The sequence below is a fragment of the Bacillus sp. ISL-77 genome (assembly GCF_018613105.1).
Genome location: NZ_JAGGQY010000021.1, coordinates 1 through 47,240 on the forward strand (window position 1 = coordinate 1; position 47,240 = coordinate 47,240).

Sequence of the window (47,240 nt, forward strand, 5' to 3'; positions counted from 1 at the left end):
GTTTAGTTTTCAAAGAACAATTATTAAAGGTAATTTGGAGCGGGTGAAGAGAATCGAACTCTCATCATCAGCTTGGAAGGCTGAGGTTTTACCACTAAACTACACCCGCATAAAATATATTCAACTGGTCGGGAAGACAGGATTCGAACCTGCGACCCCTTGGTCCCAAACCAAGTGCTCTACCAAGCTGAGCTACTTCCCGTAAAAATGCGCCCTGAGAGATTCGAACTCCCGACCTTTTGATTCGTAGTCAAACACTCTATCCAGCTGAGCTAAGGGCGCATGTATTGAAGTCAACTTTTAAAGTATACCAGACTCGGTATTGTTTGTCAACAATTTATTTGGTGCGGCCGAGAGGACTTGAACCTCCACGGGGTTGCCCCCACTAGGCCCTCAACCTAGCGCGTCTGCCATTCCGCCACGACCGCACGATAATTAGCGACAAAAAACAATCATAACATACTAACCAAATTAATTCAAGTAAAACATTTGGTGCGGGTGAAGGGAGTCGAACCCCCACGCCTTGCGGCGCCAGATCCTAAGTCTGGTGCGTCTGCCAATTCCGCCACACCCGCATTTAATATTGATTTATAAAAAAATGGCTGGGCTAGCTGGATTTGAACCAACGCATGTCGCAGTCAAAGTGCGATGCCTTACCGCTTGGCTATAGCCCAATATTGATGTTTATAAAGATTAAGAAACAGGAAATGAATCAATGTCACTCCCCGTCCCAGATGACCCCTACGGGACTCGAACCCGTGTTACCTCCGTGAAAGGGAGGTGTCTTAACCGCTTGACCAAGGGGCCGAAAAATTATATGGCGGAGAAGGAGGGATTTGAACCCTCGCGCCGGTCACCCGACCTACACCCTTAGCAGGGGCGCCTCTTCAGCCTCTTGAGTACTTCCCCATATGGCTCCGCAGGTAGGACTCGAACCTACGACCGATCGGTTAACAGCCGATAGCTCTACCACTGAGCTACTGCGGAATAATACTATTAAAAACCTTAAATCAATTAGGCAATCACCTTATCGACTCTTTACATTATAATGACGTTATAATAGAAAGTCAATATAGTTTTTAGATAAAGATTTTTTCCAAATTCTTACGTCATTCTAAAATTATTTCTTTTATTTTCGTCAACTTTCCCCTACATTTTCCACAAACATATCTACTTGTATCAATGCTTCTTTTTCGCCTGTAAGATAGCTGACATTTCGTGCATTGATATAGAAGAATTTTTTTGGATGTTCGCTTTACTGGTCTATCGGGTAATTGTGCACAAAATCGCGGTGCTCCTACTTTTTTTAATAATTGCTTAAACTCTTGGTCTCTATGCTGATACCCCTTCCCTTCAAGGTGAAGATGATAATGGCATAGCTCATGTTTAATAATCCCCACTAATTCTTTTACACCTAGCTGCTCGTAATATTTTTTATTTATTTCAATATTATGTGTGCCAAGAAGGTATCTGCCGCCTGTTGACCTTAGTCTTGGATTGAAAGACGCTATGTGTCGAAACTGCTTCCCAAATGATTCAACAGATATCTTTTCAACTAATGATTGAAGTTCTTGTTGTTCCATTTCGGGACCCTCACTTTCTTCGCGAACATGACAACCTATTATAGCATATATTGTATATACCTTTAATAATGATGTACTTTTCGGGAGGTTTTATTATGCCAACTTGGTTGCAAAACCAAATGAAAAGAGCTTTCTATGAGAAGGATCGCTATCAGATCAAGATGCTAAACCAGTGCTGGTTCTTTTACAGAAAAAAACACTTCTCTTAAGTTCATGAGGACAATTTATGCACTTCTCTTCCTATTTTTGTCCTCATGAACGCCTCATGAGGACAATTTACACCATTCTCTTCCTATTTTTGTCCTCATGAACGCCTCATGAGGACAATTTACACCTTTTCATTCCTATTTCTGTCCTCATGAACATCTCATGGGGACAATTTACACCTTTTCCTTCCTATTTCTCTCCTCATGAACATTTATGAGACCCTTTCCCTTCACATCTAATAATTATTTCTAAGAGTTAGTTGATTGGGACAAAAATAAAAAAGAAGACCCACTCGCTTTGCGAAATGGTCTTCTATAATGCTGATAATGTTATTACAGGAACCCGTTACTTCCAACTAGTTCGAAGGCGCCAGCATTGTTAACGCAACCCGGCCTTTTTTCATATCAACGGAATCCACCCATACAGTGACTACATCCCCTACTGACACAATGTCCAATGGATGTTTTACAAATCTATTGCTTAGTTTGGAAATATGCACAAGCCCGTCCTGCTTAACGCCGATATCAACAAATGCACCGAAGTCCACAACATTCCGAACCGTACCTTGCAGCTCCATACCTGCTTGTAGATCTTCTAACTTAAGGACATCTTTTTTCAAAAGAGGGCGTGGTAAATCATCGCGCGGATCTCGTTCCGGCCTTACCAAAGCATCAATAATATCCTTTAGGGTTAATTCCCCGATAGCAAGTTCTTCTGAAACAGCTTTTAAATCAATCCCATTAAGAGCAGTTATTAACTCATCCGAACCAAGGTCATCAGTTGTAAATCCTAGACTCGCTAATAATTTCTTCACTTCGTCGTAATTTTCCGGATGAATCCCTGTTCGGTCAAGCGGCTGCTTGCCATCTAATACGCGCAAGAACCCAATCGCCTGCTCATAGGTTTTTGCACCAAGACGAGGTACTTTCTTTAATTGAACCCTGCTCGTAAATTTCCCTTCCTCTTCACGCTTTTTGACAATATTATTTGCAGCAGTCTTGTTAAGCCCCGCTACATACTGTAAAAGTGATGGAGAAGCAGTATTCACATTTACACCGACCCTGTTAACGGCTGTTTCGACCACAAAATGCAACGATTCTGACAGACGTTTCTGGGAAACATCATGCTGGTATTGACCGACACCAACCGATTTTGGGTCAATTTTCACCAATTCCGCTAATGGATCCTGCAAGCGGCGGGCAATGGAGGCTGCACTTCTTTCTTCTACCTGCAGATTTGGAAACTCTTCTCTAGCAAGTTCAGATGCAGAATATACACTGGCACCGGCTTCATTAACAATTAAATAGAAAATCTCCTCATCCATTTCTTTTAAGATATCAGCCACAAACTGTTCTGTTTCTCTTGAGGCTGTGCCATTTCCGATGGCTGCCATTTCAACTTTGTACTCGCGGAGGATGTGAATAAACTTTTCGCGCGCTTCTTTGGCTTTGTTAACCGGTGGGTGGGGATAGATCACATCTATCTTCAGCACCTTACCTGTTTCATCTACTACTGCTAATTTACAGCCTGTCCTGTAGGCAGGGTCGACACCGATGACGACTTTGCCTTTCAACGGTGGCTGTAAAAGTAAGTTACGAAGGTTTTCAGAGAATATATGTATGGCTTGCTCTTCACCCTTATCCGTTAATTCACTGCGGATTTCCCGCTCAATGGAGGGCTGAATTAATCTTTTGTAGCTATCCTCCATCGCTTCTAGCACAATGGGTGCTGATGGTGAGTGCTGGACACGGATCCATTTTCTCGACAAATATGACAGGATTAAATCGGCATTCATTTTAATCGAAACTCTTAAAATGTCCTCTTTTTCACCGCGATTTAAAGCGAGAATTCGATGCGGAACAATTTTATTTACAGGTTCTTCATATTCATAGTACATTTCGTAGACGTTTTTCTCGTCTTTTTCCGCTTCTTTAACCACCGATACAACTGCACCGGATTTAAACGTTTCTTTACGAATCCATTTACGGCTTTCAGCATCATCAGAAACCCATTCCGCAATAATGTCTTTCGCGCCTGCAATCGCATCCTCAACCGTAAGGACTTCTTTTTCTTCTGATAAAAATTGTTTTGCTTTTTCCTCCACACTTTCTTTTGTAAAAGTCAGAAGCCACTCTGCTAAAGGTTCCAAGCCCTTTTCTTTTGCAATCGTCGCTTTTGTCCGTCTTTTTTGTTTATATGGCCTGTATAAGTCTTCAACCTCTTGAAGCTTTTCGGCTTTGGTAATCGCCTGGTTAAGTTCATCTGTTAATTTCCCTTGTTCAGCAATGATTCGAATAACCTCTTCTTTTCTATGCTCAAGGTTTTGGATATACTGCCAGCGTTCTAAAATATTGCGAATCTGTACTTCATCAAGCGCTCCTGTCATTTCTTTACGATATCGAGCAATAAAAGGAACTGTATTGCCTTCATCTAATAAAGAAATCACACTCTTTACTTGTTTATAAGAAATTGTCAGTTCAGCAGCAATTTTCTTTAACAATTGATCATCTTTTACGATTGTATCATTCACAAAACAATCCTCCATTCCTTTTCATTCTATTGTATCAGAATCATTAGACCGTTTCATTAAAGTGCCTTCTGCAATTTATTCAAAAAAAATAGGCGAGCATATGAGCTCGCCTAAGCAGAAGTAGAAAATGAGGTCAGGATATGTATGAAAAAACGCTCTTCCTAAAAAGAGCGTGCTTTAAATTAAAATTCGATGAGACCCAGGCTAACCTGCAAGGCTTCATCCACTTTTTCCATCATTTCGTCATCGAGATGGGTGATTTTATCGGTTAACCGCTGCTTATCAATTGTACGAATTTGCTCTAACAGAATGACCGAGTCTCGTTCAAATCCGTAGCGCTTCGCATCAATTTCTACATGAGTAGGAAGCTTGGCTTTTTGAATTTGAGCTGTAATCGCTGCAACAATCACTGTGGGACTAAACCGATTCCCGATGTCGTTTTGGATGACAAGTACAGGTCGGACGCCGCCTTGTTCAGAACCAACAACTGGGGATAGGTCCGCGAAATAAACGTCACCACGTTTGACTATCAAAGGATTATCCTCCGCTTACAAGACGTTCAACTGTGTGTTCTGCCTCATATTCTGCTAAAAATGCTTCTGATGCAATTCTAAGATTTATCTTTGCCATTTCCATGTATCCACGTCTCATCGACTCGCGAATTTGTCTCTTTTTTCGTTCGCGTAAATACATTTTTGTTGCTTGGTAGATAAACTCGCTGCGGTTTACATTTTCTTGTTTAACAAAACCATCTAATTCCGTTAAAAGATGTTGCGGTAACTTCACTAAGATTTCCGTAGTTGCGCCTGACTCAGCCACAAACATACACCTCCACCATCACTACACACCATTTTTATCTAACCTGAATTCCTTCTGACGCATAAATTTAACACACTACATGAATCGACCCAGAGTTTGTTTCATACAGTGAGTTTCACTTATCTATCTGTACCATATACAATAATAACACTTATCAAACTTATTGCATAGACTATTTATAATACTACTGTATTATAAGCCAATAAAACACTCTTTTATGCACAAATTACCGCAATATCATAAATATGACTGGAAATCTTCATTTAGCCCATTAATCTTCAAGAAGGTAATTTTTTAAATCGACAATTTTCCCACCCTTTTTATAAAGGCGCGGAACTCGATTTGCAATGATACATGGAACTTCATAATTAATTGTGTCAAGCTTTTGGGCGATTTCATTAACGGAAATAAACTGATCCTCGTCCCCGCCGATTAATGTTACGGTGGTCCCAATTGGAACATGATATGGGAGACGAATCATACATTGATCCATACAGATTCGACCGACAATCGGCGACCTCGTCCCCTTAACAAGCACCTCTTGACCTTGCAGTTTGCGAATCCAGCCGTCTGCATAACCAATCGGAATGGTCCCAATCCACTCTTCTTCACCGGTTTCATACGTTGCCCCATAGCTCACTTTTTCGCCCTTTTGCAACTTCTTTACATGGACAAGTCGTGACCTGAGTGAAAATGCTTCCCGGAGCGGAAAAGGAATTTCACTTTCCATTTCAAGTGAAGGTGTCAGGCCATACATTGCAATGCCAATCCGAACGGCATTAAAATAAGCGCTAGGATATCTTAGTGCAGCAGCACTATTGCTTGAGTGGATATACTTCGGTTGTTCTTTTAGCCCATTTGCCATACTGTCAAATAACGCTAATTGCTGACGAAAATAGGTTTCATCCAGTTCATCAGCCGTAGCAAAGTGTGTATAAATCCCTTCCAATATAAATTGGTCATTTTCGGAGATGATTTGTTCGATTGCAGTTAACTCTGGTAAGCTGCGAACACCAATTCTCCCCATCCCTGTATCTACTTTGATATGAAAAGAAATGCGATCCTCTGTCTTTAGATGTTTTATGGCCTCTTGCAGCCATTCCTTCTGGAAAGCAGTAAGGGTAATATTAAATTTCGCTGCCACTTGAACATCTTCAGGCCGTGCAGCACCCAAGACAAGAATAGGAGCAGTAATTCCTTTCTTTCTTAAGGCTATCGCTTCATCCATAAAAGCAACAGCTAAATAGGCTGCACCTGCTTCAAGGGCTGTTTCTGCCACTTGAATATCCCCGTGGCCATATGCATTTGCTTTGACAACTGCGATCATATTCACGTCTTGAGGCAAATGCTTTTTGACGGAGGCAACATTGGCAAGAATACAATCTAAATCTATTTCCGCCCATGTATCTCTATAAAAAAAACCTTGCTCTTCCATGTTTCCACTTCCTAATAGCTTTAATTAAATATCATTCCATTTTATCACAAAAATTATCATACTGCTGTTTACTTTCATTTACAAATAAAAACAGGCCCTGTAAAGAGCCTGCTAGTATCAATATTTATTTTACTGCTTCACCTTGGACAGATGCTGCAACTTCAATCATTTCTTCCTTCGTTAGGTTTTTCGATGCAATCAAGTAATCCACACCATTATGCGACCAAGAGAGGGAGTGTTCCGAAACTGCTCCGATCGTCATACCTAAGTCGACAATATCACCTTCAATATAAGTTGGATTCGCAGACGCTGTTTTTGCTGTTACCTTTTCCTGGACAAGCGTGAACGATTTTTTGCCATCATAGGTGAGGACAACCCTCTTGCCATCTTCTAGCGCCACTTCTTTTTCCTCAATCAATTTTGTCCCTTTAAGTTCTGTAGTTGGATACATAACGGTAAAGGCATCATCGCCGCCATCTGCCATAGCAGGCAAATTAAGCTGCGCACGTGTCATGTTTTTCTTCATATCGAAATCATCCTTGTCAAAGCTAGCATTAAATTTCACTTTGGAAAACTCAACAGTTACAAGGGCATTTCGATCCGGATCCATTACTTTTACCATAGCAGGTGATAAATCACTCTTATTCAATTTGATTTCTTGGAATGGCAGCATTGTATTGTTTTGATAGCGGGTCTTCGTTTCGAATACATAATATTCTTTAGTGGTGGAGAATTTTGCACTTTTATCGGCAACAATATCCTTAATCAGCGATTCATACAAGTAGGCCTGGCTGCTGTTTTGCGGCCAATCGCTTTGGAAGCGGAAGCTCTTATTTAGAGCAGGTGTAAGAACAAATACCCCTTCGTTATTCCTTAATATCATCTGACTTTGGTCTTTTTGAGCATTTTTCAAATTCACACGGTAAAAGGTAGGATCCTTATGCCAAATTTCAACCTTATAAATTTGTGAATCAGATCCCATTTTCAACGTCATTTTTGCATTCACCTTATAGCCACTTAAGTCATCTAGTTTCCCCGTTAGCTCTTTTACCACATCACCTTGTGATTTAGAACCGCAGGCCGCTAGTACAAAAATGACCATGAGCCCCGTGATTAGCAGCAATAACTTTTTCCTCATTCCTTCAACCCCTTCTTGTCTCATTTCATATGATTATAGAGAAGAGAAAGGCAGGGGTCAGGCAATGGAGTTTGCTTTCCAAAATGACCATGGCTGACCTTGTCTCTCCTGTTTCCCTATGAATATATGAGACAACCTAAAGGAATATGATAAGGAGTTGCCAAGCTATTTAATTTTACAGCTATGTTAAATCCCATTGTTAAATCAACATACAAGTTTAACAAAACTAATATTATAAAAATTTATATGCACTAAATTTCTTCAATAATTACATGCGCTACGGCGTAATCTCTACTATGTGAAATAGATAAATGGGCATGCCTCTCTGGCTTTGCAAAAAAGGGTTTTCCAGATCTATCATTTTCAATTTCAATATCTAAAAATGATAACTCTTCTCCAATACCTGTGCCATTCGCTTTTGAATACGCTTCTTTCGCCGCAAAGCGCCCTGCTAAAAATTCTACTTTTCTGACATCCGATAAATCTTCAAATTTTAGCCGCTCATTTGGAGTTAACACGCGGTCCACAAACTTCTTTTGTCGATTGAGGATGTCCTCAATCCTTGAAAGTTCAATAATATCGATCCCAATCCCTTTAATCATCGTTCATCTTCCTTCTATTTGATATACAATGAGCATAAGTAATAGTGTACGAGGACGGAAATTAGTTTATTAATAGTTAATGTGAAACTCAGGAGGTTTTTATCATGTTTACGAGAACGGAAAGTTTTCGCGATTTTATCCGCCTTTATCCGATTGTTTCTATTATTATTACCATTCATGTAGGATTATATCTTTTAACGAGTATAACCATCTTCCCTAACTCTTGGTTCTTTGAAAATCTTTCTGGAGTTAATCTTTATATTAAGGAAGGGGAATATTGGCGGCTGATTACACCAACCCTTATTCATAGTGGTTTTTCACACATGCTGTTTAATAGCTTTTCACTTGTGTTATTTGGACCGGCACTGGAGCGCATGCTTGGAAGCGGCAGATTTTTATTTGTCTATCTGCTGTCAGGTTTTATTGCAAATGTCGCCACACTGCTGCTCCAGCCGCTCACCTATACCCACGTTGGCTCAAGTGGAGCGATATTTGGTTTGTTTGGTTATTACCTGGCGGTTATTATGTTTCGGAAACATATGCTTTCTAAGCAAAACTCGCAAATAATCCTTACTCTTTGTGTTGTCAGTCTCATTATGACATTCTTACAGCCGAATATTAATATTACCGCCCATCTTTTTGGATTACTTGGTGGTTTTTTAATGGGGGCGATTCCTTATTTTAATAAAAAAGATTTATCCGATTCGATTCGAGGCACCGCGAACTGGGCCAGCAGTAAGAAAAGCAGCATCTCCTATCAATCTCCATTGAAAGTGATCATTTGGGCGTCGATTATTATCATTGCTATTCTTGGATTACTAGCACAAAAATAACAGGGATTTGCAGTCGAAACTACCTTTCACTGCAAATCCTTTTTTCTTTGCCGCTAGAATACCAATCATAAATTTTCGCTAGATCGCCCTTTTCTATATCAACGACAGTGCCGCCTGCATCACCGACGCCCGATTTCACAAAGGCTTCGAATGTTCCTAGTTCTTGTTTCTGCTGAAAATAACTTTCTCTTATTTCCAAGCTTTGAATCTTATTTTTCTTCATTATAACCGTCGTTCGAATCAACATTAACGTCCGGTATCTTAGCGTTAGCTGCTGTTCAGCAAGAGTCCAACCAGCTGCCTTATATTTTAAAACAGCCCCAAGCGTCATCGCACCAAGCAGAATGATGGAAAGAAGGCCCCAAGTCTTCAAAAATATTAGGGACACAATCACGATCGGAATAGCAATGTACCAGTGCCTGAATATATAGCGCCACATCGACCGTTTCGGTAGTGGGGTAAAGGTGGTCGGGACAAGGTAATCTGTAATGGCCGGTTCAAGGATGGAAGCGATCTGATCTAGCTTGACGATCGGCAAAAGGGTCACTTTAGAACCCTCTTGATTGGCCGATGACCCGCCAGCACTTTCCGCATATACGGTCGCATAACCGAGGAGTTGTCTGACAATATTTTCACTGATGCGAATCGCTTGGATCCGCTTCAATGGAATTGTTATTTGTCTTCTCTCCAACAGACCCTGAGTAATAACTAAATCATTGTCTTTTTTGATCACAGTAAAATTAGCATACTTTAGCATAGTACCAATGAGCGCGATTACCCATGCGAGAAAAAATCCAATAACCACAAGGATCATAAGCAGGATCAGACTAGGGGCCGTCCATTTTTCAATTCCGCTGGCTAATCTTCGAAAGGGAATCAGGTCATCCACTTGACTTAATAACGCAAGGACAGCTGAGATGACCACCCCAACACCGCCTGAGGTTAGGGAAAGAATCAATAATTGTCCGGTGGAAATTTTATAAACGGATTGACCCTCAGGTAGATCTTTTCCTTCGATTGCCCCGTTCCCTTTAGCTGCTGCCGTAAATTCCTGGATTACCAGAGCCTCCTCTTTCGATATCCCAGAAAGGACGGCTTCCGCTTCTTCTGCTCCCATTCCGCCAGCCGTTTCAATTTGGAGTTTTACCAACCCGAACAATCGTTGTAAAATACCTTCGGAAAGATCGATACTTTGAATTCGTTCATATGGAATGTATCTTTTCTTTCGAATGAAAATCCCATCTTTAATCCGGAGTTCATCCTGTTCCAAATTATATGTATACCGTAACCACGAGAGGAGACTGGTGATAAAAATAATAATAATCGATATAAAGGATACACCCAAGGCGAATAATAACGGGCGCCCACTATCGCGAGTAACCGAAAATGTAAAAGCAGCAATTGGAAAAATAAAGTTTTTTATTCTTTTACCCATATATCCCAAAATGGCTATGGGATGAAGTCGTTTTGGTTTAGACATCATCTTCAGCAACCCTTGCTAGTTTCGATATATTGAACCTTAATTGTTCTGCTTCTGTTTCTTCCAAAGCAGGAATTTGATGGGCTGTGGCCGCCGTATGAACAATCACTGAGGCTAATTTGTACTTCCTTAGGATAGGTCCTTGGACGGTATCTACATGCTGGACGCGAACCATTGGAATTAAGGTACGACTCCGGATAAAGAAACCCTCCTGCAGCTCTATTTCTTCCTCACGAACTTCATATCTCCACCATTTCCATCTGAGAGTAGGAAACAGAAAAATATGTAAATATGTAAAAATAACTCCTAATATGATAAGGGTAAGCGAAATCCAGAAGGGGCCATTGAAAATGTCTAATAGTAAAACAACAACTGCTGTGATCACCCATTCTATGACAACCTTGATTACCGCAGAGATTCTCCATACCTTTAAGGCCTTTTCCGAAAGTCGATTTTGCGGTTCAACCATGCATCTCTCTCCCTACTTCACAATCTCCAAATCAATTTAAGTATACATGGTTGGGGAGTACGGCACTACTACTTATTCGATAATAAAACTGGACTGGTCGATCCACGTAACTCCTTCACGCTCTTGCAAATCCTTTACCAGTTGAAAAAGCGCCGCATCTTTTTGCTTCGCTTCAATCATACAGTGGATCTCTGGAACCGTTCCCTTAACTTGATTTAAAAACCGAAGAAACATTTGTGGATCAATTGTGTCCGCATGGGCTCTAAAATCCTTTTCGGAGCGCGGACTGGATATATGTATCTTTATTGGCAGAGGAGACTGTGTCCAGGTCGCAACAATCCGCTCCCAATCAGCCGTCCAGTCTTCCTCTTCATGATTAGCAAGATGATGATGATAATCAAACACCATCGGCAAACCCAACTTTTCACAAAGGTATAGTGTCTCCTTTATTGTAAATGTCGTATCATCATTTTCGAGCATAATCATTTTTTGGATCGCAGGGGAAACATAGGCCCAATTATGAATAAAGTACTCCAGGGCTTTCTCCTTATCGTTATACCCTCCACCGACATGAAGTACGCAACGGTGTTCCGTATCAATTTCCATTCCTTTTAGGAGTCTTTCATGCATGGCAAGCGTCTTTAAGGAATTAATCAAAATATCCTTATTCGGTGAATTAAGCACCACAAAATGATCTGGATGAAAGTCAATCCTAGAAGGGTGCTCTTTTATATAATTGGCTAGTTTTTTGAGTGGTTCTTTCAATGGTTTGATGTAGTCCCAGTCCAGTAATTCCTCATGATTAGCCAGGGGAATGACCCGCGAGCTTAGCCTGAAAAAATGAATTTGGTTACCCTCATTGTGCTTTAATAACCGCAAGCAATTTTCTAAGTTCGATATAGCGATTCTCTCTAATTTCCGAATCGCTGCGTCCCGGTCTTTTATTTTTTCAAATTGAGCAAATGTCATCGTTTGTGAGGGGGAAGCATTCTGAAGCTCTACACTCATTGCAACATATCCAAGTTTTACAATCGTCATAAAATCACCCCAACTAGAATGCGTTTATGTTTACTGTTCCCCTTTTGGTCAAATAAAAAAAGCATGAACGATATCGTCCATGCTTTTGTATTTTAGTGGTTAAAAGTTCTTGGCTTTGATGCTGACTTACCGCCGCCGCCAGTTCTTTTTTCACCACTGCGTGGCTTTGCTGGTGCTTTTTTTCTATTACGGTCCCCACCGTATGAACCTGAACCTCTAGAATCATCTCTTCTTCTACGGTCACGATCTTGGGGTTTTCTTTCTCGCCTTTGTGGAAGCTGTTCTTCTGTCAGCTTAACCGGTGTTGTATCCGGTTCTTTTGTTAACATTTTCAACACAGCTGCGATAACAGTTGCTGCATCATTTTCTTCCAACAATTCTTGAGCTGCTGCTTTATAATAATGTAAGTTGTTCGATTCAATCGTTGCAACGATCTTTTCTACAACTGCTTTTTGTTGACCTTCTAAAGCTTCATCAAGCGTAGGAGCTTTCATTTTTTCCATCTTGCTTCTAGTAGTTCTTTCCACGACAGCAAGATATGATTTTTCACGTGGTGTAATAAATGTTAAAGCTACACCCTTTTTACCAGCACGACCTGTACGTCCAATACGGTGAACGTAGCTCTCAGGATCTTGAGGGATATCAAAATTGTATACGTGAGTTACTCCGGAGATATCAAGTCCCCTTGCTGCTACGTCCGTTGCAACAAGCACGTCAATTGTTCCTTCTTTAAATTTACGAAGAACTGACATACGCTTTGCCTGAGTTAAATCGCCATGAATTCCTTCTGCAGTATAACCCCTTAAAGTTAATGCTTCTGATAATTCATCGACCCGGCGCTTCGTACGACCAAAAACAATCGCTAGTTCAGGGGATTGAATATCAAGAAGTCTTGTTAATACATCAAACTTATTTCTTTCCACTACTTCAAGGTAATACTGTTCAATTGAAGGAACGGTCATTTCTTTCGTTTTGACACGAATAATTTGCGGATCCTTCATGAACTTTTCTGCCATTCTTTGAATCGGCCCTGGCATGGTTGCAGAGAAAAGTAATGTTTGACGTTCTGCTGGTGTTGAAGCAAGAATCGATTCAATATCTTCAATGAATCCCATGTTTAACATTTCATCTGCTTCATCAAGAATCACTGTGTTTACCGTTTCGAGGCGCATCGTTTTTCTGTTGATATGATCTAATACACGACCTGGAGTACCAACAATGATATGTGGTGCTTTCTTTAATGAGCGAATCTGGCGGCTAATATCCTGCCCGCCATATATTGGCAGTACGCGAACTCTTTTGCCTGAACCTAGTTTATATAGTTCTTCTGATACTTGAATCGCAAGTTCACGAGTTGGCGCAATAATGATACCTTGGATTGCATCCGCACTAATATCGATTTTTTCAATCAATGGAATCCCAAATGCAGCTGTTTTACCTGTTCCTGTTTGAGCTTGCCCGATCAAATCAATACCTTTTAGCCCCAATGGAATAGTTTCTGTCTGAATTGGTGTTGCCTCCTCAAAACCCATTTTGAGGACAGATTGTAACGTGGCCTGACTTAGACCTAATTCTTCAAACTTTGTCAATGTTTTCATTCTCCTTCATCTATGTGAAAATATTTTTTAAGTGCTGAATATTTTCGCCTAATACTCAGAAAAGCGGAAGCGCCTGCTCTTAGAGGCGAAAAGCGCTGGAGGGCCCAAGTTGAAGTCCTATTTTGACTTAATTAAAAATGGTATAGGTTATATTTCATCTTTGATCAAGTAGGTTTAAAGTTCATCAAGGATAAAATAAGTTTAAAATTTTATCACATGGATGGCAGTGGATTTTTATACTTCATCTTAGGCAGGACCGAAACGGCTCAGTCCCTTTGGCGCTTGAGCGGACACGCATCAAAATGCCGTAACTAGGTAACATCTTTATTTTACCAAAAAAAAACATGCTCCCTCAAGGAGTATGCCCTTTAATAATCGTTCTTTAGACACGTTGATGAATATCATACCACTGTTGCTAGTATTTTGCAATAAAGACAAGTTTGTTACAATTTCAAACCGATCCTATTACTTCATCAAATTGTCCAATACTCGATAAGAAGGGCAACTTCTCCACACAAGGGGGGTCTCAGTTATTTTTCTTTTATCAAGCTTAAATCATTCATAAATTCGTCAGTTTTATTTTCCTTTATTTTTTTTGCAAAGCCGTAACGATTTCCTCTAATTTCATACCTCTTGATGCTTTGACAAGGATTAATGTGTTTTTATTTACATGCCGCTTTAATTCTTGAATAAGTGGTGCTTTTTCTGTAAAAGCAAATACTCTTTCTTCTCCCAAAACAGTTCGGGCTGAGTTTGCAATGTGCCCCCCTAAATTTCCAAAGGTGAACAGAAGATCGACTTTATCACGGTTTAAAGCAGTTCCAATTTGCTGATGATACTGTTCTTGCTGTGGACCAAGCTCTAACATGTCCCCTAAGACAAGGATTTTTCGATCATACCCTTTAAGATTGGAAACTAATTCGATAGCCGCCATCATGGAAGTGGGACTTGCATTATAAGCATCGTTAATTATTTTTTCGCCCTGTTCCCCTTCTACTAACTCCATACGCATATTCGTTAACTTAATACCAGCTAACCCCTCATTCATTTTTTCGAAAGGGATTGAAAAATAGTTAGCGATCAACATCGAGGCAAGTGCATTTAAAATATTATGCGTTCCTAATACAGGAAGTTCGAAAGTAGTCTTTGAAGCGTTGATTTTGAAACGATTCCCATTCTCTAACTGAGTAATATCAGTTGGATATAGATCATTCGTTTCATTTCTGCCGAATGTTTTAACCTGTACATTGCCTTTATGTTGTTGAATTCGTTCCATCAGCAGTGGTTCATCACCATGGAGGACAGCAAGTCCACCTTCTTTTAGCCCTTGGAGGATTTCAAGTTTTGCTTCCGCAATACCTTCTCTTGAACCAAGGTCGAGAAGATGTGATTCACCAATATTGGTAATCACCACAGCATCTGGGCAGGCAAGCTTCGTTAGGAATTCAATCTCACCCCTGCCGCTCATTCCCATTTCAAGGACGGCAATTTCAGTGTCTTCGTGTAAGCCTAAAACCGTTAATGGAAGACCAATATGATTATTATAATTTCCTTCTGTCTTTTGAACCTTATAATGCGTGGCAAGTATGCCGGCAGTCATATCCTTTGTCGTCGTTTTCCCATTGCTTCCTGTGATACCAACCACTTTTACGTTTAATTGTTTTCGGTAGTTTCTTGCTAATTCCTGTAAGGCCACAAGACAATTATCGACAATCAAAATGGGTAAATGGGTCGGCGGGTTCGGCACATCCTTTTGCCAAAGGGCAGCAGCCGCTCCTTTACTGATGGACTCTTCGACATATTTATGTCCGTCAGAAACCTCTCCTTTAAAAGGAATAAACAAGTTTCCATTTTCAATCTTACGAGAATCAATAGAAACACCCGTGATCATCGTTTCAGCAAACGGACTCATATCATTTTGGGCAGCAACCATTTCAGCAATTTGTTTTAACGATCGTTTTATCATTGATATCCTCCTTTTTATTTATTTCTTTGAACTTTGTTTACCGTCTAGCTACAGCGCCCAGCGGCTAGTGGACTTTGCTAAACGGGCGCTTTCGCTTTTCTAATAGAAATGGACACGGCACTTCAGCCGTGTCTCCGTTTTTTAAAAAGTAAACTTTATCTGTTGTTTCTCTGCATGTCTTTCTTTCGCAAGACTTACAAGCCGCTCAATCAATTGTGGATACTCTAAGCCTGTGTGCTTCCACAAGAGCGGGAACATACTAAATGGGGTGAAGCCAGGCATCGTATTTACCTCATTAATTAGCGCTCTTCCATCTTTTGTTAAGAAGAAATCGGCACGGACTAAACCAGAACAATCTAAAGATTTAAAAGCTTGGATTGCCATTTGTTTAATTTGTTGTGATTCTTCGTCTGTTATGTCTGCAGGGATGATCAGCGCTGTATCCCCACTTTCATATTTCGCTTTATAATCATAAAAATCCTTTTTCGGAACAATTTCACCGGCAACCGAACATTCAGGCTCATCATTCCCAAGAACCGCCACCTCGATTTCACGAGCAACGACGCCTTCTTCAATGATGACTTTGCGGTCAAATTGAAATGCCTCGGCAAAGGCGGTTTCTAATTCCGCACGATTTGTACATTTGCTGATTCCGACACTGGAACCAAGATTAGCAGGCTTTACAAAGCAAGGATAGCCAAGTTCTGTTTCGACCTTGCTATACGCCTCTGCTTTTGCTTTCTCCCATTCACTTTTAATAAAAGCAACATAGTTTACTTGAGCAAGCCCTGCCTGTGCAAATACATTTTTCATCATAACCTTATCCATTCCTGCCGCTGAAGCTAGTACTCCATTGCCTACGTATGGCAGGTTTAATAGTTCTAATAAACCTTGTACCGTTCCATCTTCCCCGTTTGGTCCGTGTAATAACGGGAAGATGACATCAAGTGTTTCCTGCTTTTCAGCTTGGAAAAGTGCTGGGGCTAACGATAAAGGAGATAATTGATTCCCCTTTGAAAATTCAAGCGCCTTCACGTTTTCAACCGGTTCACTTAACTGCGGTCCTTTAATCCATTTTCCTTCTGTATTTATGTAAATAGGATGAATTTCAAATTTTTCAAGGTCTAACGCTCGAATGACAGCCAGTGCTGTCTGCAGAGACACCTGGTGTTCGGCTGATTTTCCTCCATATAATAAACCTAATTTTGTTTTCATACGAAAACCTCCATTTTCTCATTGACGGTTATATTTTAACACTTATTTTAAAAAGAAAGGAAATGTAGTCCACCAATTTTTTATATGTTTTTTCCTACTGAATATTTTATGATGGCCATAGCTTGCTTAAAAACTAGCGCTGGTTAAATTGTCAATTTTCTCATTCTCATTTATCCTAATATTTCATGTATAATTATTTTAAAACGCTAATCTGGAGGCACATAATGACGGGATCACTTTTATCCATATTATTATTAGGCTTTTTGCTGGGAATTAAGCATGCAATCGAGCCTGATCATGTTATTGCAGTTTCAACCATCGCAAGCGAATCAAAAAATTTAAAGCGCTCGATCTTTGCCGGTGTTTACTGGGGTATCGGGCACACGGCTACACTTTTCATTGTCGGAATGTTTTTGATTGTCTCCAAAAACACAATCACAGACATGGTCGCTCTGAGTCTCGAATTTATCGTGGGGATCATGCTTGTTAGTCTCGGCCTAAATAGTATTTTGGCATTTATGAAACATCGCCATCATCACCCACACACCCACGATAACCAGAACCATGGAAAAAAAAGTCGGACTCATTTTAAATCCTTTTTCATTGGGCTCATTCACGGGCTTGCCGGCAGTGCAGCAATGGTTCTACTTACAATGAGTACCGTTACGACCGCGTGGCAAGGTGCTTTATACATACTTATTTTCGGTTGCGGCACCGTTGTTGGTATGCTCAGCTTTTCAACTGTTATTGGTATCCCCTTTGTTTTGACATCCGGTAAACAGTTGAATAGGTATTTGAATCATCTCGCAGGCATTATCAGCATATTATTCGGAATTTATTATATGTATAACTTAGGCGTGAACGAAGGATTGTTTAATCTTTGGTTTTCATAAGAAGAAGTCCCACCCAAATGGAGTGGGACTTTTTTATCAAGCCAAATGATTTAGATTACATTTAATTTCCATTCTTTTGTCTTCTTGTCAAAAATAATTTTCGCGTGATATGGTTTAGATGATATTTGATCATATTCCTCCACCATGTCATCCATATTGGCGAAATCACCAATTACCCAGATGGGAATTTCAATTTTCCCCCGCTGGTGATCCGCAGCTCGTAATGATATGCAAATTCCTTCTTTAATGAAAGGTGTTAATGAAAGCAGGATTTCTTTATTCACCTGAGGATACGTTCTTTTCTTACGAAATCCTAGGATCGATTTTTCAATCTTAAGATCTCCTAATTTTACGGCCACTACTTCGCTAAGCACATGAAAAAAATCTTTGAAGCTGCGGTAATAAGTTTTGTTATACCAGCCATCATCTTGTGCTAAATAAACAAAACGGTTCCCTAATTTATTATAAAAAGGCAATTTCAAATGATGCTTTTGATGACCTAAGTACAATAATTCAGCGATTTCCTGTCCCGTCAGTTCATTCAACACATCTTCCTCAATAAAATCAATCCAGCAAAAGTTTTCGTAGCTATAAACATTGTCCGCCGCTAACTTTTTAATTCTTTCTTCAGGGCAATATTCGAGTTGTGTATGCATATTAAAATCAGCATCATCAAAGCGGTGCTTTAGTAAAAGCAAGTGATTTAATGAACCTGAAAAAGCAGCAGCGAATTCAGCAAATTCGATACCGGAAGACATTACATACTGGTCTGTTTGGTTCAAATGGACATAGATGAGATCCTGTATGTCTTGATGATGCTTCTTCAAAGCAAAACTCCTCCGATCAACACATGAAATGATTTAGTCAATACTTCCTTATTTTATCAAATAATAGTCCAAATAGCTTATTTCAATTCTTTTACAAATAATAAGTTTGATTAACACATACTAGATTTATGCCTATTGATTATTATTTGTTAACTTTCCTTTTTCATCTATATTTCTTTATCAAATTAGAATCTATGCATTAGCAAGATAAGGAGCTGGTCTATCACATATGATTAAAGATATGACTCAAGATGAATTAAGTCTTTATATTATTAAAACCTTAAAAGAAAATAAAAAAACTGAATTCGAAAAAATACTCGAAGAACTCCAGCCCTATGATATAGCGAAGATATATGAAGATCTACCTGAAAAACACAAAGGACGATTTCTCCTGTTTTTAAAATTTGATATTCTAGCTGACCTAATGGAAGAGCTTGATAAAGAAGACCAGCTCGGCTTATTAAATATTTTAGGAATTGAAAAATCAAGTAAGGTCCTTGATTTAATGGATAATGATGATTTGGCGTTATTGCTGCATGAATTATCACCGGAGAAGAAGGATTCCCTCCTATCTGGGATGAAAGCAGAGGAGTCTAATGCCGTCCAAGATATCATGAAATATCCTCCGGAAACAGCCGGAAGAATCATGACCAACCGATTTGTTTGGATCCGAAGCTATTTTACGGTTCGAGAAGCAGTTGATAAGTTTAAAGTATTCGCAGAATTTGCCGAGTCTATTAACTATTTATATGTGATTGATGAAGAGCGAAAACTTGTCGGCGTAGTTTCTTATCGTGATTTACTATTAGCAGAGCCAGACGAAAAGATACGAACGATTATGTATGAAAGGATTATTTCCGTTACGGTGGCAACAGACCAAGAGGTTGTGGCGCAAATCGTGGAGCGGTATGATTTCCTAGCCATCCCGGTTGTGGATGAGAATAATGTCCTCGTTGGGATTGTCACGGTCGATGACATTATCGACATCGTGATTCAGGAAGCAAATGAAGATATCGAAAAATTGTCTGCTACTGGGAAATCAATCGACTTTGAAACCAAAACATTAGTTGCGGCTGCAAGAAGACTCCCTTGGCTCATCCTGCTATTGTTCATCGGTGTCATCTCTGGGAGAATTATCAGCAGTTTTGAAGATACCCTCAAGCAGGTTGTGGCACTTGCCTTTTTTATGCCGATGATTGCAGGGATGACGGGAAACACTGGAACCCAATCCCTTGCGGTCGTAGTAAGAGGGCTGATTTCCTACGATATTGATAAGGGCGTAATTACCCGCTTAATCGCAAGGGAGCTTGGTGTTGGGATTACGATCGGGATCACCTGCTCTGTTCTGATCGCGGTCATCGCATATATATGGCAGGGAAGTCTCATTTTAGGTGCCGTTGTCGGCTGCTCGCTATTTTTCACGTTAATCATCGGGACACTTGCCGGGACGATTATTCCGCTTATTCTTTTTCGTTTAAAAATTGACCCTGCCGTTGCCTCAGGACCACTGATCACCACCTTGAATGACATTTTTTCATTGCTTACCTACTTTGGCATTGCAACCATGTTTTTAAAGTATTTAATGTAGGAAAAAATGAAACCTTTTTTGAAGTTAATCGTTATGTAATGTAGACGTTTCAAAATTTTCATAAATTAAGAATGTCTCAATGATAAACACCATATTTATATCATTATGAGACAAACTGTTATAGAATTATTAAGTTAGACTGATTATTTTTTAATAAGTGAAGGTGGATTATGGCAGACTTTATTAATAATATTTTGGAGTTTTTATCACAATTAGGATATTTCGGCATTGCCTTAGGATTAATGATAGAGATTATTCCAAGTGAAATCGTCTTGGGTTATGGTGGGTATATGATTTCACAGGGGCATCTTAATTTTATCGGGGCAGTGATTGCCGGGACGATCGGCGGAACGCTCGCCCAGTTATTTTTATATTGGGCGGGTTATTACGGGGGCAGACCTTTCTTGGAAAAATACGGAAAATACGTCCTTATTAAAAAGAATCATATTGACATTGCTGAACAATGGTTTGAAAAATATGGCGCAGGAGTGATTTTTTCAGCAAGGTTCATTCCAGTTGTCAGACACGCGATTTCCATTCCGGCGGGTATTGCCAAAATGTCAGCAACTAAATTTACTCTCTACACCGTGGCAGCCATTATCCCCTGGACCATTCTGTTTCTATACCTAGGTAAAGTCCTAGGCAGTAACTGGGCACATATTAAAGAATACGCACAACCCTATGTGATGCCAGCCATCATCGGAGCCATTGTTCTAGGGGCGATTTACTTTTTAATCAAAAAAACAAAGAAAACCACCGATTAATCCCGGTGGTTTTGCCTTGCTGAGAATTTCCTTTGTGCCCATGTATCAAGCCTTTTCACATGGTTTCTCCCAAGTGTAAATCCATATAAAATGAGTAAAACAATGATTAACGTGAAGAGGTCGACTTTCTTGGTTGCTATAAAGTTTACGATCCCCATTAACACCTGTGGAATAACCCCTGTTAGCGCAAATAAAACCGTTGCTATCTTAAACCAGAAGCTTGATTTCAAACCATACCTGGCATATAACATAAAGAATGTCGATGACCACGCTAATACTTCAAGACTGACTAGTATGGTCCATTTATTTTCGACCAAAAAATCCATATCCCACCCCACCTATTACTTTTTAAAATGAAATGGCAGTGTGGACACAATAACCCTCTTTTTAAGAATAAGATAGGTACGAATTAATAAACTTGATTGATTGTGCAGGATATTATGCCAACTCTTTTTGGTAATAAACTGCGGAATCAAAACCGTTACACGATAATTGTTTTCCTCTGCCTTATGTTCTACAGTATCAATAAATTTCGATAAGGGAATTAGTATACTTCGATAATGTGACTGTAAGGTAACGAGTCTAACATCCGGCTGCCATTGCTGCCATTTTTCTTCAAAACGCTTTTCATCCTCACGGTCAAACGACACATAAACAGCAAAGATTTGATCAGTTAATGATTTCGCATAATTAATTGAGTTTTCAACCACTTTCGTAATCCCTGCAACAGGTACAATAATGACATTTCCCTCAATCGGTAGCGCTGGATGGTCGGGATGAATCCTCAATTGTTCACCAACTGCTTCATAATGATAATTAATTCGTTTGAAGGCAAAAACGATTATTGGTAAGAAGATCACCACAAACCATACTTGACTAAATTTCGTCAGGAAGAAAATGATTAATACTGCTAAGGTGATGAGCGCGCCAATAAAATTGGCACTAAGTTTAGCAACCCATCCGGCTGGTTTTTCCCGTAACCATTTAATAATCATTCCCGTTTGAGATAAGGTGAACGGAATAAATACACCAACCGCATAAAGCGGGATTAAGTGCTCTGTTTGACCTCTAGAGAAAATAATAAGCAAGATGGAAGCTACTCCTAAGGAAACAATCCCGTTCGAATACCCGAGCCTGTCCCCCCTAATCGTAAACATCCTTGGCATATACTTATCCTTGGCAAGTGCATACGCTAATAACGGAAAAGCCGAATATCCAGTATTAGCAGCCAGAACTAAAATAAGGGCGGTTGTTCCTTGGACAAAAAAGTAAAGATAATTACGCCCGAAGGTTTCTTTGGCAATTTGCGAGACGACCGTTTCGTCATGCCTTGGCGATATACCGTAATAATAAGCTAGGAAAGTAATACCCGTAAATAACAACGCAAGAAGCGTCCCCATTAATACTAATGTTTTGGCCGCATTCTTTGGTGCCGGATCTTTAAAACTTGGGATCGCATTCGATATGGCTTCTACCCCAGTTAATGCCGAGCATCCCGACGCAAAGGCGCGTAACAGCAAGAAAAGCGTAATCCCTTGAACAGGCGCCCCAATTGGTGCATGCTGGACAGTCAGTGATACATGGCCAGTCATGATTTTAAAGAGACCCACACCAATTAAAATGAACAGGGCAACAACAAACAAATAGACCGGATAAGCTAAGATTGACGCTGATTCTGTTAAACCGCGTAGATTGAGAATTGTAATCAGAACTACCAGAACACACGCAATCCCGACGGTATGTGTATGTAAGGTTGGAAAGGCTGACGTAATCGCATCCGTACCAGCAGAAACACTCACTGCCACTGTTAATATGTAATCGACTAAAAGGGATCCCCCGGCAATTAATCCTGCTTTCTCACCGATGTTCTCTTTTGAAACAATATAGGCCCCACCGCCATGAGGGTACGAATAGATAATTTGTCGATAGGAAAGGATTAGCGCCGCTAATAGAAATAATACTCCAACTGCAATCGGAACCGAATACCAATAGGCAATGACGCTTACCGTTGCCAACACAATTAGAATTTGTTCAGTTCCGTAAGCTACAGATGATAAGGCATCGGAAGAGAGAATCGCTAAAGCCTTGAAAATGTTTAATTTTTGTTCGCCTAGTGCCGTTGATTTTAACGGCCGGCCGATTAAGAATCTCTTAAAAGAAGAGAGCACCTGATTCACCCACCACATTTGAAGTAGAATTACCGATTGATTTTAACACAAGACAGTAGTTAATATGAAGTGTTTTCTTTTGACGAAGTACCAAATTTTTCTTGTAATGTCGATAATAATTAATATTACTACTTAGTCTTATCCTAAATAGCACGATTATGAAGAAAATTATTAGTTGAGGGCATATAATATTTATTATTACCACCTATTTGCAAACAAAAAAGCATGGAGACATTATTTAGTCTCCATGCCAATCACACCAATTTTCAAATAAACTTATTTTGCCGCTGCATTAATGACACGTTTCATTGCCTGGATTTGGCCTAAATGAATACTTTCATGGAAAATCGCAAAATTTGTTAGTTCTCCAAACGTTTCCTGACCAAGGAATGGTGTTTTTAGCCTTTGGTTAAAACTCTCCGCTGGAATTTCTTTAATCCGTGTCACTTGTTCCTGCAGCTGCACGACCAAATCCTGCAGCTGAGGAACATCTCCGTCCCAAGCAGCTGGACTAGTACCCGAGGCAAATAGCGCCATATAGTTTGCTGGCAGCTGAGTAGATTTTTTCGGGAAGCCAAACATAAATTGCTCGGCAACAGTTAAGACATGGCCAACATGCCAATGGATGGTATTATTAAACCCTTCCGGTTGAACGTCAGCGATCCCCTCTTCTAGTGCATCAACACTTTTAACAAACCTATCCCTTGCTAACTCATAATGCTTAAATAATAATTCACTCATTTTGTTTTCCCTCCCATTCGATTACATAGCTATAGTTAAATTGATTTTTGCCTTGTCTGGAAACTACATTTCAACCGGAGCTTCCAATCCTAATAAACGTAATCCTTCTTTCAAAACTTCCGTTACTGCATAGACAAGTGCTAACCGTGCTTCCTGTTCTGGAGTGTCTTCAAGGATTTTTACCTCAGCATAATATTTATTGAAGGCTTGTGCTAGATCAATAACATATTTAGCCACTTGGGACGGGTCAAAGTTTATACAAGCTCTTCTAATAGCTGGCGAAAATTCCATTAAGAGGCTGGTTACCTTCCATTCCTTCTCCCAAGTATTTTCGTAGGTTAAAGCCCCTAACTCCGCATTTACATCCGCTTTTCGTAAAATAGAACAGGCACGAGCATAGGTATATTGAACATATGGACCTGTCTCTCCTTCGAAGCGGAGCATCTCTTCTAACGAAAATTCAATATCATTCATTCGATTGTTCTTTAAGTCATGGAAAATTACTGCTCCAACACCGACCTGTTTAGCCACATCCTCTTTGTTTGTGAGATTTGGATTTTTCACTTCAATATTATGCCTAGCCATCGCAATTGATTCATTTAAGACCTCTTCTAATAAAACTACCTTGCCTTTTCGCGTGGACATTTTCTTTCCATCTTTTAGCATCAACCCGAATGGAATATGATGCATTTGTTTCGACCAATCGTAGCCCATCTTTGCTAACACAGCCATTAACTGTTTGAAATGGAGGCTTTGTTCATGGCCAACCACATATAAGGATTGGACAAATTGGTATTCCTCCTGGCGATAAAGAGCCGCCGCTAAATCTCGGGTCGCATACAGCGTTGCCCCATCAGATTTTTTGATCAGGCATGGCGGCAGCTGTTCTTCGGTGAGCTCGACCACCTGTGCCTGTTCGGATTCGACCAATAGCTGTTTTTCTTCAAGAAGCTTGACGACACGCTCCATTTTGTCATTATAAAAGGCTTCGCCGGCATAAGAGTCAAATTCGACATTCATTAACTGGTATATTCGCGAAAACTCTTTTAATGACTCATCACGAAACCATTTCCAGAGTTTTAATGCTTGTTCGTCTCCATCTTCTAGTCTTTTAAACCAGCTGCGCCCTTGGTCTTCAAGGCTTGGATTCGTCTCCGCTTCTTCATGAAATTTTATATACAGGGTTAATAGCTCTTTAATCGGATTCTGTTTGACCTTTTCGGCATTTCCCCATAACTGATAGGCAGTGATCAGCTTCCCGAACTGTGTCCCCCAGTCACCAAGATGATTGATTTTAATGGGCTTGTAACCACATTTCTCGACAATTAATGCGAGCGAATTGCCAATCACGGTTGAACGCAAATGTCCCATTGAAAAGGGTTTAGCAATATTAGGGGAGGACATGTCGATGGTGACAGCACCTCCGTTCCCAAACGTAAGCGCACCATACTTCCCTTTTGCTGAGATGATATCATTCACTACTTTTTCAGAAGCCGTCTTTTTGTTTAGAAAGAGATTAAGATAGGCTCCCACCACTTCTACTTTTTCAAAAATGGGAGAGTTAATCTTCTTACTTAATTCCTCTGCAATTAGATTGGGGGATTTTCTTTTCACCTTCGCTAGTGTAAAACAGGGAAAGGCTAAATCACCGAGCTCTTGGTTCTTAGGTTTTTCAATCATCAGTTCCAGTTCTGTTTGTGAAATCTCATGGTCAAGCACTTCATGTAAAATGGCTGCAAGCTCCTGCTTAAAATTCATCTTTAAGACCTCCATTTATCTTTTAAAAAACAAAAAACTCCCGTCTCTACTAAAAGAGACGAGAGTTCATAATCCCGCGGTACCACTCTAATTGTTCAAAAGAACCAGCTTTCCTTTGTAACGGAGGATCCTCCGGCATACCCTACTCGAGTTCAGGTACACATCTCAAAAGTGCGCTTCATTATCTGTTCTGTTTCAGGCTCCCACCACCCCTGAATCGCTGGTACATCATAGATAACTACTCTCTTTATCATTGATTTTATCCGAATTTATTATCCGTATTATACTGGATTAAAATGGATTTTTCCAGTGATTTTGATTATTTTTTACATTCAGGTAATCCTACAACTAAAGGAGGGATTTTTATGGTGAGAAGAAGAAATAAAATCCTTGTCCCCGAGGCGCGCAATGGCTTAGATGCGTTGAAAGCGAAGGTCGCGAATACCGGGAACCCTGAGGATGCGAAATTTGAAGCAGCAGAAGAAGTGGGTGTTCCATTAATGAAGGGCTATAATGGTCAGCTCACGTCTGAACAGGCCGGTAAGGTTGGCGGCAGGCTGGGTGGCAGCATGGTCCGTGAGTTGGTCAAAATGGCACAAGAAAACTTAGCGAAGAAAAAGTAACGCCCGGGGCCTAAATTTGTTAGGTCCCCTTTTAATTTTTGGCTGTGTTAAAGGTCATTGTTGATTTTATAGCAAAGTTGATTGGTGCAAAAATCAACAGCCAAGTTTAACAGAGCAAAATTTTTAAAAAAAGTTTGACAATTTTGTGACAATTGATAGAATATTCTTACAAGGAGTTGATGGTGATGCAGGAAAAACACTTAAAGAGTATCTTCACATTTAAGAAAACAGCAATCTTTGGAAGCGGCCTAGGGCTCATTCTTATTTTGTTAGGTCAATTTGTAAACGGTTACAGTAATACTTATTTCTTAACTGCACTAGGATTTGGAATACTTGCCGGTTCTGTGGTCAATTACCTTTTTGGAACATTTTTAAGTTTAATGGAAGAACTCACTGGCAGCCGTAATAAGAATAGGCCAAAAATTGCCACTGCTTCAAAAAATATTTATCTTTTAAAATAAGAAATCGGTAGCGCCACTTAGTGTCGCACCAACTAGCTAAAAGACTTGTATAGAGGTACACACAAGTCTTTTTTTATGTGGACAAACCTTTTACTAAAAATACTTTCATGATTTCCGCGATTTGTTCCGAGCTCAGCGGCTGATGATTTCTTTCCCAGTCTGAAACTAGGGCAATATACATTTTTAAAAGAAGAAAGCTGGTAATTTCGGTGTCGTTCGGTGGGATTGCCCCTTTCGTGATAGCCGTGTCAATTTTCTGCTTTAAATAGGCAATGATTTCATCCTCAACATGCTGCAGCATTTCCGAAACCGCTAGAGTCCCCATTTCCGCTTCCTCTTGGACCAATTTAATCATCAGTTGGTGCTGAGCGCGAAACTCTAATAAACGATAAAGTGCCCGATGCACGTTTTCTGTGAAGGGTAACTCTGGTTCGATGACGGATTCTGCCTCAGCAATCATTTCTTTGACCAAAGTGGAAATAATCTCTTCGAATAATTCTTCTTTGTTTTTAAAAAAAGTATAAATCGTCCCTTTGCCAACATTGGCCAGTTTTGCGACTTGATCCATTGTTGTTGCTTTATAGCCAAATAATGAAAAAGACTTGGTTGCCGCTTCTACAATCATCTTTCTTCTATCTGTTGCCATGTCCACACCCCTACTGACCATTTCAGTTTTTCAGTCATTTGTTTAAATATAACATAAGATAGGTTTAGTTTCCAAATAGGTCAAAAGTAAAGCCGAGTTCCCTCATAAATAGGAACTCGGCTATTGTTTTACGAACCCGTGGAGCGATAATGTTTTACCCCAACTTGCCAGACAAGGAGACACGGGAGAATAAACAAGCTGCCAGCTGCCGGGATCAGCATATATAGGAGGTCGTTCCCACTGTTCTTCCCTAGAATAAACAACAACGGTAGATAATTCACCGTTCCAAACGGGATCACAAAGGTAAAAAAACGGGCCACCCATTTTTGATAAATATTTAATGGGTATTGCGCCATTTCTCTTCCGCCATCGGTAAATATATTAACCACCTCAAGACCTTCAATCGTCCAAAAACACAGGGTGGCCGCCAAGATGTAGATGCCTGTAAAAATAAGCACACCGCTAGCGATCATCAACAAGAGGGTGGCTGCTTTTACTACACTCCATTCAATGTTGAGATTGGTCAGTGCCCAAACTAAAACAATTGCACTTTGAAGGAGCCGGCCAAATCTCGTAAACTCGAATTTGGACCCGAGTACTTGAATAAACGTACTGCGAGGGCGAACGAGTAATCGATCAAATTCACCATTCCGAACCAAGCTGGAAAAAGTATCAAAACCTCGGGCAAAGCATTCACTCAGCGCAAACGACATATGAATGATCCCGAAGCAAAGTGCTACCTCAAAGAATTGCCATCCTTTTATTTGCCCAAACTGTTCGAATAAGAAGTATAGACCTGCAAAGATCGAAAAAGGAATAAAAAATTGACCCAGCGATAATAGCCAAAACGATGTCCGATATTGCATTTGTGATTTAAAGAGAATCAATAAGTATTTAAAATATATTCTCATTTTTGGTTAACCTCCTTGGACGACAGCTTTCTTCAATACTCCATTTAGTGCCGTCCTCCCTAGCCAGACAAGACCCGCAAGATAAATCAATTGGATGATGATACCGATGATGGCGTCATGCGGTGGGATATGTCCTGAGTAAACCCTGAACGGGAAATCCGCCGTCCAGCGAAACGGCAGGACATTAGCTATTTTTTGAAGCCAAGTTGGCATAAGCGGTACAGGAATGATTAATCCAGCAAAAAATTCGCCGAGGACACCAAATATTAATAGCGATCCCATCGGGGACAAGGTCACAAATACGGATATATATAAGAACATCGAGATCGCTACTAAGAGAAGCAGGCCTAACAGTAAGGCGCTTAAGAATAATAAAAAGGCTGTTGGGCTGGGTGGAAGAGTCATATTGTACGGCTTTGGCAAGAAGAATGAAACAATTAGAATCGGAAAGCAGCGCAAGAAGGCACTGGATAGTCGCTGCGCCAGCAGCTTAGCATACCAATAACCATAGAGCTCACATGGCCGGCATAGTTCGTAAGCAATATTGCCACTTGTTATCAGATCAAATAGCTCGTTATCGCGAAACCAGATGGTAACGAACACAAGAAAGGCCTGTTGCAGCCAGATATAGGTGATTAATTCTTTTAAGGAAATAGGAGGAGTTTTCGTTGCAAATTCGTAAAATGCTTCAAATACCATAATCGTTATAAAACCCCAGAAAAATTGAGTAACTACCCCTGCCAATGCAGCAGTCCGGTACTGCATTCCAATGTTTAACCGCAGCTTCAAAACAGATAGATACACCCTCATATTTTGTACTCCTTATAAAGCTGGAGAATGGTTTCCTCAATCGGTTGGGATTCAATCGAAATATCAATCAACTCAAGCTTATCGGACAACTGAGTAATGATTTCCGAAGTGTTAACCTGCTCCGTATCAATGCTGAGGATGACCCGTTCCGGCGATCTCGAAAGCACGGTTGCATGTGTGATTTTGATTGGGTTTTCATTTTTGCGGAAATCAGCGGTGATCGTTTTTTGGGAACCAAATTTTCTTCTTAATTCCTCTAAACCGCCGTCGTACAATAAGCTGCCTTTTCCAATTAATAGAACCCTGTCAGCCAACGCTTCGATATCATTCATATCGTGCGTAGTCAGGATGACGGTGACATCCTTTTCTTTGTTGATTGTTTTGATGAATTGGCGGACAGCTATTTTAGAAGCAGCATCAAGGCCGATCGTTGGTTCGTCTAAAAATAGGATTTTCGGATTATGTAGGAGAGAAGCTGCTATTTCACAGCGCATCCGCTGCCCTAAGCTTAATTGACGGACGGGTGAATTGATAATGTTTTGCAGTTCTAGCGTTTCAATGAGTAGATTAATCGTAGTTTGATATTCTTGCTGGGGAACCTTGTAAATGTCTTTTAGGAGTTCGAAGGAATCCATTACCGGAACATCCCACCATAGCTGTGAGCGCTGACCGAAAACAACTCCAATATTTTGGACATAATGCACCCGGTCTTTCCACGGTGTGTAACCCATGATCGTGCAATTCCCGGTGTCAGGCACCAGGATCCCGCTCATAATTTTTATTGTGGTGGACTTCCCCGCTCCATTCGGGCCAATGTAACCGACAATTTCTCCTGGATTAATCGAAAAAGAGAGATCCTTCAGAGCGTCAACAACCGTATGTTCCCGATAAAAAAGGGACTTCGCTGCCTGCCGTAAGCCTGTCTGGCGCTGGGCCACCTTGAAAGATTTGCTTATCCCTTGTAGATGAATCAACCGTTATCCCCTCCAAATCTATTCTGAGTCACAGAGGAAAATAATAACATTTTATCTTTATTGTCGTCAATAATTTTCTGAATAATAAAATAACTTTTTTTGTAATGTTAACAAAATATACACTCATTTAGACCTATAAATTTTATAAAATGAACTTGGGAATCTATAAAGTTAGAAAGGAAGTGGCAAATGCTATTTAAATCCCGCACCAAATCAGATGAATTAAAGATTCTGTCTTACTTAAACACACGAATGAGTTTACCCGAGAATGACAAGAAGTACTTTTTAAACCTTAAAAAGGGGTTTGAAGGGGAAGTGATGTTTGACTTGTTAACCGAAAAACTTCAGTGTGATTGTTTAATACTGAATGATTTGTTGCTTAAGGTTAACAATACCACGTTCCAAATAGATACATTGATAATCAAGGACTCTCTTCACGTTTTTGAAGTAAAAAATTATAAGGGCGATTATTATTTTGAAGATGACAAATTTTACTCGAAACCAGGCAATGAAATTCTCAATCCTCTCGACCAACTAAAACGAGCTGAATCTTTGCTCCACCAATTGCTCCTTAGACATGGTTTTCATTTCCCCACTGAAGCAAAGGTTGTTTTTATCAACCCCGAGTTTACCCTCTATCAAGCACCTAAAAACAAACCTATTATTTACCCAACACAACTTAATAGTTTTTTAAAAAATTTTGGTAGCACTCCTTCAAAATTGAATAGTAAACACAAAAAGCTAGCAGAACTATTAGTTTCACTGCATATTACTAAGTCTTCTTTTACTCAGGTACCCATTTATAATTATGATCAGTTGAAAAAGGGGAACACTTGTAAAGTTTGCAACTCATTTTTCATAACTGTGGAAGGAAAGAAATTAGTGTGTGATGATTGTGGATGCCAAGAAGATTTGGAATCAGCTGTATTAAGGAGTGTAAAGGAATTAAAGCTTCTTTTTCCAATGAAGAAAATTACGACTAATCTTGTTTACGAATGGTGTATAATAATTGAATCTAGAACGAAGATCAGCAAGATTTTAAATAAACATCTTGATGCTAAAGGGTATGGTCAATGGACCGAGTAATTAAGGTTAGCCAGTTGTATTAAGTATATTAATTAAATTTAAGCGTAAAAAATCGCAATCTTTCAGCCAGGTGGAGAATATTTTACGCTTTTTCATTGATCAAAGATTTTGGTTGAATTGGCCGAATATTACCCTTTTCCTATTTATATTTTATGGTCAATAGCTCTATTGGATTCTTTTTTCCCTTCTTCCCACCGATTTTTATCGCCAATAGCCTTTATTGGATTCTTTTTTCCCTTCTCCTCACCGATTTTTATCGCCAATAGCCTTTATTGGATTCTTTTTTCCCTTCTCCTCACCGATTTTTGTCGCCAATAGCCTTTATTGGATTCTTTTTTCCCTTCCCCTCACCTACTTTTGTAGCCAATAGCCTTTATTGGATTCATTTTTCCCTTCTTCCCACCAATTTTTGTCGCCAATAGCCTTTATTGGATTCTTTTTTCTCTTTCCCTCACCGATTTTTGTAGCCAATCCATGTCCTCATCCCTTCTCTGTTTACCTAACACGAGGCTCTTCATAGAATCATGAACAATCTCATACTAAAAAGCATGAATTTTCCCACTACCGTGCATAGGTTATTTTCCCTTATGATAACAATACAATAAAAATATTATTTATATGTCTTCCGAAAGGGATTGAAGCAAATTGAAAATAATCATAATTATGATTATTATCCTCGTCATTATTGGTCTTGTTCTTTTTTTCAAAATGAAGGGAAGAAAGGGTCCAATCAAAAGGGGCGGTTTCGGTATAATCTCTCCTGTTTTATTTGTATTGGTCATGTTTTCGTTTAGTATCAGTCAGTTGCTGCACATTCCAGGTGAGCCCTTTCATCTGCCCGCCTTTTGGGAAATGCTGATTGCTGGTATACTCGGCACATTGTTTGGAGCGATTATGCTAACTCAAACATCATATGAGATCCGCGAAGATGGATTGATTTATTCAAAGCCCAATAAAACGTTTAAGTATGTAATCATCGCCATCATTGTCATTCGCATCGCGTTAAGTCAGTATTTCAAAAGTATGGATTACATCGAGTTTACAGTGCTAACGATGACAATTGCATTTCTATATATCTGCGTTTGGCGAATTGGAAGCTATATTAAATTTCGCAAATTACATGCAGGCAATCGACCAGCGGAAACTAGATGATTGTAATATAAAAGCTCTTCTTTCTACTTTTTTACAGAGAGAGGGGCTTTTTTTGTACGAACACTTCATTATCGATTAGAGTGGGTTACATGCCTAACAGATTTGAGGTATTATTCATAGTAGATGTTTTTGTGCGGAAAGTTTATCGATCCGCAGGGAAGGATGAATGTAGACGCATATCATTTATGATTTTGGAGGAAGTTTCTTGATTACTCTAATCAAACCACTGTTAGTTAACATCACGATCTTATTATCTTTTACATTTAATGCCAACTTATTTTTCCCCTTTCAAACGAAAGTTCCAAATACTTTAAAACAAAAAGTGATTTATGGTTTGATTGGTTCCTTAGGAACGCTTTTTTGTATGTTTTATCCAATTGAAACCTTGGGGGCAACCCATTTTGATTTAAGGATGTGCTCCATTCTGATCCTCACTCTGTATGGGGGTTGGTTACCTGGGGGCATCGTTTTAGTAAGTGCATGCCTTGTCCGCTATTTTATCGGTGGAAAATTCCTAGCGATTGGCATCCTGGTATCCATTGTCGCGTTCTTATGTGGCCTTGCTTTCCGGAGATTTTTTCATAAATCACCTTCTAAGCTTGTGGCAGGAACAATGGTCGTTGTTTGCTATTTTATTATTTATATTACGATTCTATATTTTAGTATCAATTTTTTAAGTCTATCTTTTTATTTGATTTACTTTATTGCCTTATATATAACGGTTATGGCCCTGATCTTTGTGATTGAAAACTTGATAAAAATTAATAAGCAATTTGAGGAAATGGTTTATCTTGATAAATTGACGATGGTGGGCCAACTTACCGCCTCGATTGCGCATGAAATTAGAAACCCTCTCGCAACCATTAGAGGATTTATCCAATTTTTAAGTAAAGATACAAACGATGAGCGATTTAAAAAATTCTCGCCTCTAATAATAGAAGAACTAGATCGGACCAACAGTATAATTACAAACTATTTGAAAGTTGCCAAGCCTGAACCTTTTCAATTGGCCATTATTTCCATTAACGATGTGATGAGTGACTGCGTTCAATTAATGAGGCCTCTTGCCTCCTATTCAAATGTCATCATCGACTATGAAAATATTGAACCATTTTATGTAAATGGAGATGAGGCCCATTTAAAGCAAGCGATCATGAATGTGATCAAAAATGGGATAGAATCGATATCCAATCGGGGAATGATTAAGATTGAGTTACATGCTGACCACTTCAAAAATACTGTTGAAATTAGTATTAAAGATAACGGAAAAGGAATGACGCCCGAGCAGTTAAAACAGATAGGATTGCCCTTTTACACTACAAAAACGAAAGGGACCGGATTAGGGAGCATGGTTACCAACAAAATCATCCGGGAGTTGAACGGGTCAATTGAGTATGAAAGTGAAACTAATAAAGGTACCACTGTGAAAATTGTTTTCCCTTTAAGAAATAAATAATATATGAGCCAAAGTAAAAAGACACCATTCATAACAAATGAACGGTGTCTAAAGATTCCTGTTATTTATGAACAACTAAATGCGCAAAATGAAAATGGTCGAAGGCGTGTAATCCATCTTCTCTTCCCTTAAAATACATATCCTCGATATTAGCAGGAGAAAGATTTTCATAGAGTAACATATTACAATCCTGCAGCTCCCTATCGAGTTCAAACGGATCAAAGCCCGTAACCATTGGTTCACCTGTATGTGCAGTAATTTGTCGCATTTGGGTTAGCTTCTTAGAGGCAATACTGTCATCAAAAGCAGTATCATCGAGGTAGTCAAATATGAAAGAGCTTCCGTTTATAGACATTTCCGAAACAGAAGATAGAAGTTGATAGAAATCCTTTTTATTTAGGTACATTACAACGCCCAACAAACTAAAAAAAGTATATTTTTGGTCATCATAGCCGCTTTTCTTCAATCCATCATGAAGGGAGTCATTTTTAAAATCTACCGGAACAAACCTTACATTTTCGGGGATTTCAATGCCTAATTCCTCTAGCCGATTTATTTTAAAAGCTTGAGTTGCAGGGTGATCGACTTCGTAAATGACAAAATCCTCCGGCAGTCTATCTTGCCTTAAAGCAAAGGTATCGAAACCTGCACCGAGGATGACATATTGTTTAAAACCACGCTGGATTGCTGCGTTGAGTCCATCTTCCACATACCTTGCCCGACTGACTAATTGTGGAATGGTCTGGTTGCTCATCACCCAGTGCAGTTTATCTTCAAACTTCGTCAATGTTTCGCTTTTTTCTTGATCAAAGAAGGCGATAGCGTTTGCCCAATTGGCGGCGATTAGCTGTTTTTCTTCATCCATTAAAAGAGAATTAGCAATAAAGTCATTAAAAATCGGCTCACTGCTGTACGATGCATGATATCCCCTCGCAAAGCAACTAACTAATGCGGTTAAACTTTCCTTTTTAGTCTCCAAACAAGCTCCCCCTTTTTTATAAAAATAAAAAAACTCCTCGCAAAATTCTGCTAGGAGTTTATTATATGATGATATGTATTTTATGTCAATTAATAATTATTTTAACACATATTAATGAAAATGTCAATAAAAAATCAATGATAATCTCTAAAAAAATTTAAATAAGGGGAAAAGGCAGGGGCAATCGGACATATATTCGGACTTCCCTACGGGCTTTTCCTCTGGCAAATCTGCTTCAATTTTGGCTCCCTTAGATTTCTCCATTTCCTCTCCCGCTCCTAATCATTGATGTATCGGGCTTTCTCCGTTGTTAATCAATCGTTTAATTAGTATTTGACCTAAACTAATTAAACGTTTGATTAATAAAAAAAGAACCAGGAAGTACGTACCGACGGTACGTTTCCTGATTCTTTTGAGCCATTTTAAACTACATAGTTGCCTCTCCCGTCCTTCCCGTTTTGGAACCAATTAAGTTTCAGCAGGTCCCAACTTTGTTACTGAAGGAAGGAGATTGTTACGGGGAGACAGTTTATGTTATAAGACAAAAAAGTAAGGAACTATGAAGCCTTGAAACCCGCATTCTTACGTTCAAATTTGCAATCCATAAAAATAAAAGTCGGGAACTGTGTTTTTTTCTGCTGTACAAAAAAGTCGGGAACTGGAATAGAACTATTCTGGACTATATTGAAATCTAAAACAAATAGACCACTACCAGTGATTTTTTTGTTTTAAGTAATGCACTCGTTTAAGTACAATCCTTTACAAACTAACTAATCGCGATTCCTTTTGCTGTTTTAAGACTGGTTTTCGTCTTTACACCTTCTTGGACTTCCCCAATTATTAAATGAACTATATCCCCTTTGTCTTTTCCATTGATGATAGAAGCCGTTTCTAACATATTGAGCTGCTTTTCTGTTCATATTTAAATAACCTGCTTCGGTAGCTCAATAAGAAAAGGGCTGCATCAGCAAGCCCTCTTTATTGTAGTAAAGCACCCGTTAGCCATCCATGAAGCGCAAAAATCAGCGCTTCACCACAGAGAATGAAAATGGTCACTAAACGTCAATACTGATTCTACGGCTGGAGAGGAAGGTCGCTGAACTATGGTGCGTTAGAGCCCATCCGTTAGTCTGACTCCACCGACCACGGTGCACCACTGACTGTCGCTCCCTTACGGGAAGCACACATGGTAGATTAATCCTATTCTGGTTGTTGCACCAGCCTCTAATTATAATGATCGCCGTAGAAAGGATGTTTTCAATGGATGTAGTCATTGAAAGAGCATGCGGTATGGATGTCCATAAGGACAATATTACTGCCTGTATTTTGACACCTAAAGGAAAGGAGATTCAAACGTTCTCTACTAAAACTGTATTTCTATTACAGTTGGTTGACTGGATTAAACAACATAATTGTACCCATGTCGCCATGGAAAGCACGAGTGTATATTGGAAGCCAATTGTTAATTTACTAGAAGCTGAAGATATTGAGTTTTTAGTTGTAAATGCACAACATATGAAGGCTGTTCCAGGACGTAAAACAGATGTTAAGGATGCAGAATGGATTGCCAAACTTCTTCGTCATGGACTACTTAAAGCCAGTTATATCCCTGACCGAAATCAACGTGAATTGCGTGAACTCGTTCGATATCGTCGAAGTATTATCGAGGAGCGTGCCAGACAACATAATCGAATCCAAAAAGTATTAGAAGGCGCGAACATTAAGTTGGGATCTGTGGTTTCAGATGTGTTGGGCGTTTCAGCACGAGATATGCTTGATGCCATTGCCGATGGTGAAGAGGACCCTGAAAAACTAGCGAATTTCGCTCGACGCAGTATGAAGAAGAAGAAAGAAGAACTGGAACTCGCCCTAAAAGGCTATATCAATTCACATCAACGCCTCATGTTAAAAACCATTTTAGGTCATATTGATTTTCTTACTGAGCAAATCGAGATGCTTGATAAGGAAGTTGCGGACAGAGTCAGCTCTCATCAAGAAGATGTATCACGATTGGATTCGATTCCTGGTATAGCGACCAGAATGGCTGAGCAAATTCTATCCGAAATTGGGACTGATGTGAAGAAACAATTCCCCACTGCAGCTCATATGTGTTCTTGGGCAGGATTAGTTCTTGGGCAAAATGAAAGCGCTGGAAAAAGAAAATCAGCCAAAACTAAAAAAGAAATAAGTATTTAGATCGGCGTTAACAGAAGCAGCTCATTCAGTAAGAGGATCCAAAAACTATCTCGGAGCACTGTATAGACGTACAGCATCCCGAAAGGGTAAGAAACGTGCTGGTATTGTAGTCGCTCACGCAATGTTACGTATCTCTTATTATCTCTTAACCCGAAAAGAAATGTATGTAGACTTAGGCGAAGACTACTTTGAAAAGCAGAGACAACAATCTATCGTTCGGCATTCACTGAGACGACTCGAAAGTTTAGGATACACAGTTACGTTAGAAGAACCTAAAGCCTCTTAATCCAGTCACTTTCTAAACCATAGATCAATGAATCTGGCGCTCTCCCCTTTCTCCTTTCAAATTTTTTTTGAAATCTTTATTAACAAAAAAAGACCCAACCCAGAAATTGGATTGAGTCTTACTTGATCAAATTTTTATGCATACTTGTTGATTGATAATTTTTTAAGTCAGTTCCCGACTTTTTTGTCTTTCAACAGTTTATTAATTAAAACTCTTATTTTTACTCAACAGTCACCGATTTAGCAAGGTTACGTGGCTTATCGACGTCACAGTCGCGGTGCAGTGCAGCGTAGTATGAGAGTAACTGCATTGGTATAACAGAGATCAGAGGTGTTAATAATTCATTTACTTCTGGAATCACAAAGCTGTCTTCGTCGCGATCTAATCCCTTCATCGAAATGATGCATGGATTAGCTCCACGAGCAACTACTTCCTTCACATTTCCGCGCAGGTTCATGTTTACACTTTCTTGAGTAGCCAAGGCAACAACCGGTGTACCTTCTTCAATTAAGGCGATCGTACCGTGCTTTAATTCGCCGCCCGCAAAGCCTTCTGCTTGAATATAGGAAATTTCTTTAAGTTTCAAGGCACCTTCTAAACCAACGTAGAAGTCAATCCCACGGCCGATGAAGAAGCAATTGCGAGTTATGGATAAAAATTCTCTTGAGATATGCTCAATAAGCTCTTTCGAATCACAGAGAACTTCCATTGCGTTCGCAACAATACCAAGCTCTTTTACAAGATCAAAGTCAATTTCTAAGCTGCGGCTTTTGGCAGCAACTTCAGCTAAAATAACTAATACTGCTAACTGTGCTGTATATGCCTTCGTTGAAGCAACAGCAATTTCAGGACCTGCATGTAATAAAAGCGTATAGTCCGCTTCACGAGAAAGCGTTGAACCTGGAACATTTGTAATCGTTAGTGTAGGGTAACCCATCTCTTTTACATTAACAAGAACGGCACGGCTGTCAGCTGTTTCTCCACTTTGTGAAATGAAGATAAATAACGGCTTTTCAGAAAGAAGCGGCATGTTATAACCGAATTCACTGGAGATATGAACCTCGACGGGGATTTTTGCCATTTTCTCAATGAACTGCTTCCCGACAAGTCCTGCATGATAGGAAGTACCAGCTGCAATAATATACAGACGATCCGCTCCGTTTAAAGTATCGATGATTTCACGGTCAATGGTTAATTCACCTTGCTCATTTTGATATGTTTGGATAATACGGCGCATCACAAGCGGCTGTTCATCAATTTCCTTCAGCATGTAATGGGGATATGTTCCTTTTTCAATATCACTAGCATCAAGTTCAGCTGTATATGGTTCACGGCTGATAATTTCACCGTTCAGATTCTGTATTGTTACTTTATCCTTTGTTACGATAACAATTTCTTTGTCCATTAATTCCACGTACTGGTCAGTTACTTGCAGCATCGCCATTGCATCACTTGCCACAACATTGAAGCCTTTACCTAAACCAACAAGCAGTGGGCTTTTATTTTTGGCCACATAAATGGTTTCATTATCTTCTGCATCTAAAAGCGCTAGTGCATAAGAACCATGTAAAAGAGTCAACGTTTTACGGAAAGCCTCTAATACTTCCAAACCTTCGTTTACAAATAACTCAATCATTTGAACAATAACTTCTGTATCCGTTTCACTTTCAAACGTTACGTCAGATAAATATTCCTGTTTTAAAAGATCGTAGTTCTCAATGACCCCGTTATGAACGAGCGTAAAACGGTCAGATGTACTTTGGTGCGGATGGGAATTTCCTTTACTTGGCACCCCATGTGTTGCCCAGCGTGTATGTCCAATCCCGATATGTGCATGTACATCCTCATCAACAATGCTGCGTAAATCAGCAATACGACCTTTTTCCTTAAAAACATGAATTCCGTTCTCATTCTTTACAGCGATTCCAGCTGAATCATAGCCTCTATATTCGAGTTTTTCTAAGCCTTTTAGTAAAATCTCTTTCGAGTCTCTATTCCCAATATATCCAACAATTCCACACATTCTTCTGTTTCCTCCCTATCCAGGGGGCAATAATGCTTGGAGGCAATACTTGCCCCCTGATCAATGTTATGGTCAGGTATCTGTCTATACCCTTTTGAAACATTACTTCTAGTATGCGCATTTTCTTCTCTTTGTGCACAGAGTTGCCCCTGTGTTTTAAAGAAGAAATTTTCGGTTGTGCGTCTCAACCGGGAGGTATCCGCCGAACATTCGATACTCCTCCTCCTCGTCAACTAACCTCACCACTTTAGGTTAGTCCAGGCGCTTTTAAAAGGACAATTCTCTTCCTACCCACCTTTCATTAAAAATATGCATTCATTCTGCTTTGAAAAAACAAAGCAAATTAATACTACTATGATTGAGCGTCTCCGTCAACCAAAATTAGGGATTTTCACCTTTCTCCTTACTTATAACTCATACATAATAAAATATGCATAAAGGAAGCAGATCGTTCCTTTATGCATATATATGGGTTTTATTCTTCCTTTAATTCCATTTCTTCTTTGACAACTGCCACAATCCTGTTCACATAAGATTCACAAAGTTCCTCTGTCGATGCCTCTGCCATGACGCGAACAAGCGGTTCCGTTCCTGATGGTCGGACGAGAATTCTCCCGTTTCCTGCCATTTCTGCTTCAACTTGCTCAATAACCTCTTTTACCTTTGCATTATCGGTTACATGATGTTTATCGGTTACTCTCACATTGACAAGCTTTTGCGGGAATTTTTTCATTTCACCAGCTAACTCAGAAAGAGGCTTCCCAGTTGCCTTCATAATATTGACTAATTGCAGCCCTGATAATAAACCGTCACCTGTGGTGTTATAGTCTAAGAAAATAATATGACCTGATTGTTCGCCGCCCAGATTAAACCCATTTTTCTTCATTTCTTCGACAACATAACGGTCACCTACCGCTGTCGGTACACTATGGATCCCATGTGACTCAAGTGCTTTATAGAAGCCTAAATTACTCATAACGGTTGATACAATCGTCCCATGCTTTAAGCGGCCTTGTTCTTTCATATATTTGCCGCAAATGTACATGATTTGGTCCCCATCAACAATTGTTCCATTTTCATCAATCGCAATCAAACGGTCTCCATCTCCGTCAAAGGAGAGACCTACATCGGCACCTTTTTCTTTGACTAAGGCTGCTAGTGCTTCAGGGTGTGTTGAGCCCACTCCTGCATTGATATTTAAGCCATTGGGAGAGGCGCCCATTGTTGATAGGTCCGCATCTAAATCGGCAAATAAGTGTGCCGCTAGCGACGACGTTGCCCCGTGTGCACAATCTAAGGCAATATGGATTCCTGTAAAATCTTCATCCACACTATTTTTCAAATATTGGAGATACTTTTGACCGCCCTCGAAATAATCCATGACTTGACCAAGTTCCGAACCCACTGGTCGAGGCAGTTGATCTTCTGGTAAATCGATGAGCGTCTCAATTTCTAATTCCTGCTCATCGGAAAGCTTAAAGCCATCGGGACCAAAAAATTTAATGCCGTTATCAGCCACTGGATTATGAGAAGCAGAAATCATGACTCCTGCTTGGGCACCTAAAGCTTTGGTTAAATATGAAACACCTGGAGTAGATATAACTCCTAAACGCATAACTTCGGCTCCAATGGATAATAACCCTGCCACAAGGGCTCCTTCTAACATATGGCCAGATATACGCGTATCCCGTCCGATGAGTACTTTGGGACGATTTTTATCCTTTGTTAAAACATATCCGCCATAGCGGCCTAATTTAAAGGCCAACTCAGGTGTTAATTCGCTATTTGCTACTCCACGTACCCCGTCGGTCCCGAAATATTTTCCCATTTTAAAAATCTCTCCTTCAACATGTGTATTGCTAGATATTAGGCATTATTTTTTTCGATCGTAATTTTCGCTGATGATTTAATAGGTTTCCACTTTACAGCCGAAGGTCCTTCCACGTGAATGTCCACTATATGATCCCCTTCTACAAGGCCAGACAAATCAATAAAGACTTTGAAATCCTCAGGCCTAATGCTGCTAACTGCCGAAGAGGGACCATTAATAAGTATATTTATCATTTGATTTCCCGGATCGTTAATCGTGGCCTTATATTCTTCGGATAATCCTTGAATGTTTAACGGTACATCCGAAACTGTTTTTTCTTCTTGTTTTTTGACCACAACGGTTGCTTTTACGATTTGCGGGGTAACCTTTGTAATTCCATTAGAGATGATGACAGGCAATGTAAGGGTGGTGTTATCGGTAATTTTACTGAGATCAACCTCAACACGGACATTATCCGTATTTTTAAGAACATCTTCATCCCCTGTGATTGTTGCCTCTTTTTCATCGATATCAATCGATTCAATCGTCACACCTTCTGGGGCAGTACCATTTCTAACAATTTTTATCGGTACAGTCTTACTGTTGCTTTTTATTGGTATCGTGATTTCTACCGTTTCCGGATCCACCACTACATTTAACTTATTTAGATCTTTGTCAAGAACTTGGACATGAGCCTCTTCTGAAATGGTTTCTTTCAGCTGATCTTTTTCCTCAAGGGCAGCCTTTACATAAGTAATCCGGTCGATGACACTTTTGGCACCGGTAATCTTCACTTTATTTGGCTCGACAACGGGTTGTCCTGCAGAATAACCAGCTTCTATTTGGCTCGCATTAAATTCTGCCTCAACTTTAAATTCCTTAGTGATTTTTTCCTGAACAGATACATTTACACTAGCTGGTTTCACAGTCGCACTCAATTTATCTGACAGGTCTCTTACTTTTAATTTTACTTTCTGTTTCCCAATTTTAGCTTTTGATAAATCTACGTAAACCTCAAAGTTCTTCAACGCTTTGGCAGACTGAATGTGCGTTATAGGTCCTTTTAAAGTGATATCAACCGTGGCTGGAATTCCTGATACCACTAGATTTTCCGTATCATAATAAACCTTTACAGGAATATTGGTAATGGTTTCTGTTGATTGCTCTCCTGGCACATTAACATCCGTTATTTTTTTACCTGTATGTGGTACAGAAGAATATAAAAGTACCGCTAACAACAAGGCAAGAATTTTAATAAACCAAGGATTATCCATCAATTTATCCATTATTTTTCCCCCTCCAGTTCCAACGAGCTGAAGAAGCTTGTTTTGTTTTCAAATGAATTAACAATTCACTCGTAAGTAATTCTTTCAGTTGCTCTGTATTAATCGCTCGGTGAAGCTCCCCGTTCTTTGTAAGGGAAATATGACCTGTCTCTTCAGAAACAATGACAGTGACACTATCAGTCACTTCACTTATTCCTAATGCAGCCCGATGTCTGGTTCCCAGCTCCTTAGAAATAAACGGGCTTTCGGATAACGGCAGATAGCATGCGGCTGCTGCGACATTATTTTTTTGGATAATTACCGCACCATCATGGAGCGGTGTATTTGGGATAAAAATATTAATCAACAATTCAGAAGAAATATTGGAATTTAGCTGGATCCCCGTTTCTATGTAATCGCCCATTCCCGTTTCTCTTTCGATCGAGATTAACGCCCCAATGCGGCGCTTTGCCATATAATCAGTTGCCTTAACAATCGCCTCAACCGTTTTTTCCGGATCTTCATCATCCAGATTACTGCTTCTTGAAAAGAACTTCCCCCTGCCTAATTGCTCAAGGGCCCTTCTAAGTTCTGGCTGAAATATAATAATAATCGCAAGAAACCCGTATGTTATCGCCTGTTCCATCATCCAGCTTAATGTTTGGAAGCCTAGAAACTCGCTGACAACTCTGACTAGAAGAATAACGAGAATGCCTTTTAGTAATTGAACGGCCTTCGTTCCTCTAATCACATTGATCAGCTTGTAAATGACATACCATACGAGGACAATATCAACAATACTAGCTAAATACTTCCATAGTTCGAAATCAGCAAACGGCATTGTTCTTCCTCCGTAATTTTCTTTAACACAAATAAATTACAACCTATTTATTATACCATAAATACCTCTTGTACCTATTATATGTATCTGGGTAAAAAAACAAATCACCCGGTCAGAGTGATTTGTTTTTTTATTTGGTTTCCGGTTGGTCTTCCAATATTTGAACCACATCTTGTGCGGTCCTTTTAATATGATACCAAATCCAATCGAACACTTCATTTACCTCTTCAATCTGCCCTGTTACATGTCCTGCAGAGGCCAAATATTTTTCACCATTGATAACTGTCACATCACCTTGGACTTCACCTTCAATTTCTAATGTCCCATTTCGAACAATGACATCGCCCTTGACCGTCTCACCTTTAGGTACAATAACCGTATTATTTTTAACTACTAAGTTTTTTTGCTTCGATACAGAAAACTCTCGATCTTGATTCCAAGTAGAAAATACGCTTCCCATCATTAATATGAGAAATAAAGAGGCAGCTGCAAGCAAAGGATGGTTTTTCAACCAACGCTGCATCCAAATCTTTCGTTTCTCTTTTGGTAAACGAGACAATACATTCGCTGTAAAGTCATCAGGTACCTGCATATGTGACACACTCTTTACAAAAGCGATCGTCTTATTTAGCTCATTAAATATAGCTTCGCATTCTTTACAGTTTTGGAGGTGTTCTCTTAATATTCGTTCTTGATCAGGTGTAATTTCTTCATCTAAGTATTCATGCATTAGTTCGATGATTTGTTCTGGACACATTAACAGTTTCACCTCTTATCACACATATCGTAATTGTTGTCTTAACGCTTCCCGGCCACGGTGAATCCTTGTTTTAACCGTTCCAAGTGGTAAATCAAGAATTTCGCTAATTTCATTTAAGGACAACTCTTCAATATATTTTAATACGATGGCTGTCCGATATTTATCGGGCAGTTTTAATATCTCTTTCTGGACCGTATCCTGCAGCTCTAAGCTTTCTACTTCTGACTCTGGCAGTGGTGTGTTCGAAGGGATTTGCGAATACATTGTTAATCCTTCTGTCCCTGCAACCTCTGCATCTAAATAATGATCCGGTTTCTTTTTTCGCATTCGGTCAATACACAGATTGGTTGCAATCCGAAAAAGCCAGGTTGAAAATTTCATGTCTTGATTAAAGGTTTTGATATTCACATAAGCACGAATAAAAGCTTCCTGTGCCATATCCTCAGCTTCATGACGATTTCCAAGCATCCGAAAACATAGTTGATAAATACTATTTTTATATATTTCAACGATTTCACCAAAGGCGTCTTGGTCCCCTTTGATTACTTGTTTTATTCTCTTTTTTACAATTGCGTCCATTACATTACCTCAGCTCCATTGCTGCTATCCGATAATACGAATCGTTAGCAAAAAAGTTTCGTTTTACACGAAAAAACTTCTCAATACCTTTAATATTAACAAAAATTTACTAAAAGGGCTTAATAATTAGTTTAAAGATTTTATGAAGGGAGATAAATTGGCACGGTTTTTAATTCTTTGACAAGAAGAAAATAGAAAAAAGCTGCATCTCGCTAGAAGAACAGGTTGGCCCGTTTACTTACGAAATGCAGCTTTACTTATTTATTTTTTATAATAATTTTTCTCCGAATAATGAGCCCATCAATTCAACTGCCACTTTAGCAGTTTTATTTTTTTCATCTAAAATTGGATTTACTTCTACAAATTCTGCTGAGGTAATGATTTTTGCTTCTTCTAACATCTCCATAGCAAGATGACTTTCTCGGTAGCTGATTCCACCCATAACTGGTGTTCCAACGCCTGGAGCATCATTTGGGTCTAGGCCATCTAAATCAAGTGAAAGGTGGACACCATCTGTCTTCTCTTTCAGGTAAGCGATGGTTTCTTCCATTACTTTGGCCATCCCCATCCGATCAATTTCATGCATTGTATAAACTTTGATTCCTATTTCCTTTATTAAATCTTTTTCTCCATCATCCAGCGCTCTTGCACCAATAATGACTACATTTTCAGGTTTAACTTTAGGACCATATCCACCAATCTCGGTTAACAAGCTGTGCCCTAACCCGATACTTACGGCTAGTGGCATTCCATGGATATTACCAGATGGGCTTGTCTCAGCCGTATTTAGATCCCCATGTGCGTCATACCAAATGACACCAAGATTTTTATAATGTTTAGAGACACCTGCTAAAGTACCAATAGCAATACTATGATCCCCGCCAAGCACTAGCGGAAACGCACCCGACTCGACAGCAGCATCTACTTTTTCAGCCAACAAAGCACTTTTCTCAGCAACTAAATCAAGATTCCGCAAATTGGATTCTTTATCCACCACAACTTCAGGCCTGCCAATTGGAATATCACCTAGATCATGTATTTCATCAAATAGTGGCTTAAGTCGTTCAACCATTCCAGCATAACGGATGGCACTTGGCCCCATATCTACCCCTCGTCGCATTTGACCTAAATCCATTGGCATTCCAATAATTGAAAGCTTACTCATATTAATTCCTCCTACCCCTTTATGTATCTATTTTAACCGCTTTCATACCAATGACTCAACTCGACAAAATTATGTATATATATACGATAAAAAACCTTAAACCATTGGTTGGTTTAAGGCAGGGATGTACAATAAGAAAAAATGAACGTTCGGTTCCATTTTGACTAACGAATTCAAACTTCACAGATATGATTGGCGACAGTTTGATTGTTATTTCATAAATTTTTGCCGCCAATAGCCCTTATGGTCGATACTTTATTCTTTTTTCATGCATTTTTGCCGCCAATAGCTCTTATTGGCGATACTTTATTGCTTTTTTCATGCATTTTTGCCGCCAATAGCCCTTATTGGCGATACTTTATTGCTTTTTTCATGCATTTTTGCCGCCAATAGCCCTTATTGGCGGCACTTTGATGCTTTTTTCATGCATTTTTGCCGCCAATCGCCCACTGACGACACTTTGTTTCTTTTTCATAAAAAAAGAACCTTGGAGATTTCTCCAAAGTTCCTGGCTGTTACTATATGAGCCATGAAGGACTCGAACCTTCGACCCTCTGATTAAAAGTCAGATGCTCTACCAACTGAGCTAATGGCTCTCTGGCTGGGCTAGCTGGATTTGAACCAACGCATGTCGCAGTCAAAGTGCGATGCCTTACCGCTTGGCTATAGCCCAATAGAGATGTAGTATTATCTAGTATGTCCAACTTTTTTAAAAATATAAATGGTGGAGGGGGACGGATTCGAACCGCCGAACCCGGAGGGAGCGGATTTACAGTCCGCCGCGTTTAGCCACTTCGCTACCCCTCCATATTAAAATTTAAAAAAGCAGTGCCGGCGAGAGGACTTGAACCCCCAACCTACTGATTACAAGTCAGTTGCTCTACCAATTGAGCTACCCCGGCATGTAGTTAACATAATTATATTATGGTGGAGAATGACGGGCTCGAACCGCCGACCCTCTGCTTGTAAGGCAGATGCTCTCCCAGCTGAGCTAATCCTCCACAGCAATGAAAGTTATTTTACGCTAGTGCATAAAAAACTTTGGTGACCCCTACGGGACTCGAACCCGTGTTACCTCCGTGAAAGGGAGGTGTCTTAACCGCTTGACCAAGGGGCCATACTATTATAAAAATAGGAAAGCTTCCAAGCGGGCTCGAACCGCTGACCTCTTCCTTACCATGGAAGTGCTCTACCTACTGAGCTATGGAAGCATAGCTATATATAAGTTTACATAAAAATGGCTCCGCAGGTAGGACTCGAACCTACGACCGATCGGTTAACAGCCGATAGCTCTACCACTGAGCTACTGCGGAACAATAATATTTCAGCCTGGCAGCGTCCTACTCTCACAGGGACGCGTGTCCCAACTACCATCGGCGCTGAGAAGCTTAACTTCCGTGTTCGGTATGGGAACGGGTGTGACCTTCTCGCCATTACTGCCAGACTATTTTCAAGACATTATTTATTATAATATCTTTTTGAAATTTTTCAAGAGGAAAATTAATTTTTTTCATTCCCTCAAAACTAGATAATGCAGAAGAAGTTGTAAAAACGAGTATACCTTA

The 47,240-nt window shown here is 39.7% G+C and carries 41 protein-coding genes, 17 tRNA genes, 1 rRNA gene, 1 pseudogene and 1 other annotated feature; of the genes and pseudogenes, 11 read left to right on the forward strand and 49 right to left on the reverse strand.

Translation table 11 applies throughout. The annotated features are described in order from the left end of the window. Window positions 1-35: 35 nt before the first annotated feature. The 10 genes from J7E77_RS08050 to J7E77_RS08095 form a co-directional block, all read right to left on the reverse strand. A tRNA-Gly gene (locus J7E77_RS08050) sits at window positions 36-109 on the reverse strand. 16 nt (window positions 110-125) lie between these two features. Beyond that, window positions 126-202 (reverse strand) — tRNA-Pro (locus tag J7E77_RS08055). Between the two features lie 6 nt (window positions 203-208). Next, window positions 209-282: transfer RNA gene (locus J7E77_RS08060), tRNA-Arg, on the reverse strand. 60 nt (window positions 283-342) lie between these two features. Then, window positions 343-428: transfer RNA gene (locus J7E77_RS08065), tRNA-Leu, on the reverse strand. A gap of 62 nt (window positions 429-490) precedes the next feature. Further along, window positions 491-575 (reverse strand) — tRNA-Leu (locus tag J7E77_RS08070). A 24-nt stretch (window positions 576-599) separates the two neighbouring features. Continuing rightward, a tRNA-Gln gene (locus tag J7E77_RS08075) sits at window positions 600-674 on the reverse strand. 61 nt (window positions 675-735) lie between these two features. Next, window positions 736-807 (reverse strand) — tRNA-Glu (locus J7E77_RS08080). A gap of 11 nt (window positions 808-818) precedes the next feature. Beyond that, window positions 819-909 (reverse strand) — tRNA-Ser (locus J7E77_RS08085). Window positions 910-912: 3 nt separating this feature from the next. Then, a tRNA-Asn gene (locus J7E77_RS08090) sits at window positions 913-987 on the reverse strand. A gap of 122 nt (window positions 988-1,109) precedes the next feature. Then, window positions 1,110-1,583 carry a SprT family protein gene (locus J7E77_RS08095; RefSeq protein WP_214713436.1) on the reverse strand — a complete coding sequence of 158 codons (474 nt, stop codon included), beginning with the start codon at window positions 1,581-1,583 and terminating at the stop codon, window positions 1,110-1,112. A gap of 95 nt (window positions 1,584-1,678) precedes the next feature. Here J7E77_RS08095 and cmpA point away from each other — a divergent pair, with 95 nt between their 5' ends. Continuing rightward, window positions 1,679-1,792 (forward strand): cortex morphogenetic protein CmpA, encoded by a 114-nt coding sequence (gene cmpA / locus J7E77_RS08100; RefSeq protein ID WP_088085061.1) that lies wholly within the window; start codon window positions 1,679-1,681, stop codon window positions 1,790-1,792. Window positions 1,793-2,145: 353 nt separating this feature from the next. Here cmpA and J7E77_RS08105 read toward each other — a convergent pair whose 3' ends face one another. The 6 genes from J7E77_RS08105 to acpS all read right to left on the reverse strand — a co-directional run bounded on the left by J7E77_RS08105 (window position 2,146) and on the right by acpS (window position 8,314). Then, window positions 2,146-4,320, reverse strand: coding sequence for a Tex family protein (locus J7E77_RS08105; protein ID WP_308160469.1), 2,175 nt, complete (start codon window positions 4,318-4,320; stop codon window positions 2,146-2,148). Window positions 4,321-4,502: 182 nt separating this feature from the next. Continuing rightward, on the reverse strand, window positions 4,503-4,853 hold the full coding sequence (gene ndoA, locus J7E77_RS08110; RefSeq protein ID WP_007083556.1) for a type II toxin-antitoxin system endoribonuclease NdoA: 351 nt from the start codon (window positions 4,851-4,853) through the stop codon (window positions 4,503-4,505). Between the two features lie 4 nt (window positions 4,854-4,857). Then, window positions 4,858-5,139 (reverse strand): CopG family ribbon-helix-helix protein, encoded by a 282-nt coding sequence (locus J7E77_RS08115; protein ID WP_066097189.1) that lies wholly within the window; start codon window positions 5,137-5,139, stop codon window positions 4,858-4,860. A gap of 271 nt (window positions 5,140-5,410) precedes the next feature. After that, a complete protein-coding gene (gene alr, locus J7E77_RS08120; protein WP_214713438.1) occupies window positions 5,411-6,574 on the reverse strand; it encodes an alanine racemase in 1,164 nt (387 codons plus the stop codon). A gap of 124 nt (window positions 6,575-6,698) precedes the next feature. Beyond that, window positions 6,699-7,712 (reverse strand): LolA family protein, encoded by a 1,014-nt coding sequence (locus J7E77_RS08125; RefSeq protein WP_214713439.1) that lies wholly within the window; start codon window positions 7,710-7,712, stop codon window positions 6,699-6,701. Window positions 7,713-7,963: 251 nt separating this feature from the next. Then, complete coding sequence (gene acpS, locus J7E77_RS08130) at window positions 7,964-8,314, reverse strand: holo-ACP synthase (RefSeq protein ID WP_214713440.1); 351 nt, start codon at window positions 8,312-8,314, stop codon at window positions 7,964-7,966. Window positions 8,315-8,418: 104 nt separating this feature from the next. Here acpS and J7E77_RS08135 point away from each other — a divergent pair, with 104 nt between their 5' ends. After that, the gene (locus tag J7E77_RS08135) at window positions 8,419-9,147 is read left to right on the forward strand and encodes a rhomboid family intramembrane serine protease (protein WP_214713441.1); all 729 of its coding nucleotides are present in this window, start codon (window positions 8,419-8,421) and stop codon (window positions 9,145-9,147) included. A gap of 19 nt (window positions 9,148-9,166) precedes the next feature. Here the strand turns inward: J7E77_RS08135 and J7E77_RS08140 are convergent, their stop codons facing one another. The 6 genes from J7E77_RS08140 to J7E77_RS08165 all read right to left on the reverse strand — a co-directional run bounded on the left by J7E77_RS08140 (window position 9,167) and on the right by J7E77_RS08165 (window position 16,913). Then, on the reverse strand, window positions 9,167-10,630 hold the full coding sequence (locus tag J7E77_RS08140; protein WP_251026775.1) for a PH domain-containing protein: 1,464 nt from the start codon (window positions 10,628-10,630) through the stop codon (window positions 9,167-9,169). After that, entirely contained in the window at window positions 10,620-11,096 is a 477-nt protein-coding gene (locus tag J7E77_RS08145; protein WP_214713442.1) for a PH domain-containing protein, read from the reverse strand. The genes J7E77_RS08140 and J7E77_RS08145 overlap by 11 nt, the downstream gene beginning before the upstream one ends. Before the next feature lie 72 nt (window positions 11,097-11,168). Then, a complete protein-coding gene (uvsE, locus tag J7E77_RS08150; protein ID WP_214713443.1) occupies window positions 11,169-12,134 on the reverse strand; it encodes a UV DNA damage repair endonuclease UvsE in 966 nt (321 codons plus the stop codon). A 92-nt stretch (window positions 12,135-12,226) separates the two neighbouring features. Next, window positions 12,227-13,723, reverse strand: coding sequence for a degradosome RNA helicase CshA (gene cshA / locus J7E77_RS08155; RefSeq protein ID WP_214713444.1), 1,497 nt, complete (start codon window positions 13,721-13,723; stop codon window positions 12,227-12,229). Between the two features lie 595 nt (window positions 13,724-14,318). Continuing rightward, complete coding sequence (locus J7E77_RS08160) at window positions 14,319-15,698, reverse strand: UDP-N-acetylmuramoyl-tripeptide--D-alanyl-D-alanine ligase (RefSeq protein ID WP_214713445.1); 1,380 nt, start codon at window positions 15,696-15,698, stop codon at window positions 14,319-14,321. A 141-nt stretch (window positions 15,699-15,839) separates the two neighbouring features. Continuing rightward, complete coding sequence (locus J7E77_RS08165) at window positions 15,840-16,913, reverse strand: D-alanine--D-alanine ligase (RefSeq protein WP_214713446.1); 1,074 nt, start codon at window positions 16,911-16,913, stop codon at window positions 15,840-15,842. Window positions 16,914-17,137: 224 nt separating this feature from the next. On the opposite strand from J7E77_RS08165, the gene J7E77_RS08170 reads away from it, so the two are divergent. Beyond that, on the forward strand, window positions 17,138-17,806 hold the full coding sequence (locus J7E77_RS08170) for a sulfite exporter TauE/SafE family protein (protein ID WP_214713447.1): 669 nt from the start codon (window positions 17,138-17,140) through the stop codon (window positions 17,804-17,806). Between the two features lie 50 nt (window positions 17,807-17,856). On the opposite strand, the gene J7E77_RS08175 is transcribed toward J7E77_RS08170, so the two are convergent. Beyond that, complete coding sequence (locus J7E77_RS08175) at window positions 17,857-18,633, reverse strand: hypothetical protein (protein ID WP_214713448.1); 777 nt, start codon at window positions 18,631-18,633, stop codon at window positions 17,857-17,859. Between the two features lie 229 nt (window positions 18,634-18,862). Between J7E77_RS08175 and mgtE the strand changes: the two genes are divergently transcribed. Further along, window positions 18,863-20,221 carry a magnesium transporter gene (mgtE, locus tag J7E77_RS08180; protein ID WP_214713449.1) on the forward strand — a complete coding sequence of 453 codons (1,359 nt, stop codon included), beginning with the start codon at window positions 18,863-18,865 and terminating at the stop codon, window positions 20,219-20,221. A gap of 170 nt (window positions 20,222-20,391) precedes the next feature. Beyond that, complete coding sequence (uptA, locus tag J7E77_RS08185) at window positions 20,392-20,985, forward strand: undecaprenyl phosphate transporter UptA (protein WP_251026777.1); 594 nt, start codon at window positions 20,392-20,394, stop codon at window positions 20,983-20,985. On the opposite strand, the gene J7E77_RS08190 is transcribed toward uptA, so the two are convergent. The 4 genes from J7E77_RS08190 to argS form a co-directional block, all read right to left on the reverse strand. Then, a complete protein-coding gene (locus tag J7E77_RS08190) occupies window positions 20,982-21,311 on the reverse strand; it encodes a hypothetical protein (protein WP_214713450.1) in 330 nt (109 codons plus the stop codon). The two genes, uptA and J7E77_RS08190, sit on opposite strands and share 4 nt — an antisense overlap. A gap of 15 nt (window positions 21,312-21,326) precedes the next feature. Beyond that, window positions 21,327-23,153: an APC family permease gene (locus tag J7E77_RS08195; protein WP_214713451.1), complete on the reverse strand. Its 1,827-nt coding sequence runs from the start codon at window positions 23,151-23,153 to the stop codon at window positions 21,327-21,329. 276 nt (window positions 23,154-23,429) lie between these two features. Continuing rightward, a complete protein-coding gene (locus tag J7E77_RS08200) occupies window positions 23,430-23,894 on the reverse strand; it encodes a DinB family protein (protein WP_214713452.1) in 465 nt (154 codons plus the stop codon). 63 nt (window positions 23,895-23,957) lie between these two features. Then, window positions 23,958-25,652: an arginine--tRNA ligase gene (gene argS / locus J7E77_RS08205; protein WP_214713453.1), complete on the reverse strand. Its 1,695-nt coding sequence runs from the start codon at window positions 25,650-25,652 to the stop codon at window positions 23,958-23,960. 51 nt (window positions 25,653-25,703) lie between these two features. Continuing rightward, window positions 25,704-25,915, reverse strand: a binding site (T-box leader). A 105-nt stretch (window positions 25,916-26,020) separates the two neighbouring features. Here argS and J7E77_RS08210 point away from each other — a divergent pair. Beyond that, window positions 26,021-26,275, forward strand: coding sequence for an alpha/beta-type small acid-soluble spore protein (locus J7E77_RS08210; RefSeq protein ID WP_214713471.1), 255 nt, complete (start codon window positions 26,021-26,023; stop codon window positions 26,273-26,275). Window positions 26,276-26,460: 185 nt separating this feature from the next. Further along, the gene (locus J7E77_RS08215) at window positions 26,461-26,736 is read left to right on the forward strand and encodes a hypothetical protein (protein WP_214713454.1); all 276 of its coding nucleotides are present in this window, start codon (window positions 26,461-26,463) and stop codon (window positions 26,734-26,736) included. 73 nt (window positions 26,737-26,809) lie between these two features. Here J7E77_RS08215 and J7E77_RS08220 read toward each other — a convergent pair whose 3' ends face one another. From J7E77_RS08220 to J7E77_RS08235, 4 genes are all read right to left on the reverse strand, one after another. Then, window positions 26,810-27,382, reverse strand: a complete 573-nt coding sequence (locus J7E77_RS08220) for a TetR/AcrR family transcriptional regulator (RefSeq protein ID WP_214713455.1) — start codon at window positions 27,380-27,382, stop codon at window positions 26,810-26,812. Window positions 27,383-27,510: 128 nt separating this feature from the next. Further along, entirely contained in the window at window positions 27,511-28,293 is a 783-nt protein-coding gene (locus J7E77_RS08225; protein ID WP_214713456.1) for an ABC transporter permease, read from the reverse strand. Window positions 28,294-28,299: 6 nt separating this feature from the next. Continuing rightward, window positions 28,300-29,103, reverse strand: a complete 804-nt coding sequence (locus J7E77_RS08230) for an ABC transporter permease (RefSeq protein WP_214713457.1) — start codon at window positions 29,101-29,103, stop codon at window positions 28,300-28,302. Continuing rightward, window positions 29,100-30,077 (reverse strand): ABC transporter ATP-binding protein, encoded by a 978-nt coding sequence (locus J7E77_RS08235; protein WP_214713458.1) that lies wholly within the window; start codon window positions 30,075-30,077, stop codon window positions 29,100-29,102. The genes J7E77_RS08230 and J7E77_RS08235 overlap by 4 nt, the downstream gene beginning before the upstream one ends. Window positions 30,078-30,266: 189 nt before the next feature. Between J7E77_RS08235 and J7E77_RS08240 the strand changes: the two genes are divergently transcribed. The 3 genes from J7E77_RS08240 (at window position 30,267) to J7E77_RS08250 (ending at window position 33,771) form a co-directional block, all read left to right on the forward strand. Then, window positions 30,267-31,163 (forward strand): nuclease-related domain-containing protein, encoded by an 897-nt coding sequence (locus J7E77_RS08240; protein WP_214713459.1) that lies wholly within the window; start codon window positions 30,267-30,269, stop codon window positions 31,161-31,163. A gap of 645 nt (window positions 31,164-31,808) precedes the next feature. Then, on the forward strand, window positions 31,809-32,315 hold the full coding sequence (locus tag J7E77_RS08245) for a CcdC protein domain-containing protein (RefSeq protein ID WP_374102957.1): 507 nt from the start codon (window positions 31,809-31,811) through the stop codon (window positions 32,313-32,315). Window positions 32,316-32,520: 205 nt separating this feature from the next. Further along, window positions 32,521-33,771 carry an ATP-binding protein gene (locus J7E77_RS08250; protein WP_214713460.1) on the forward strand — a complete coding sequence of 417 codons (1,251 nt, stop codon included), beginning with the start codon at window positions 32,521-32,523 and terminating at the stop codon, window positions 33,769-33,771. Between the two features lie 61 nt (window positions 33,772-33,832). On the opposite strand, the gene J7E77_RS08255 is transcribed toward J7E77_RS08250, so the two are convergent. Continuing rightward, window positions 33,833-34,750 carry a class I SAM-dependent methyltransferase gene (locus J7E77_RS08255; RefSeq protein WP_214713461.1) on the reverse strand — a complete coding sequence of 306 codons (918 nt, stop codon included), beginning with the start codon at window positions 34,748-34,750 and terminating at the stop codon, window positions 33,833-33,835. 766 nt (window positions 34,751-35,516) lie between these two features. Then, window positions 35,517-35,648: a hypothetical protein gene (locus J7E77_RS31120; RefSeq protein WP_285290507.1), complete on the reverse strand. Its 132-nt coding sequence runs from the start codon at window positions 35,646-35,648 to the stop codon at window positions 35,517-35,519. Window positions 35,649-36,010: 362 nt separating this feature from the next. Between J7E77_RS31120 and J7E77_RS08260 the strand changes: the two are divergent. After that, a pseudogene (locus J7E77_RS08260) lies at window positions 36,011-37,232 on the forward strand (IS110 family RNA-guided transposase). 220 nt (window positions 37,233-37,452) lie between these two features. Here J7E77_RS08260 and glmS read toward each other — a convergent pair. The 16 genes from glmS to rrf form a co-directional block, all read right to left on the reverse strand. After that, window positions 37,453-39,255, reverse strand: coding sequence for a glutamine--fructose-6-phosphate transaminase (isomerizing) (glmS, locus tag J7E77_RS08265; protein WP_214713462.1), 1,803 nt, complete (start codon window positions 39,253-39,255; stop codon window positions 37,453-37,455). A 475-nt stretch (window positions 39,256-39,730) separates the two neighbouring features. Continuing rightward, window positions 39,731-41,083, reverse strand: coding sequence for a phosphoglucosamine mutase (gene glmM / locus J7E77_RS08270; RefSeq protein WP_214713463.1), 1,353 nt, complete (start codon window positions 41,081-41,083; stop codon window positions 39,731-39,733). Window positions 41,084-41,121: 38 nt separating this feature from the next. After that, complete coding sequence (locus J7E77_RS08275; RefSeq protein ID WP_214713464.1) at window positions 41,122-42,351, reverse strand: CdaR family protein; 1,230 nt, start codon at window positions 42,349-42,351, stop codon at window positions 41,122-41,124. Continuing rightward, a complete protein-coding gene (cdaA, locus tag J7E77_RS08280; RefSeq protein WP_214713465.1) occupies window positions 42,344-43,171 on the reverse strand; it encodes a diadenylate cyclase CdaA in 828 nt (275 codons plus the stop codon). Before cdaA ends, J7E77_RS08275 begins: the two co-directional genes overlap by 8 nt. Before the next feature lie 130 nt (window positions 43,172-43,301). After that, the gene (locus J7E77_RS08285; RefSeq protein WP_214713466.1) at window positions 43,302-43,928 is read right to left on the reverse strand and encodes an anti-sigma factor family protein; all 627 of its coding nucleotides are present in this window, start codon (window positions 43,926-43,928) and stop codon (window positions 43,302-43,304) included. Window positions 43,929-43,946: 18 nt separating this feature from the next. Continuing rightward, window positions 43,947-44,510: an RNA polymerase sigma factor SigW gene (gene sigW, locus J7E77_RS08290; RefSeq protein ID WP_214713467.1), complete on the reverse strand. Its 564-nt coding sequence runs from the start codon at window positions 44,508-44,510 to the stop codon at window positions 43,947-43,949. Between the two features lie 268 nt (window positions 44,511-44,778). Beyond that, window positions 44,779-45,675, reverse strand: coding sequence for an arginase (rocF, locus tag J7E77_RS08295; protein WP_214713468.1), 897 nt, complete (start codon window positions 45,673-45,675; stop codon window positions 44,779-44,781). Between the two features lie 523 nt (window positions 45,676-46,198). Then, a tRNA-Lys gene (locus J7E77_RS08300) sits at window positions 46,199-46,271 on the reverse strand. Window positions 46,272-46,273: 2 nt separating this feature from the next. Next, window positions 46,274-46,348: transfer RNA gene (locus J7E77_RS08305), tRNA-Gln, on the reverse strand. A 49-nt stretch (window positions 46,349-46,397) separates the two neighbouring features. Next, a tRNA-Tyr gene (locus J7E77_RS08310) sits at window positions 46,398-46,482 on the reverse strand. 22 nt (window positions 46,483-46,504) lie between these two features. Further along, window positions 46,505-46,577, reverse strand: a tRNA-Thr gene (locus J7E77_RS08315). A 23-nt stretch (window positions 46,578-46,600) separates the two neighbouring features. After that, window positions 46,601-46,676: transfer RNA gene (locus J7E77_RS08320), tRNA-Val, on the reverse strand. Window positions 46,677-46,717: 41 nt separating this feature from the next. Next, window positions 46,718-46,792: transfer RNA gene (locus tag J7E77_RS08325), tRNA-Glu, on the reverse strand. A gap of 21 nt (window positions 46,793-46,813) precedes the next feature. After that, window positions 46,814-46,886: transfer RNA gene (locus tag J7E77_RS08330), tRNA-Thr, on the reverse strand. A gap of 27 nt (window positions 46,887-46,913) precedes the next feature. Continuing rightward, a tRNA-Asn gene (locus tag J7E77_RS08335) sits at window positions 46,914-46,988 on the reverse strand. A 14-nt stretch (window positions 46,989-47,002) separates the two neighbouring features. Then, window positions 47,003-47,119: ribosomal RNA gene (rrf, locus tag J7E77_RS08340) — 5S ribosomal RNA — on the reverse strand. Window positions 47,120-47,240 lie beyond the last annotated feature (121 nt).

Coding starts and splice junctions, on each gene's coding strand:
- J7E77_RS08095 (WP_214713436.1), bottom strand. CDS start 1,583: ATGGAACAACAAGAACTTCAATCATTAGTTGAAAAGATATCTGTTGAA.
- cmpA (WP_088085061.1), top strand. CDS start 1,679: ATGCCAACTTGGTTGCAAAACCAAATGAAAAGAGCTTTCTATGAGAAG.
- alr (WP_214713438.1), bottom strand. CDS start 6,574: ATGGAAGAGCAAGGTTTTTTTTATAGAGATACATGGGCGGAAATAGAT.
- J7E77_RS08125 (WP_214713439.1), bottom strand. CDS start 7,712: ATGAGGAAAAAGTTATTGCTGCTAATCACGGGGCTCATGGTCATTTTT.
- acpS (WP_214713440.1), bottom strand. CDS start 8,314: ATGATTAAAGGGATTGGGATCGATATTATTGAACTTTCAAGGATTGAG.
- J7E77_RS08135 (WP_214713441.1), top strand. CDS start 8,419: ATGTTTACGAGAACGGAAAGTTTTCGCGATTTTATCCGCCTTTATCCG.
- J7E77_RS08140 (WP_251026775.1), bottom strand. CDS start 10,630: ATGATGTCTAAACCAAAACGACTTCATCCCATAGCCATTTTGGGATAT.
- J7E77_RS08145 (WP_214713442.1), bottom strand. CDS start 11,096: ATGGTTGAACCGCAAAATCGACTTTCGGAAAAGGCCTTAAAGGTATGG.
- uvsE (WP_214713443.1), bottom strand. CDS start 12,134: ATGACGATTGTAAAACTTGGATATGTTGCAATGAGTGTAGAGCTTCAG.
- J7E77_RS08160 (WP_214713445.1), bottom strand. CDS start 15,698: ATGATAAAACGATCGTTAAAACAAATTGCTGAAATGGTTGCTGCCCAA.
- J7E77_RS08165 (WP_214713446.1), bottom strand. CDS start 16,913: ATGAAAACAAAATTAGGTTTATTATATGGAGGAAAATCAGCCGAACAC.
- J7E77_RS08170 (WP_214713447.1), top strand. CDS start 17,138: ATGACGGGATCACTTTTATCCATATTATTATTAGGCTTTTTGCTGGGA.
- mgtE (WP_214713449.1), top strand. CDS start 18,863: ATGATTAAAGATATGACTCAAGATGAATTAAGTCTTTATATTATTAAA.
- uptA (WP_251026777.1), top strand. CDS start 20,392: ATGGCAGACTTTATTAATAATATTTTGGAGTTTTTATCACAATTAGGA.
- J7E77_RS08190 (WP_214713450.1), bottom strand. CDS start 21,311: ATGGATTTTTTGGTCGAAAATAAATGGACCATACTAGTCAGTCTTGAA.
- J7E77_RS08200 (WP_214713452.1), bottom strand. CDS start 23,894: ATGAGTGAATTATTATTTAAGCATTATGAGTTAGCAAGGGATAGGTTT.
- argS (WP_214713453.1), bottom strand. CDS start 25,652: ATGAATTTTAAGCAGGAGCTTGCAGCCATTTTACATGAAGTGCTTGAC.
- J7E77_RS08215 (WP_214713454.1), top strand. CDS start 26,461: ATGCAGGAAAAACACTTAAAGAGTATCTTCACATTTAAGAAAACAGCA.
- J7E77_RS08220 (WP_214713455.1), bottom strand. CDS start 27,382: ATGGCAACAGATAGAAGAAAGATGATTGTAGAAGCGGCAACCAAGTCT.
- J7E77_RS08225 (WP_214713456.1), bottom strand. CDS start 28,293: ATGAGAATATATTTTAAATACTTATTGATTCTCTTTAAATCACAAATG.
- J7E77_RS08230 (WP_214713457.1), bottom strand. CDS start 29,103: ATGAGGGTGTATCTATCTGTTTTGAAGCTGCGGTTAAACATTGGAATG.
- J7E77_RS08240 (WP_214713459.1), top strand. CDS start 30,267: ATGCTATTTAAATCCCGCACCAAATCAGATGAATTAAAGATTCTGTCT.
- J7E77_RS31120 (WP_285290507.1), bottom strand. CDS start 35,648: ATGTTAGAAACGGCTTCTATCATCAATGGAAAAGACAAAGGGGATATA.
- glmS (WP_214713462.1), bottom strand. CDS start 39,255: ATGTGTGGAATTGTTGGATATATTGGGAATAGAGACTCGAAAGAGATT.
- glmM (WP_214713463.1), bottom strand. CDS start 41,083: ATGGGAAAATATTTCGGGACCGACGGGGTACGTGGAGTAGCAAATAGC.
- J7E77_RS08275 (WP_214713464.1), bottom strand. CDS start 42,351: ATGGATAAATTGATGGATAATCCTTGGTTTATTAAAATTCTTGCCTTG.
- cdaA (WP_214713465.1), bottom strand. CDS start 43,171: ATGCCGTTTGCTGATTTCGAACTATGGAAGTATTTAGCTAGTATTGTT.
- J7E77_RS08285 (WP_214713466.1), bottom strand. CDS start 43,928: ATGTGTCCAGAACAAATCATCGAACTAATGCATGAATACTTAGATGAA.
- sigW (WP_214713467.1), bottom strand. CDS start 44,510: ATGGACGCAATTGTAAAAAAGAGAATAAAACAAGTAATCAAAGGGGAC.
- rocF (WP_214713468.1), bottom strand. CDS start 45,675: ATGAGTAAGCTTTCAATTATTGGAATGCCAATGGATTTAGGTCAAATG.